Below are 55848 nucleotides of genomic sequence, written 5' to 3'. Positions count from 1 at the left end.
TGCGATACACTCCAATTGGCCTGCAGGGTTTCCTCGGACGGTTGTGAAAGTCTGATATGTTCCGATTTCTGCTGCGGCGGCTCGCCGTTTTGATCCCGACCTTCATCGGGGTGTCGATCATCGCCTTCTCCTTCATTCGCCTTTTGCCTGGCGATCCCGTTGCCTTGTTGTCCGGCGAACGCGTGATGTCGCCCGAGCGCCATGCGCAGATCATGCACGATCTCGGCATGGACCGGCCCATCGTCATCCAGTATCTCGACTATCTCTGGGGCGTGATGACGGGTGATTTCGGCCGGTCCGTCGTCACCAAGGAACCCGTTCTGCGGCAGTTCCTCGACCTGTTCCCGGCAACGCTGGAACTGTCGGTCTGCGCCATCATTTTCGCCATCGTGCTTGGCATCCCCGCCGGCATCTTCGCCGCGGTGAAACGCGGCTCCTATGTCGACCAGACGCTGATGGGAACCGCGCTCGTCGGCTATTCCATGCCGATCTTCTGGTGGGGCCTGCTGCTCATCATCCTGTTCTCTGGCGTGCTGCAATGGACGCCTGTGTCAGGCCGCATCTCGCTGATGTATTTCTTCCCGAGCGTCACCGGCTTCATGCTGATCGACTCGCTGCTTTCGGGCCAGGAGGGCGCGTTCAAATCGGCGATCAGTCATTTGATCTTGCCAACAATCGTGCTTGGCACCATTCCCCTGGCTGTCATCGCGCGGCAGACTCGCTCGGCGATGCTGGAAGTCCTCGGCGAGGACTATGTGCGCACCGCGCGCGCTAAGGGCCTGTCGACCTTCCGCGTCGTCGGCATCCACGCGCTGCGCAATGCCATGATCCCGGTCATCACCACCATCGGCCTGCAGGTCGGCGTGATGCTGGCCGGCGCCATCCTGACCGAGACGATCTTCTCCTGGCCCGGGATCGGCAAATGGATGGTCGATTCCGTGTCGCGACGCGATTACCCGGTAATCCAGGGCGGTCTGCTCCTGATCGCCGCCATCATCATGGTCGTGAACCTGGTGGTCGATCTGCTCTACGGCCTCATCAACCCGCGTATCAGGCATTGAGGAGCGCATCATGACACATCTCTCTGCCGAACCCATCACCCCCCTCAAGGGCGTCAGCCGCAAGGAACAGCTTTCGGAGTTCTGGTATTATTTCTCCGAGAACCGCGGCGCCGTGATGGGGTTCTGGGTCTTCCTGCTGCTGGTCGTGGTAGCCCTTCTGGCGCCTGTCATCGCCCCGCACCAGCCCAACGAGCAGTTCCGCGACGCGGTGCTGGTGCCGCCATTCTGGGCGGAAGGCGGTCGGCTCTCCTTCCTTCTGGGCACCGACCAGCTTGGGCGCGACATGCTCTCGCGCCTGATCTACGGGTCGCGCTATTCGCTCTTCATCGGCCTCGTGGTGACCACGGTCGCACTGGTCGGCGGTATCATCATCGGTCTCATCGCGGGCTATTTCCGCGGCTGGGTCGACACCGTGATCATGCGGGTGATGGACATCATCCTTGCCTTCCCCTCGCTGCTTCTGGCGCTGGTTCTCGTCGCAGTGCTCGGGCCGGGCCTGATGAACGCGATGATCGCCATCGCGCTGGTGCTGCAGCCGCATTTCGTCCGCCTGACGCGCGGCGCGGTGATGGCTGAAAAGTCGCGCGACTATGTCGTGGCCGCCAAGGTCGCCGGTGCCGGCCACCTCCGGCTGATGTTCCGCACCATCCTGCCCAACTGCACCGCGCCCTTGATCGTGCAGGCTACGCTGTCCTTCTCCAACGCCATCCTCGATGCCGCGGCACTCGGCTTCCTCGGCATGGGCGCGCAGCCGCCGACACCGGAATGGGGCACGATGCTTGCGGAAGCGCGCGAATTCATCCTGCGCGCCTGGTGGGTGGTGACCTTCCCGGGTCTGGCGATCCTGGTCACGGTGCTTGCCATCAATCTGGTCGGCGACGGCCTGCGCGATGCACTCGATCCCAAGCTGAAGAGGAGCTGAGCCATGCCCCTTTTGGAAATCCGCAATCTCGCCGTCAGCTTTGAGACCAGCACAGGGCCGTTCAAGGCCGTGCAGGGCATCGACATCTCGGTCGAGAAAGGCGAGGTGCTTGCCATCGTCGGTGAATCCGGCTCCGGCAAGTCCGTGTCCATGCTCGCGGTGATGGGGCTTCTGCCCGATACCGCAACCGTCACCGCCGACACGATGAGCTTCGACGGCATCGACCTGATGACGCTCGACATCTCGGCGCGGCGCAAGATCATCGGCAAGGACATCGCCATGATCTTCCAGGAGCCGATGGCGAGTCTTAACCCGTGCTTCACCGCCGGTTTCCAGATCGAGGAGGTGTTGCGCTTCCACATGGGCATGAACGGCAAGCAACGCCGCGCCCGCGCCATCGAACTGTTCGAACTGGTCGGCATTCCCGATCCGGCGCAGCGGCTGAATTCCTTTCCGCACCAGATGTCGGGTGGACAATGCCAGCGTGTCATGATCGCCATGGCGATTGCCTGCAACCCCAAGCTACTCATCGCCGACGAGCCGACGACCGCGCTCGACGTCACCATCCAGAAGCAGATCCTCGACCTTCTGATGCGTCTGCAGGCCGAAAACGGCATGGGGCTGATCATGATCACCCACAATATGGGCGTGGTGGCCGAAACCGCCGATCGCGTCGTGGTGCAGTACAAGGGTCGCAAGATGGAGGAGGCCGATGTGCTGTCGCTGTTTGAATCGCCCAAGAGCAACTACACCCGCGCGCTTCTGGCTGCCCTTCCCGACAACGCCACCGGAGACCGCCTGCCGACCGTCTCCGACCTGATCTTCGAACCCGCGCCGGGAGCAGCCGCATGAGCGTCATCGTCGAAGGCAAGAACATCGTCCGCGACTACCACGTGCCCGGCGGTCTGTTGAAAAAGGCGCGCACCGTCCATGCGGTGAAGGGCGTCAGCTTCTCGGTCGAGAAGGGCAAGACGCTCGCCATCGTCGGCGAGAGCGGCTGCGGCAAGTCCACGCTCGCGCGCATCATCACACTGATCGACTCCGCCACGGCGGGCGACCTGATCATCGAAGGGCAGAAGGTCGATATCGCCAAGGCGCCGCTGACGGCCGAGATGCGGCGCAAGGTCCAGATCATCTTCCAGAATCCTTACGGCTCGCTCAACCCGCGCCAGAAGATCGGCGATGTTCTGGCCGAACCGTTGAAGATCAACACCGACATGCCGGCTTCCGAGCGCAACGACCGCGCCATGGCGATGCTGAAGAAGGTCGGCCTCGGCCCCGAGCATTTCAACCGCTATCCGCATATGTTTTCCGGCGGCCAGCGCCAGCGCATAGCCATCGCCCGCGCGCTGATGTTGAACCCCAGCCTGCTGGTGCTGGACGAGCCGGTCTCGGCGCTCGATCTTTCCGTGCAGGCACAGGTTCTCAACCTTCTCGCCGACCTTCAGGACGAGTTCGACCTGACCTACATCTTCATCAGCCACGATCTCTCGGTGGTGCGCTACATCGCCGACGAGGTGATGGTGATGTATTATGGCGAGGCGGTGGAATACGGCACCCGCGAGGCGGTGTTCTCTAATCCGCAGCACGACTATACAAAAACTCTGTTTGCCGCGACACCGCGTGCCGATGTCGACAGCATCCGCGCCCGCATCGCCGCCAAGAAGGCCGCGGCGTAAGAGAAACGGCCGGTGCAAAGCTGGCAGCTGTCCATCTTCGTAGGTTGCCTATGGGGTCTATAGCTGGCGGCTTTTCTCTTGTTTGAGTCCTTCAGCGGCTCCTCGGCACCTTCCGCTCGCAAAACGACATAGGACGAGCGAAAATATTTTGAGCCAGGGGCTATTCTACGAATTTCCTCCCTGTTCAAACCTCGCGACCACTCCGATACTGCGCTTTCTGAGGCGGGCCGGCATGCGGCCGGGGCACTGGTGATCAAGGAGGTCGATATGTCGGATTTCAGGATTTCGCGACGGGGTGTTCTGGCGGGCGCGGCCGTGCTGTTGGCATCGACGGCGATGCCGTCCTTCGTCTTTGCGCAGGAGCCGAAAAAGGGCGGGCGGCTGGTCGTGGCCGCCGACTCCGAGCCGCGCAATCTCAACCCCGCCATTGTCGCCTCCAACGGCGTCTTCTTCGTCTCGTCCAAGGTGGTCGAGCCGCTGGCGGAGGCATCCTTCGAAGGCGAGGATGGGCTGTCGCCGCGTCTGGCCACCAGTTGGGAAGGCTCCGAAGACGGCAAGAGCGTCACCTTCAAGCTGCGCGAGGGGGTGACATGGCATGACGGCAAGCCGTTCACATCGGCGGATGTGGCGTTCTCGGCGCTTCAGGTTTGGAAGCCGCTGCAGAATCTCGGCCGCGTGGTCTTCAAGGATCTCGAGGCGGTCGAAACGCCTGACGAGCACACCGCCGTGTTCCGCTTTGCCAAGCCGACGCCGTTCCAGCTGATCAGGAACGCGCTGCCCGCCCTCACCGCCGTTCTGCCCAAGCATGTCTATGACGGCAGCGACATCGCCGCCAACCCCGCCAACAACGCGCCGATCGGCACCGGGCCGTTCACCTTTGCAGAGCACAAAGCCGGCGAATATTATCGCCTTGCCCGCAACGAGGCCTATTGGGGCGAAAACCAGCCGCTGCTCGACGAGATCATCTATCGCGTCCTGCCCGACCGCGCAGCGGCCGCCGGCGCGCTGGAAGCGGAAGAGGTCGATCTTGCTGCCTTCTCGGCGGTGCCGCTTGCCGACCTCGACCGCATCTCCAAGGTGCCGGGCATAGAGGTCGTCACCAAGGGCTATGAGGCGCTGACCTATCAGCTCATCGTCGAGATCAACCATCGCCGCAAGGAACTCGCCGATCTCAAGGTGCGCCAGGCCATCGCACATGCCATCGACAAGGAGTTCGTGGTCAAGACGATCTTTCTCGGCCATGCCGAAACCGCCACCGGGCCGGTGCCGAAGAACGACAAGCAGTTCTACACGGCCGATGTGCCCGGCTACGCCTTCGACGTCGCCAAGGCGAACGCGTTGCTGGACGAGGCGGGCTACCCCAAGGGTGCCGACGGCCAACGCTTCTCGCTCAAGCTCCTGCCAGCGCCCTATTTCAACGAGACCAAGCAATTCGGCGCTTACCTGCGCCAAGCCTTGGCCGAGGTCGGCATTACGGCGGAACTCGTCAACAACGATTCCGCCGCGCACCAGAAGGCTGTCTACACCGACCACGCCTTCGATCTGGCGGTCGCGCCGCCGGTGTTCCGCGGCGATCCGGCAATTTCCACCACCATTCTTGTGCAGAGCGGCGCACCGGACGGCGTACCGTTCTCCAACCAGGGCGGCTACAAGAATGCCGACATCGATGCGCTGATTGCCAAGGCCGCCGAGACCCTCGACGCCGAGGCGCGCACCAAGCTTTATTACGAGTTCCAGCAGAAGGTGGCGGAAGATCTGCCGTTGATCAACGTCGCCGACTGGGGCTTCATCACGGTGGCGCGCGACACGGTCAAGAACGTCTCCAACAATCCGCGCTGGGCGGTATCGAACTGGGCGGACACCTGGGTTGAAAAGTGACATGATCGGGTCGGCTTATTCGGCCTGAGATGTGCTTGAAATGACTTTGCTCTACGTCGCCCCCCTCTGTCCTGCCGGACATCTCCCCCGCATGGGGGGAGATTGGCCATCATGTAGGGCTTCGCCAAACAGACATATTGTAAATCTTGAGAGCGGCGGTCGAGCTGAGCAATCTCCCCCCATGCGGGGGAGATGTCCGGCAGGACAGAGGGGGGCGCGAAGGAACGCGGCCTCTCGTTTCGACCGAAATCCTACCGCATGAACCGTGCCCTGCGTCTTATCCGCCGCCGGCTGCTCGGCGCCCTTCCGGTGCTGTTGATCGTCGTCGTCGGCTCGTTCCTGCTGCTGGAAGCAGCGCCCGGCGACGCGGTGGACGCCTATGCCGTTTCGCTCGGTGGGGATGCCGGCATGATCGCTGCCCTGCGCGAAGCGTGGGGATTGGACGGCACGCCCTTTGCCCGTCTGACCGCCTATCTCTGGTCGTTGCTGCATCTCGATCTCGGCCAGTCTGTTGCGTTTTCGCGGCCGGTGCTGGATGTCGTGCTGGAGCGCCTGCCCAACACGCTGCTGCTGATGGGGGCTGCGACGGCGCTGTCCTTCGCGCTGGGTTCAGCGCTCGGGATCGTTGCCGGCTCGCGTCCCGGCAGTTTCCGCGACCGCTTCCTGTCCATCGGTTCGCTGGCGCTTTATGCCGTCCCAGGTTTCTGGCTGGGCCTGGTGCTGGTGGTGATCTTCACCGTGCAACTGCGCTGGCTGCCGCTGAGCGGCATGGAAACCATCGCCTCGGGCAAGACCGGCTTCGGCCGCGCCCTCGATATCGCTCGCCATCTGGTGCTGCCTGTGGCGAGCCTGGGTTTTCTCTATCTCGCGCTTTATCTGCGCATGATGCGCGCCGGCATGGCCGAGGTCTGGCGCATGGACTTCGTTCTGGCCGGACGCGCGCGCGGGCTCAGCCGCAGCCGCATCGTGCTGCGCCATGTCGCGCGCAACGCGCTTCTGCCGCTGGTCACCATGCTGGGACTGCAATCGGCGGGGATGCTGGGCGGCAGCGTGGTGATCGAAAGCCTGTTTGCCATTCCCGGCCTCGGCCGGCTGGCGCAGGAAGCCGTCGGCGCACGCGATACGCCTTTGTTGATCGGCATCATCCTGGTCAGTGCGGTGCTGGTCATCGCCGTCAATCTGCTGGTCGATATCGCCTATGCCATGCTCGACCCGCGCGTCGGCGCCGGCGAGGCCCAGGCATGAGCCGGCTTTTCCTGCGTTCGCCGGAAGCTGTGGCCGGCACGATCATCCTGGCGCTTCTGGTGGCCATGGCGCTGGCAGCCCCCTGGCTGTTTCCGCGCGATCCGCTGGCTATTGCCGGTCCGGCCATGCTCCCGCCGTTCCAGGACTGGACCATACCGCTGGGCACCGATCGGCTCGGCCGCGACGTACTGTCGGGCCTGTTTCATGGCGCACGCACCTCGCTTGCCGTCGGCCTGGCGGCAGCGGCCACTTCCATCGTCGTCGGAGTGCTGGTCGGCACCATTGCCGGTTTCGCCGGCGGCTGGGTGGACGAAGTGCTGATGCGCGTCACCGACGCCTTCCAGACCGTGCCTGGCTTTCTCCTGGCATTGGCTTTCGTCAGCGTCGCGGGCCCGTCGCTCGGGGTGGTGGTCGTCGCCATCGCGCTTGGCGCCTGGACGCAGCCGGCCCGCATCACGCGCGCGGAGGTTCTGTCGATCCGTGAGCGCGACTATGTCGCCGGCGCGCGCGTCATCGGCATGCACCCCGCCGAAATCGCTTTCCGCGAAGTGTTGCCCAACGCCTTGCCGCCGGTTTTGGCGCTGTCGTCGGTCATTGTGGCGGCCGCCGTGCTGACGGAAGCCGCCCTGTCGTTTCTGGGGCTGGGCGACCCCAACCGCGTCACCTGGGGCGGCATGATCGCCGAGGGCAGGGCGGTGCTGCGCTCCGCGCCCTTCCTGTCCATCGTGCCTGGCATCGCGCTGGTGTTGACGGTGCTCGGCGTCTACCTCGTCGGCGAAGGCGCGGTCGAGGCCAGCGCCGTCAAGCGGGGCAACGCATGAGCCCATGCCTCTCCCTTCGCGGCCTGTCGGTGCGCTATCCCGGCAACAAAACTCTGGTTACCGCGCTCGACAGCATCGATCTCGATATCGCGGCGGGCGAGCGGGTGGCGATCATCGGCGAGAGCGGTTCGGGCAAGAGCACGCTGGCGCTGGCGATAGCCAATCTGCTTCCGGGCAACGCGCGGGTGCAGGGCACCGTCGAGTGGCCCGGCCTGGGGCGGAAAGCTGAAAACGGCCGCGACATCGGCTTCGTCTTTCAGGATCCATCGGCAAGCCTCGATCCGGTGATGCGGATTGGCGACCAGATAGCCGAAGTCGCGCGCGCCAATCTCGGCATGGGCTGGCGGGCAGCGCAGGCGCTCGCGATCCAGCTTCTCGACAGAGTCCGCCTGCCGGAACCGAGGCTTGCAGCGCAAGCCTTTCCGCATCAACTGTCGGGTGGCCAGAAACAGCGTGTCGCCATTGCCGCCGCCATTGTCGGCAAGCCCCGGCTCTTGATCGCCGACGAAGCCACGAGTGCGCTCGACACCATCGTTCAGGCCGAGATCATGGCGCTGATCGGCCGGTTGGTGACGGAAGAGGGCATGTCGTTGCTGTTCATCAGTCACGATATTGCGCTGGCCTCGCAGATTGCCGACCGTATCGCGGTCTTCCGGCATGGCCGGCTGGTAGAGGTCGGACCGGCGCGCCAGATCGTCTCCAACCCCACCGATCCCTACACCTGGCTGCTGCTCGACGCCCATCTCGGGATCGACGCCCATCTCGGGATCGACGCCCATTCTGGGGTCGATGCCCATTCTGAGATCGATGCATGAGTGCTGACTTGCTTTCGGTCTCGGGCCTGACGAAACGCTTCTCGCGTGGCGGCAAGGCTTTTGCCGCGTTGGACGGCGTGGATTTCGCCATCGCGCCGGGCGAAACGCTCGCTCTTGTCGGCCCCTCGGGCAGCGGCAAATCGACGGTCGCACGCTGCATCCTGCGGCTGGTCGAGCCCGATGCCGGCAAAATCCGCTTCGAAGGCCAGGACCTTCTGGACCTGCGGGGGGCAGCGCTGCGGTCGATGCGGGCGCGGCTGCAGATGGTGTTCCAGGATCCGCTTGCGGCCTTCAACCCGCGCGCCACGGTGGCGCGGCTGATAAACGATCCGCTGCGCATTCATGACGTTGCGAGACGTGCCGAACGGCCAGCCGCGATTGCAAGCCTGCTCGAACGCGTTGGCCTTTCGCCCGATCTCGCGACCCGGCATGTGCACGAGATTTCCGGCGGACAGCGGCAGCGCGTGGCGATTGCGCGCGCCATCGCCACCAAACCCCGGCTCATCGTTCTGGACGAGGCGGTCTCCGCGCTCGATGTTTCGGTGCGGGCAGATGTCCTGAAACTTCTCAAGGCGCTGCAGGACGAGGACGGCCTGGCCTATCTGTTCATCACCCACGACCTCGGCGTGGTGCGCGCGGTGGCCGATCGCGTCGCGGTGATGGATGCAGGCCGGATCGTGGAGCAAGGCGCGCCGTCGCAGATCATCGGAGCGCCGTCATCCGCAACGGCCCGGGCATTGGTGGCGGCGGCACCGCGGCTGTTGGGCAGCGAGACCGTGTAGACGAGGGAATGACGGACAGTGCCGTCCGCCGTTACCTGTCCACCCGACGGCGGCTGGCATAGCGGCTTCACCGACCGGCTGCTGTGCCGCATGATGGACGCGAAAATCCATTCATGGCAACTTGCGGGTGCAGGGCGAGTCGTTTTCGCCGGATGGAGGGATGATTTCATGTACAAATTCGAGGTCTACAAGGGCAAGTCAGGCGATTTCCGGTTCCGCTTTCGCGCATCCAACGGCGAGATCATGTTCAGCTCAGAAGGCTACTCGGCAAAAGCCTCGGCACTCAACGCGATAGCCTCCATCCAGAAGAATGCGCCGGGCGCGACTGTCGAAGACCAGACTACCGCGACCGCTTGAGGCGGATGTCCGGGCTTCGCGTTCCGGTAACACTGCAGCGGTAAGATAAACGTCGGCGTGCGGGCGATTGGAGCAGATCGGCCGCATGGATGGATGTGTATGTCGTTCACAGGAGAATGATCGTGGGAATTGAAAGCCTTCTCGTCTTTTTGATCGTTGGCGCAGTCGCCGGCTGGTTGGCCGGGCTGCTGGTCCGCGGCGGCGGTTTCGGTATTCTCGGCAACATCGTCGTGGGCATCATCGGCGCGTTCATCGCGGGCTGGCTGTTTCCGCAACTCGGCATCGCCCTCGGCACGGGCATCGTCACCGCGATCATCAACTCGACGATCGGTGCCGTGATCCTGCTGGTGCTGCTGCGGCTGGTCAAACAGGCCTGACAGCGTCCGTCAGCAGGACAGGATGAACTCATAGACAGGCGCCTGCAGCAGATAACCGTTGCGGACACGGCACGATCGCAGGCGCCGCGTTTGTGCGATATAGGCTTCGGCGGCTTCCTGATAGGCGCCTTCCGACGGCTGCACGCTTACGGCGCCGAAGGTTAAGCCGCGCACCGCGCCCTGCTTCAGCGTGTCCGCCAGCGTCGCGCTGACGGCGAGCCGTTTGCGGCTGGGATGTTCATAGACGCTGAAATCGCCATAGCGTGTCGCCACGTTGACGGGGTTGCCGCCATACTCCGCCGATTTGACGCGCATCTCCTGGCTGGCGCAGCCGGTGATCGCCAGCGCCAGGGTCAAAACGGCAAATTTTTTCATGAAGTCGCAACCTTGTGTCGGTGCGGGATGATTTAGCGCTGCACCGGGAAGGGGACAAGGCTGCTGACGAAAATGGCACTTTTCGAGCAACCAGATTCCGCTTTGAGCGTTGTTTATGCAACCGCAACAACCCAAGGAGAAGACCATGGACTGGAACCGCGTCGAAGGAAACTGGAAGCAGGTCAAGGGCAAGGTCAAGGAACAGTGGGGCAAGCTCACCGATGACGACCTTGATGTGATCGACGGCAAGCGCGATCAGCTCGAAGGCAAGATTCAGGAACGCTATGGTAAGGCCAAGGATGACGTCCGCAAAGATGTCGATACCTGGTACGGAACCCAGACTTGGTGATTATACGCTAAGTCCAGCAAAAACCCGGCTTTATGCCGGGTTTTTTGTGGCTGAACCACCGAGTTCGATTTGACAGCGGTTTTGGCGCATTCGGGTGCGCACACCGTTCGCAGCGCCGATTATAGCCTCCCTTGCACAGCTTCTATGGTCAGCAGGCCTTGCCCGACGGTGGGAAAACCGACCGAGCCGTTTGTTGAATTTAGGCGGCTTTGCTCTGCTTCTTTTTGCCAGCCGGCTTTTTCGCCGAGGCAATGCCTTCCTGCTTGAGGCTTTTTCTGAGAATTTCGGCGAGGTTGACGACGTTTTCCTTGGGCGCGGGTGCGGATTTCGGCGCTGATTTGCCCTGCTGCTTGGCGCGGATCATCGCAATCAGCGCATTCTCATAGGTGTCCTCGAAAGCCGACGGGTCGAATGTCCCCTTCTTCTTGTCGATCAGCAGCGAGGCGAATTCGACCATTTCAGCATCCGGCTTGGTCGCCTTCAGTCCTTCGAAGGCCGATTTTTCGGCCAGCATTTGATTGTAGGGCCGCAACGTCGTCATCAGCATGCCGTCGCCATGCGGCTGGATGACCACTTCACGGCCTCGCTGATACAGCACGATGCAGGATCGCGCGGCGACGTTTCGGGTGCTCATCGCCTCACGCAACAAGGCAAAGCTCTCCGCCGCCACCTTGTCCGCCGGCACCAGATAATACGGCTTGTCGAGAAAACGCTGGTCGATGTCTTTCGCCGGCACGAATGCGTCGATGTCCAGCGTGTGCTCCGAACTCGGTTTCAGCGCCTTGATCTCGTCGGGCTCGATCAGCAGGAATTTGTCCTTGCTGAGCTCATAGCCTTTCACCTGATCGTCGGTTTCGACAATGTCTTGCGTGCCCTCGTCGACATAGGCGCTGCGCACGGGCTGCTTGGTTTTGCGGTTCAGTATCCGAAAATGAATTTTCTCCGAATCGCTCGTGGCGCCGATCAGCTTGACCGCGCAATTGACCGATCCGACCTTGAGAAAACCTTTCCAAGCCGCGCGTGGTGCCCCTGCCATATCCTGTCTCCGGGTTGACGAAGGGAAATGAACAGAGGGGCAGGAAGTTCCTGCTCCACTCGGGCATCAGGGAGAGGGGTCCTACAAAGTCCGCCGCTTTCGGGCTTAAGTACGTCACATGCAACGCTGCCATCGCAGCGGGATGCACGGCGTCGAGTCTATGAGACGGGAAGAACCGCAGAGCAAAAGCCTGCGATCAGAAATAGCCGATGGCGTACATGCTCGACAGAGCTGCCATGGAGAGAACAAGGGCGCTGTAAGCGGTCCAGAAAAGCTTGACTGTCATGAGAGAGGTGCTCCTTTCGCTGTTCTCATCGGACACAAAACGGCCAAAGCTGTGACAGTTTCCATCACATCGCGTAACGGTGTTGACGTTCTTGGTGAGTTGCTTTGCTAGCTCCGTTGCCAAGACTTTAGCTAGAACGTCGACCAGCTCAGCGCGTTTACAGACGAACAAGTTGTCAGGAGAGAAAGATGTGGTGCCGCTTAGGTGACTCGAACACCTGACCCCATCATTACGAATGATGTGCTCTACCAACTGAGCTAAAGCGGCTTCCAGGCTTCGCACCTGGCGGCGCGAGCGATGTGCGGCTAGATAACCGCATTGCGTTGCGATTTCAAGCTGCCTTTATCGGCATAATGCGGCTGTTTTTGACGGTTGGGCGTCGGCCTCCTCTGGGCCTCGAAGCTGCGGCGGCACGCAGTTCGACGGTGAGCCGGCCCCCTTCAGAGCGCCAGGCGTGCGCGGGCGGCCTGGTATTCGCGGTCGAGCCTGTCGACCAGCTCGGCGACGGGTACGACCTTGTCGACCGCGCCAATGCCCTGGCCGCTGCCCCATATGTCCTTCCAGACCTTGGCGCCGTCGTCGTGGAAATTCATCTTGCTGGGATCGGCTTCCGGCAGGTGCTCGGGGTCCATGCCGGAATTGCGGATCGAACCTTTGAGGTAATTGCCGTGAACGCCGGTGAACAGATTGGAATAGACGATGTCGGCGGCCTTGGACTCCACGATCATCTGCTTGTAGGCGTCCGACGCGCGGGCTTCCTCTGTCGCGATGAAGGGGGAGCCGATATAGGCGAGATCGGCACCCATGGCCTGCGCCGCCAGCACCGCTCCGCCATTCGCGATGGCGCCGGACAAGAGCAGCGGCCCGTCGAACCATTGCCGGATTTCCTGGACCAGGGCGAAGGGCGACAAAGTGCCTGCGTGGCCGCCGGCTCCGGCTGCCACCGCGATCAGCCCGTCCGCACCCTTGTCGATAGCCTTGCGTGCATGCCGGTCGTGGATGATGTCGTGCAGCACGATGCCGCCATAGGAATGGATGGCCTGGTTGACCTCCTCGACCGCGCCCAGGGAGGAGATCACGATCGGCACCTTGTATTTCACGCACAACCCGAGATCGTGTTGCAGGCGGGTGTTGGATTTGTGAACGATCTGGTTGACGGCGAAGGGAGCGGCGGCGCGGTCCGGGTTGCTCGCGTCATGCGCCGCCAGGGTTTCGGTCACCTCCGCCAGCCAGTCGTCGAGCTGCGCCTCGGGGCGCGCATTGAGCGCGGGAAACGATCCGACGACGCCGGCCTTGCACTGCGCCAGCACCATGGGCGGATGCGAAATGATGAACAGCGGCGAGGCCACGACCGGCAGGCGAAGATTTTTCTTGAGAATGTCAGGCAGCGCCAAGTCGAGTCCCTCCCGGTCCTATTACGTTTGCGTAAACGTCAGATTTCTTAACAGCGCGGACGCCATTGGGCAACGCTTGCTCGGGTGGACGTGGCGCATATGTTGCGCAGGAGAAAAAAGGCAAACAAAAACGCGAGCATATCGCGGGTGCGGCGTTGATTGATTGTCGCTGGACGGATAACGATTCGGCTGGACTGGCGGCTGTGAGGACAACGATTGGACCCGATCGAAAAAGCGATCCGGAATGCGCTCGAAAAGGGCGATGCCAAGGATCCGGCCTTTCGCGAGAAGGTTTACCGGTCGGTTTTCGCTGCCCTCGACCGCTCCCTCAAGGCCAATCCGGAATTGACCGTCGAAACGGCGATCAAGCGGCGCAAGGCGCTGCAGACAAAGATCGCCGAGATCGAGGCCGAGCACCTGCCCAAACCGGCTCCGGAAGTCGCATCGCCGCGGGCCGAGCCGCGCGGCGGACGGGCGGAGCCATCCTTCGAGCATGACGAGGAGTCTCATGCCCGCGTGCTGCCCGCCGTGCCCGACATCATGCCGGAAGGGCCCGCTCTTGAAGCCGCGTCGCCCGGCCTTGCGGCCGAGCCTGACTATCGCGGCAAGCCGCGCCGCCGCAAAAGGCCGTTCATCTGGGCGTTCATAGCGGTCACGGTGCTGGCGATTGTCGTCATGGCCGGCCTGTGGGCCTACAATACCGGCCTGTTCCTGACTGCCGCCGAGCGCGACACAGCGGTCCGTACCCAGCCGAACACGGAAGCGGAGGACTACGATCCCGAGGAGGGCAACACGCCGCCGCCGCTCTCGGCCGGCGAGGTCGCCAACCGCAACTGGATCACCGTCTTCACCCCGAGCGACCCGACCACCGTGACGGCGCCTTCGCAGACCACGGCCGAAGCCATGCAGGATGAAAGCGGCGCCTATATGCGCATCGGGTCCGGCGCATCGGGTTCGGCCGTGATCTTCGACATCGGCCAGGGCGTTCTGGAACAGATCGCCGGCAAGACGGCGCTGTTCGACATCATCGCCCGCGCGGAAGGAGGCGGCGCCACGCAGATCTCGATCGACTGCAATTTCGGCGAATTGGGCGACTGCGGACGCAAGCGCTATGAGGTCAATTACGAGCGCAACGAATATCTGTTCGAAGTGGATATGCCCAACGAACGCCCCGGCGCCGGCGGCACCATCGCCATCAACTCCGATTTCGAGCGCAAAGGTAGGGCGGTGGATATCTACGAGATCAGGGTCTCGGTCTCGGAATAAAGTTCAGGCTGGCCGGCCGGCCTGAACCGGTCGCGGCCTTTCCGCGGCTCAATCCAGCATCGCTTCCAGCGTCTCGATGCGGTCGGCCTCCGCCGATGGCTTGTCCCAGCGCAGGCGCGAGATGCGCGGAAACCGCATCGCAACGCCTGATTTGTGCCGCGTCGAGCGGGCGAGGCCTTCGAAGGCGATTTCCAGAACCAGCCCGGTCGTCCGGTCGGCACGCACCGAGCGCACCGGGCCAAAGCGTTCGATGGTGTTGTCGCGGACATATTTGTCGATCTGGCGCAGTTCCTCGTCGGTGAAGCCGAAATAGGCCTTGCCCACCGGCACCAGCTCTTCCGCGCCCTCCGCGCCGGTCCAGACGCCAAAGGTGTAGTCGGAATAGAAGCTCGAGCGCTTGCCATGGCCGCGCTGGGCGTACATCAGCACTGCATCGACCGTGTGCGGATCGCGCTTCCACTTGAACCACGGACCTTTCGGGCGCCCGGCGAGATAGGGCGAATCCAGCCGTTTCAGCATCACGCCTTCGATGATTGGGTGCGGCGGCGCCTTGCGCAGCGCTTCGAGTTCGTCCCAGTCGGCAAAGCTCACCAGCGGAGACAGGTCGAAGCGCGATGGATCGAGCGTTGCGACGAAGGCTTCCAGCCGTTGCCGGCGTTCGGCAAAGGGCAGGGCGCGCAGATCCTCAGCGCCAATGTGCAGAAGGTCGTAGCAGCGGATGAAGGCAGGGTATTTGGCCTGCATCTTGGCCGAGACCGTCTTGCGGTTGAGGCGCTGCTGCAGGTCGGAAAACGTGCCGGTGGCTTCGCGCGGATCGCCGACGAGAAGCTCGCCGTCGATGGAGGCGTCGAAATCCATCGCGTCCACAAGATCGGGAAAGGCGCCGGACACGTCGTCTCCGGTGCGCGAATAAAGCCGCTTGACGCCGGCCTCGCAGGTCGCCTGTACCCGGATGCCGTCCCATTTCCATTCGGCCGCGTAGTCGGCGGGGTCGAGCTTGTCGAGATTGGTGTCGCCGACGGGCGTGGACAGCATGACCGGCCGGAACAGGGCTTTGGCGGCCTTTTCAGGCTTTGGCGCCGAGCCCTCCAGCCAGGCGAACAGCTCCAGATAGGGTGGCGCCAGGCCGTGCCAGAGTTCTTCGATCTCGGCGACATCGACATCGCCGAAATCGGCCAGCGCCTGCTTGGCGAGACGCGCCGACACGCCGATGCGCAGCCCGCCGGTGACCAGCTTGATGATGGCATAGCGCGCCTCGATGCCGGCGGAATCGAGCAGCCCGGCAAGCACTTTCGGACCGTCCGAGCGGCTGGCGGACTGCAGCAGAGCGACCACGTCGGCGAGCGTCGGCGGCCGGTTCGGCCTGCGTTCGGGAGCGTCAGGCCAGACCAGCGAAACGGTTTCCGCGAGGTCGCCGACATAATCGTAGGAATAGCCGAACAGCACCGGGTCCATGCGTTCCGAAACCAGCTGCCGCAGCATGGCGGGCTTGACGGCTGCGATGTTCAGATCGCCGGTGATGGCCGCGAGCGCCAAGCCTCGGTCGGGGTCTTCGACAGCGCGGAAATAATCGACCATCAGCTTCAGCTTGCCGTTGCGCGACGGCGTCAGCACCAGCCGGTCGAGGAGTTCAGCGAAGCGGTTCATGATGGCCAGCGGGTGGTAGTGTTGATCAAAGCCACCATCAATCTCCCTCGTCCTCGTAGCCGACGAGATGCAGCGGCCGCGCGGCGATGCCTTGCAACTCGCACCAGCGCACCAGCGCTTCCTCGCGGCCATGCGTGACCCAGACCTCCGACGCCCCGGTCTCGGTGATGGTCTCGGTCAATTCGTCCCAGTCGGAATGGTCGGAGATGATCAGCGGCAGTTCCACGCCACGCTGCTTGGCGCGTTGGCGGATGCGCATCCAGCCCGAGGCGAAGGCCGAGACCGGATCGGGAAAGCGCCGCGCCCAGCGGTCGGCGAAGGCCGATGGTGGGCCGACGACGATGGCCCCGGCGAAGTTCTCCTTGCCGCTGCGGTCGACGGTGGCGGGCAGCAGTTCGCCCAGCGCAATGCCCTGGTTCTGGTAGTAGTCGCTGAGCTTGACCAGCGCGCCGTGGATGTAGATCGGCCGGTCATAGCCATTGTCGCGCAGAAGCCGCATCACCCGCTGCGCCTTGCCCAGAGCATAGGCGCCGACGAGATGCGCGCGCTCGGGAAACTGTTGGGCTGACTTCATCAGTTTCTCGACCTCGTGGCCCGCATCGGGATGTCGGAACACCGGCAGGCCGAAGGTGGCTTCGGTGATGAACACATCACATTGTATCGTTTCGAAAGAGGCGCAGGTGGGATCGGCCCGGCGCTTGTAGTCGCCAGAGGCAACGATGCGCACGCCGCCATGCTCGACGGCGATCTGCGCCGAACCCAGCACATGGCCTGCCGGGTGGAAGCTGACCTTCACCCCGCCGATGTCGATGATTTCGCCGATCACAGCCGTCTGCGTCGTACCAGCGAAATCCTCGCCATAACGCAGCGCCATGATGTCGAGGGTCTGTCGCGTAGCCAGCACATGGGCATGCCCTGAGCGGGCATGGTCGGAATGGCCATGGGTGATCAAAGCGCGCCCCACGGGCCGCACCGGATCGATGTAGAAATCGCCGGGCGGGCAATAAAGGCCTTCGGGGCGGGGATGAAGCAGGTCGCGGGCGCGCATGATCCTCTAGATAGGTTTCTGCGCGGCTTGGGGAAGATGCCTTGCGCTGCACTCCTGACTCCGCCTATAGCCCGCCATCATCCTTCCCAGCGAGAGCCCCATGGCAGGCAAACCGTTTGAGACATCGTCCGGTGACCTGCTTGCCGACCGGCGCGCGGACTATGCCGAAATGCTGTTTGCCTCCGAAGATCATGCGGCCGCCGCCGAACTGATGCTTGGGGCGCTGGAAATCGCGCCCGACTGGGCGATGGGCTGGTTCCGGCTCGGCGAATTCCAGGAAGCCGCCGGCGCGCTTAAGCAAGCGACAGAAGCCTGGCGCATGGCGCAAAGGCTCGATCCGGCGGACCATGCGGGTGCTGCGCTCAAGCTGGCGCTGGCTGGGGCAACTCCCGGCCCTGAAGCGCCGCCCAGCGCCTTCGTCGAAACTCTGTTCGACCAGTATGCGGGAAAATTCGACCACGCTTTGGTCGAAACGCTGGACTACCGCGTGCCGGAACTGCTGTTCGACGCTATTCGCGCCGCCGACCAGAGGCGTTTCGCGCATGCCGTCGATCTTGGCTGCGGGACGGGTCTGATGGGCGAGCGGCTGCGGCCGGTCGTGGATCGCCTCGACGGCTATGACATCTCCGCCGAGATGCTGCGCAAGGCGCGCGGGAAAAACGTCTATGACAGGCTGGAGAAGGCCGATCTGCAGACCTTCGAGGCGCTGGTCGACAAGGCCGAACTGGTGACGGCGGCGGATGTGTTCATGTATCTCGGCGCGCTCGACAGGATCGTTGCTGTGATCGCCAAGAGCGTTGCGCCGGCCGGTCTGTTCGCCTTTTCGGTCGAGAAACTGGCTATCGAGGGCGACTATGCGCTGCAACCCTCGCGCCGCTATGCGCACGGCCCTGTCTATATTGAGCGGCTGCTGTCGGAGAACGGCTTTTCGCGGCGGTCGTTCACCGAGGCGACGATCCGCCAGGACCGCGGCGAGCCGGTCACCGGGCTGATCGTCGTGGCGGAAAAGCGCTGAACTCTACGACCGTTTCGTCGTCTGCGGGCTGCCGAGCATGCCGCGTGAGCGCAGCGGCGGTTTTGCGTCGGGCTCCGCTCCGTCAAGCTTGGCTTCGAGCCGCAAAACGGTTCGCCGGAGCTCAGTGACCATGCGTTCGAGGTCGGCGATACGGCTTTCGAGATCGGTCCCGTCGCTCATCGCGATGTCCTGCGCTATTTGCGGCTCAACCGTTCGAGGCGACGCGGAAGCTTTCCCGCCCGCCGCTCGGCACGACGATGATCTGCTTGACCTTGCCCTGCTTGAAGGCAGTGAGGAAGCGCTTGTAATCCTTGAACGCGACGCAACCATGCGATTCCGCGCGTCCGCCGCGCAAAAGATAGCTGTGGGTCAGGAAGCCGTCGCGGCCGAACTTGTTCTTGCCGTCGACGGGCAGCATGCGGATTGCCTCGACGCCGTGGAAGCGGCTTTCCCGCATCCTGAGATTGTAGGTGTGCGGCGGTGTCGGGCCGTTCATCTTCACATGGGCATATTTCGGGTTGTCGGCCATGTGGCCAATGCCGGAATGGGCCTCGAGCACGCTGCCGTCCGGCATATAGACCTTCGCCGCGCTGATGTCGTAGACGGCCACGCCGTTGCCGGCCCGGGCTCCGCCGCCGAACAGGTTCTGCAGCGCGCGCCCGAACCCGCCGCCGGCCTTCTTCTCCGTGGGATCGCTCGGCTTGGCATAGGTCAGCACTTTCGGCTTCACCGGCTGGCGCTCGACGGCTTTTGGCTGCTCCGTCTGTTCGGGCTGCCCGATCTCGGCCTTTGGCGCCGCAGCTGGGCTTGCTGGCTCAGCGCGCGGGCGAAGCGCAGGCAGGGGGCCTGCCGGTGGGGTGTCTTCATAGACCGGAAGCGATGCGCTGCTTTCATCCGGGCCGATGTCGGGTTCCTGCGATGCGACGAGATCGTCTTCCGACGGCGCCAGCAAGGTGGACAAGGCAGCGCCGGCGGGTCCGCCAGGTGCGGCGGACGCATAGGCCAGGACGGTCGGAGCCTGTTCGGTCGAGGGCACCGGCTGGCCTGCGAAGCGGTTCGGGATGGGCGCGACAGCGGCCGCGGCAAGCTGTTGCGGCTTGGCCGAATCCGGCCGGGTGAACAAGCCTGCAAGTTTCTTCGGTGTCAGTCCCGCCTGCTTTGCAACGGTGTCGAAACGCGTCACGCCGACAGCGCTTGCCGTCTTCAGCGGAAGATGGCGGTCGGATTTTTGCGCAGGTGTCTCAGTTCGTGCGGCCAGGACGGGTTTTGCCACCGGCGCCGCCAGCCGTTCCGCCTTGCCCGCAGTGGCGCGCGCCCCGGTCGGGCGGATCTGCGCGACCTTCGCCGGATACAGGTTCGGCTGGGGCAGGAAATGGCTGCTGCCGGAGACGACGGAACTGTTTGTCGCGACCATGCCCGCCATCGTCCAGGCCACCAAGCCGGCAAAAGCCGTGCCGATGACGGTGATGAGCAAGGGGCGGAACAGGCGCCCAAAAGACTGTGAACGAACGATTGAACTCACCACACACGTACCAAGCCGGTCATCCCGCAGCGGTCCAAATTCCGTATTCGACCGTAACCGCGTGACTTCTGGTTTGTCCCCATCTTGAGCGACTGATTGAGAAAGGATGGCCAAATATGGTTAAATTTTGCTTTGCAGAAAACAGCTGCTGTTCGCTCGCGGCGTTTTTCCCGCTTGGCGAAGCCGGTGTTCTGCTTTAGTTCTTATGGCTTGACCCGACAGAGCCCACCCCCGTCCGAAGGCGCGTCCGCCGTTTTGCCCGAACCGTTCGTCAAATGGTTCGCCGAACGCGGCTGGGCGCCGCGCGCGCATCAGCTCGAGCTTTTGAGCCGGACTCAGGCGGGCAAGTCGGTTCTGCTCATCGCGCCGACAGGCGCCGGCAAGACCCTGGCGGGCTTCCTCCCCAGCCTGACCGACCTCGCGACACGTCCCAAACGCAAGCCCGGAGAGGCGCATCGCGGCATTCACACGCTCTATATTTCGCCGCTCAAGGCGCTTGCGGTGGATATCGAGCGCAATCTCGGCCGTCCCGTGGAAGATATGGGGCTGCCGATCAGCATCGAGACGCGGACGGGCGATACGCCGACCCACAAGCGGCAGCGCCAGAAGCTGGTGCCGCCCGATATTCTGCTGACCACGCCCGAACAACTGGCGCTGCTGATCGCCTCGTCGGACGCCAGGCGGTTCTTTGAAGATCTGCGCTATGTCGTGCTGGACGAGTTGCACTCGCTGGTCACCTCCAAGCGCGGGCATCTGCTGTCGCTCGGGCTGGCGCGGTTGCGCCACTATGTGCCCGATCTGCAGTCGATCGGCCTGTCGGCCACCGTCGCTCAGCCCGACGAACTCCGGCAATGGCTGGTGTCGCAGAATCCAACCAGAGAAATGTCCGACCTGATCACCGTCGAGGGCGGTGCGAAGCCCGACATCACCATTCTGGACAGCGAGGAGCGGGTGCCGTGGGCCGGGCATTCGGCGCGCTATGCCATCGGCGACGTCTACGAGGCGATCAAGAAGCACAAGACGACCCTGCTGTTCGTCAACACCCGCAGCCAGGCGGAGCTGCTGTTCCAGGAGCTGTGGCGGATCAACGAGGACACGCTGCCGATAGCGCTGCACCACGGGTCGCTCGACGTCGGCCAGCGTCGACGGGTCGAGAAGGCCATGGCGGACAATGTCTTGCGCGCCGTGGTCGCCACCTCGACGCTCGATCTCGGCATCGACTGGGGCGATGTCGATCTCGTCGTCCATGTCGGAGCGCCCAAGGGCGCGAGCCGGCTCGCCCAGCGCATCGGCCGCGCCAATCACCGCATGGACGAGCCCAGCCGCGCCATTCTCGTGCCGGCCAACCGGTTCGAAGTGCTGGAGTGCCGGGCAGCGCTGGAGGCCAATTATGTCGGCGCCCAGGATACGCCGCCTCTTATCGAAGGCGCGCTCGATGTGCTCGCCCAGCATGTTCTGGGCTGTGCCTGCGGCGCGCCGTTCGATGCGGACGAGCTGTATAACGAAATCCGCTCGGCGGCGCCCTATGCCGCGCTTGACCGCGACAGCTTCGACCGCGTCATAGCCTTCGTCGCCACCGGCGGTTACGCGCTGCGCACCTATGAGCGCTATGCCCGCATCAAGCTGACCAAGGAGGGCAAGTGGCGCGTCACCCATCCGCGCGTCGCCCAGCAATACCGTCTCAATGTCGGCACCATCGTCGAAGCGCCGGCGCTGAACGTGCGCTACACCCGCGCCAAGGGCGGGGCGATGCGCGGCGGTGCGCCTCTCGGCAAGATCGAGGAGCATTTTGTCGAAACCCTGACCCAGGGCGACATGTTCATCTTCGCCGGCAAGGTGCTGCGCTTCGAAGGCATTCGCGAGAACGAATGCTATGTCTCCAACGGCAACAGCAGCAAAGTGCTGGTGCCCTCCTATGCCGGGGGCAAGTTCCCGCTGTCGACCTATCTCGCCGAACAGGTGCGCGGCATGCTGGCCGATCCGGCGCGCTGGTCGTCGCTGCCCGATCAGGTGTCGGACTGGCTGCGCATCCAGCAGGACAAGTCCGTGCTGCCGCCCAAGGACCAGCTTCTGGTAGAGACCTTTCCGCGCGGCAGCCGCTTTTACATGGTGGCCTATCCATTCGAGGGGCGGCTGGCGCACCAGACGCTCGGCATGCTGCTGACACGCCGCCTGGAGCGGTCCGGCGCCCGTCCGCTCGGCTTCGTGGCGACGGACTATTCTCTCGCCGTCTGGTCGCTGGGCGACATGGGCGCGATGTTCAAGGCGAAGAAGCCCTCGCTCGACGACCTGTTCGACGAGGATATGCTGGGCGACGATCTCGAAGCCTGGCTCAACGACAGCTGGCTGCTGAAGCGCACCTTCCGCAACTGCGCCGTGATCGCCGGGCTGATCGAAAAGCGCTATCCCGGCCAAGAGAAAAGCGGCCGGCAGGTGACGGTCTCCGCCGACCTCATTTACGACGTACTCCGCAGCCATGAGCCCGACCATATCCTGCTGCGGGCGACGCGGGCGGATGCGGGCTCGGGCCTGCTCGATGTCAGGAGACTGGCCGAGATGCTCTCGCGCATTCGCGGTCGAATCATGCATAAGGCGCTCGATCACATCTCGCCTCTGGCGGTGCCGGTGATGATGGAAATCGGCCGCGAGTCGGTCAATGGCGAGGCAAACGATTCGCTGCTGTCGGAAGCGGCTGATCTGATTGAAGAGGCAATGGGGCCGGAATGAACGTCGCAGCGCGCGATATGTCACCAGGTTCGAGCCAGGCCGACGCCATCGTCGTGGCCGGGCAGCGCGCTGTCTGTGACCTGCGTGGTGCGCTTTATTTCCGCGATCTCGGCCTGCTCGCCGTGTCCGACCTGCATTTGGAAAAAGGCTCGTCCTTTGCCCGGCGCGGTGCGCTGCTGCCGCCCTATGACACCGCGGTGACGCTGCAGCGGCTGGAAGCGGTCATCGCCGATTACCGCCCGCGCATCGTCGTCAGCCTGGGCGACAGTTTTCACGACGGGCAGGGCGCGGCGCGCCTGCATGAGATTTTTCGTGCCGGGCTCGAAACCATGATGGCAGGCCGCGACTGGTATTGGGTCGCGGGCAACCACGACCCCGAAGCGCCCGCCGATCTGCCGGGCGAAACGGTTCGCGAGTTAGCCGTTGCCGGTCTTGTCTTTCGCCACGAGCCGGCCCGCAAGGGCGGCGAAGGCGAGATCGCCGGCCACCTGCATCCCTGCGCCCGCATTGTCCAGCGCGGCCGCTCGGTGCGCCGCCGCTGCTTTGCCAGCGACGGCCTGCGGCTGATCATGCCGGCCTTCGGGGCTTTCACGGGCTCGCTCAACGTCCTCGACAAGGCCTATGCCGGCCTGTTCCGGCGCGAAGCGCTGATGGCCTACATGCTGGGACAGGCCCGCGTCTATCCGATCGCCGGGTCGCTGTTGCGGGCGTAACCGGTCAGTCCCGCTTGAAGACGATCCGGCCGAGCCAACCCGTCAGCATGGCGAGGCCGATGGCGAAGACGCCATAGGCGAAGCTGTGATTGTTGGCGAAGCGGAAGACCGCCTGCTCGAAACCGGACTTGACGATGACCAACTGGGTCGAGGCTTCTTTGATGAACACGCCCTGGCGGAACAGGAAGGCGCGCGCTTTGTGCGTGCCGACGGGGACCGAGGGAGCGAGGCTCAAGGTTGCGCGAAAGAGGTTTTGCGACAGAAAATGCACGCCGCCGATATTGTCGGTGAACAGTCCGCCCGCCTTCTTGCGGTCTCGCAGGGCGGCGGTGAACTCTTCGATCGTCACCGGATTGTCGTCCACATCGGCCGGCTGCAAATGGATGTTGTCTGCCCCCAAAGAGAGGCGCCTGTAGCTGCCGGGATCGGTGATGTCCTGGAAGGCGCGCGTGCTGGCGATGGAGTAAGACATTGGCACGTTGAGGAAGGTTTCGGACTCGGTGTTGATCCACATGCCGAGCACGCGGCTCTTGCGGCGCACCACCACGGGCCGTGTCGGCCCTTCCAGCACCACGACGACGTCATAGCGGCCTTGCCGGCTCAACAGCGAGTCGGGGTTTTCCAAGGCCCCGAAGATGGTGAGCTGGGCGCCGGAAAAATCCGCCGTGATGGAGATACGGTCCATCGACAGGCCGATCTGAATGCCTTCCTGGATCTGCTGCGCGCGCTGCCTGTCGTCCTCGGCGCCCGGCACGGGCTGCGGCGGCGGTGCATCCTGCGCGACAGCGGCCGTCGTGCAAAGCAAAGCCGCGAGCATGAGGACCGCTGCCCGCATCACATCAGCCCGCCCAGGCTGGTGAGCGAGTAGAGGCTGTTCGGCCGCACGAACAGGTCGAAGCCCAGCCGCAGCGCCACAGCCAGAACAAGCAGCGCCAGCAGCGCCCGCAACTGTTCGCCGCGCAGCTTCTGGCCCGCCTTGGCGCCATATTGAGCGCCGGCCACGCCACCGACCATCAGGACGAGGGCGAGGAAGATGTCGACCGTCTGGTTGGTCGTCGCATGGATCATGGTGGTGTAGGCCGAAACCACGATGATCTGGAACAGCGAGGTGCCGACGACGACATTCGTCGGCACCTTCAAAAGATAGATCAGCGCCGGAATCATGATGAAGCCGCCGCCAACGCCCATGATGGCGGAGAGGAAGCCGATGCCGGCGCCGATGCCCAGCACCGGAATGACGCTGACGAAGAGCTTCGAGGCGCGGAACCGCATCTTGAACGGCAGCCTGTGGATCCAGTTGTGCTGGCCCGATTTCTTCAGTGTGGGGGCTGCGGTCGAACGCGACGCGCGGATTGCGTTGACGCTTTCGATCAGCATCAGTCCTCCCACCGCGCCGAGCAGGCCGACATAGAGCAGCGAAATGAACAGGTCGAGCTGGCCGACGCGGCGCAACAACGCAAAGACGACGGCGCCGGCGGTCGAGCCGACGATGCCGCCGACAAGCAGCATCGAGCCGAGCTTGAAATCGATGGTCTTTCGCTTGAGATGCGCCAATGCGCCGGAAAACGACGAGGCGATGACCTGGTTGGCGCCGGTGGCGACCGCGATTGCGGGCGGGATGTTGTAGAAGATCAGGAGTGGCGTGATCAGGAAGCCGCCGCCGACGCCGAACATGCCGGACAAAAAGCCGACCGCCGCCCCCATCGCCAGAAGCACGAACACGTTGACCGACATTTCTGCGATCGGAAGATAAATTCCCACCCTGCGGCCCGATCTTACTGACTGCGCTGCGTGTCGAAAAGGACACCGTCGCCTAATCGTCAGTTGAGACGAGAATGCGGCGAAGCCTACCTTCGCCGTATCCTAGGCCGAAAACAATCTCAACCGGTTAACGGTGTCAGATTCAATTCCGCGCGAGAAGCGCCTCTACCAGAGGCTCGTCGACCGTGCCGGTGGCCGATAGGGCGTTGTCCTTCTGGAAGGCCCGGATGGCGGTGCGCGTCTTCTCGCCCATTCGGCCGTCCGGCTTGCCCGCATCGTAGCCGCGCTGGTTGAGCAGGGCCTGGATGGTCTCGACCGCCTTGGTCATGTCGGTCGATGATGCCGGAGCCTTGTCCTGCCATGTGACCGGTACATCGACCACATTGGCTGTGGGATCGAGCAGACGAGGCTTCCAGAGCGCGGTGGTGGCCTTTGCGCGTTCCAACTGCTCTGGGGTCAGCGACTTTGCCACCTCGTCGCGCTTGGCCGCCGCATCTTGGTCGCCTTCGAGGGCAACCAGCGCGAACCATTTGTAGGATTCTTCGAGGTCGCGCCGCATGCCGACGCCCTTGGCGGTCAGGATGCCGAGATTGAACTGGCTGTCCTTGACGCCAAGTTCCGCAGCGGCTTGAAACCAGCGCCCGGCAGAGTCGTTGTCGGGCGTTCCGTCCGCGCCCATGGCGAAGAGTACGGCCAGATTGTGCATGGCGCTTGCGTTGCCCTGCGCTGCGGCAAGCTGGTACCAGGTCTTTGCCTTGGCCAGATCCCGGTCGACGCCAGCGCCCTTCTCGAACATGTTGCCGATGCGGTACTGCGCCGGTGCGAGGCCGAGATTGGCCGCCTGCTCGTAGAAATAGGCCGCGGCCTTCAGATCCTGCTTGACGCCGCGGCCTTCGGCATAGAGGGCGCCCACTTCGAACATTGCCTTGGGATCGTCCTTCTGCGCGGCCTCCTGCAGCGCGGGCGCGCCGACGGGCTGCGGCTTCAGCGCCGCCGATGGCACCTCGCCGAACCGGCTGTCCAAGTCTGCCGGAATGGAGCCGGTGATGTCGGGAGAGGTTTGCTCTTGCGGCATGGCGGGCGCTGTCTCCGCAGGCGCGGCAACGGGCTTTGCCGGTGCCGCCGCCAATGCCGGCGCTTCCTGCTTCGGCTCTGGTTCGGCCGCTGTTGGGACCGCCTCCTGGGGCTGAGCCCGCTCGGCCTTTTCGCTCTGGGCTTCGTCGTGCCGTGGCTGGTCGATGGTCTCGGTCGGCTGCGTCCGGGTGGGTGGGGCAACCTCTGCTGGCTTGGGCCGATGAGCAACGGTTTGCAGCGGTTCCTCCACGGCGGCAGGCGTGGCCACATCGGCGGCGGTGAGGGCATCCTTCTTCATCGACACGCCGATCTGGAGTGCCGCCAGTGCGAGAATGACGGCGCCTGCTGCCATCAGGATCGGCTTGCGGCGTGTCTTGACCAGATCGCCAAGCGCCTTCATCGGCGCCTTGCTTTCCGAACTGCCGTCGAGTGCTGCGGCTTCGGTCGCGGCAACCTGTGCAGCGCGGCGCGCGGCGGCGATGATGTCGGCGCGAGCGGTTTCGGCCTCGCCCGGCGCGGACAGCTTTTCGCGCTCGTCGCGCATGCGCTTGAGGATGGCATTCAGGTCCGGCGCGCCGGAGCCTGGTTCCATCGGCATGTTCGCTAGTTTGGGGTCGAGCGGCTCGTCCGGCGACAAGGCCTGTTCCGGTGCGTCCATCGACGCCTCGTGGACGGTTGCCGCGACTTCTTCCACTGGCAGGCCGACAGGTTCGGCTTTGGTCTTGCCCTTGAGAGCCAGCGTGAAGCCGCCCAGCATTGACCTCTTGGCCGGCTTGACGGCCTCGGGTTCGACGTCCGCCACGGGCACCTGAGGCGCTTCGTGAGATGGCGCGGTCGCGCCGAGCAGCTCCGGCTCGGCTGTGATGTCCATCGAAGGCGCTTGCTCTACCGACAGCTTGGGCGCGATGGCGACAGCGGGTTCGGCAACGCTTGGAGCGGTATCGTCGAGTGCGCCTAGCCGTTCGGCGATTTTCATCAGCGTCTGCTGGATAGCCTCGAAGGTGCGGATGCTGCGCTCTTCGGAGCGGCGGGTGAGCGCTTCAAGCGCCTTGAGATCATCGGCAAGCCCGGCGGCGGCCACCGCATCGCTCTGCGAGGCGGACAGAGATGCGACAGCGTGTTCCGCCGCCTGACGCGCCGCTTCCAGAACCGCCTGATGCTGGGTTGCGACGGATTTCTCGACCTCTTCGAGACGCGGACGGAAGTCGCTCATATCCGGCAGCATGGCGCCGGGGTTGAGCAGGTGCTGGTTGAGCTCCGCGACCTGGACTTCCAGGCTGCGGATCAGTTCGGCATCGAGCTCGACCATATCAGCCGAAGACTTGTCCAGCCTTTGGGCGATGTCGGCCAGACGCTCCTCCATCCGCTCTGCATCGGGAAGCGTATCGACGCGGTCGGCAACCCTGGCGATTTGCTGGCTGAGTCTTTCGAAGGCTTCTGCCGGCAGGTCGGCGCGCGCCGATATGTCGTCCACCCGTGCCGAAAGCGCTTCCAACTGCTCGCCCAGGCCGGTATCGCCGTTGTTTCTGACCATGTCCTCGATCTGCGCGGCGAGCGCCAGAATATGCGTTTCCAGCCGCAGCATCGCGTCGGCGTTGATCCCAGGCTTGTTGCCGGCGGTTGACGACGCCGCGATGGCGCGGGAGATTTCGTCGAGCCTTTCGGCGATGAGCTGGCGCGTGTCTTCGTTCTGGGCGCCTTGCTGGCGCACGAAGCCGTCCAGTGCCGTTGCCAGCGTCTTCACCTTTTCCTCGACCGACTGCAGCGCAGCCGAGCGCGGAAGGTCGCCGACGGCGGCATGGATATGCTCAAGCTTGCCGACAAGGTTGGTGATGCTCGCAGGCTCTCCCGAAACGGTCGGCATTCCGCTCTCGGCAAACCGGTCGACCCGCTTGTCCAGGGCCTTGACGCTCTCCTCGCGGGCGACGCCTTCCAGCATCGAGCGCACCTGCTCCAGCTCCAGCCGCAGCAGGTTGATGTGGCGGTCGTCGCTCTTGTCGGCGAGCGTCCGGATCGAAGCGGACAGCCGTTCGAACTCGGTGGCGAGTTCATGCGCGCCCTTGCCGTGGTCGTTCACCACATAGCGTGTCTCGATGTCTTGGCGCAGCTGTTCGAACTCGCGGCTGAGGTCGGCGCGCACCTGGGTGTTGAGTTCTTCCCGCATGCCCGACAACTCGCCCGCGATCTTGCCGATGGAGACCAGGCCGGCCTCCTGTCCGCGAAGCCGTTCGATTTCGCGCGCGATGATCTGGTAGGAATCTGCCGGGGTTTGGGCCTCGCCGGCCTGATTTTTTCCGGTCGCTTCCAGCAAGCGGTCGAGCTGCTCCGGCGAAGCGTAGGCCCGGCGCGGGCGGCCGGCATTCACGGAATCGAGATAGGATTTCTTGTTGTCCATCGAACGCCCGTCTCCCAGATTGACCGGCCCGTGGCCGGACGTCTTCCATTTTTTTGTCTGGGCGGCGGCGGTCAAGCGAATGACCCTGGTGGAAATTGGAGTTTCCGGGGCTCGCGCCCGCCGCTTGAAACCGTGAACAAATCACTACCTGATGATCACGATATGCCGACGAACCCACCTTTCGCCCAACGTGGTAAACAAGATGTTAACCAAGCTTAAGAAAGTCATGCGGATCGGGTCTTCTCTCAGGACGTGCCGCAGCGGCAGCCGGCGTCACGATTGACGCGGTAGCCTCAATCGCTAGGGTCCCCGAAAGCTGCGCGACGGCGCGAGACACAGGGCGGGACTTCATGGCGGAATGGCTGCCGGTCGACGGCGTGGAAGGGGCGGACATCTTCGCCATCATCAACAAACCGTCGATCACCAATTCAAATGCCTATCTTGTGCGGACTCCCAGCCAGCTCCTTGTCTTCGATCCCGGAGCGAGTGCCGCGCAGATCGACGCCCTCAATGCTGAGATAGCCGATGTGCTGGCGCAAACTCCGCGTCGGACGATATTGTTTCTGACGCATGCGCATTTCGACCATTTCGGCGCGGTGGAGCGGCTGGTCACGGGAAGCGAACGCCCGACGACCATCCTCCACGCCGCAGGCGCTTTGGCTCTCCGGGAAAAGGACCGTCACCACACGCTTGCGATCCTTTATCGCGACGTCGTCCTGCCGGATTTGCCGGTCGATGCCGTCCTGTTCGATGCCGATCCGGCGCCGGGCCTGCGCCGGGAATGGCGCGATGGGCCTGACGGGGCGTTGGTGCAGGTCGAGCTGTTTCCGCTGCATGACGGACACGAGATCGAGATCTATGCCACACCGGGCCATTCGACCTGCAGCTGTACCTTCCGGATCGGCCGACACCTCATCATCGGCGACGTGACCTTCGGCGCCAGTCCCGGTCTCGCCGGTCTGTCGGGCTGGAGCGGCGACGGCTTGCTCTATTCCACAAGGCTGATCCGCCATCTCATCGAGCGGCACGACATCGCCACCTGCTGGCTCGGACATGGCAATGCCCTGACGGGGACCGCGGCACTCAGCGCGCTGGCCGCCACGGAAAAGCAGCTGTCGACACTGAACGGCATTGCCGAGATGGATGAGGATCGCATCACGCTGCTCCGGCAGTTCGCGGTCGAATTGCTGCAGGAGATCGAGCGCATTTTCACGCTGATCGGCGCACGCCTGATGCTCGTCGCACTTCATCTTGAGAATCTCGAGGAGCAGCAGGAAGCCGAGCGGCTGGCGAAGCTGCTGGATGTCGACGATGTCGAGACCCAGATCGCCGAGTTTCGGCAATTCTGCCGCTCCTTCGCACAAGGCGGACAGCCAGAGCTTTCTGTAGCGATGAAGGCGGCCGGCACGATGGGACGCCTCCGTCGTGTGCTGACCGATACCGAGAGCAGCATGCACTCGCTCGCCTCCCGCGCCGAACATCTGATCGATGCCTTCCTGCAGACCATCCGCGGCCTGACCTTCCAGGCCAATATGGAGCGCGTCGCATTGTTTGAGCTTGTCGGCAATCTCGTTCGTCGTGAGCAGGCCCTGCCGGTCAGTGCCGAGGATTTTCTGGCCGCCAGCGACGACGCGGACGAGTTCCGCCGGCTTCTGGTGATCAACCTGTCATCCGGGTCGGTTCTGCGCGGCTGCGCGATCGAGATCAGCGGCGGCCAGGACGACGCGCCTTTCGCCGGCGAGGTGGTGACCGATGGTGCGCGGTTCCAGAATATCCTTCTGTCGACGCTGGAGACGCTGGCATCCAGAAGTGCCGCGAAGGCCATCGCCATCGATATGGCGGAGCAAGGCGGCAGGATAACCCTGCATATCGCGGCCGACGGCAACGGAAAGGGGTTTCCGCTCATCCGCGCGAGGCTTTATGAACGCGCCATGGAACAGATCGGCGGGCAGTTCGCGGTCGAGGCCGACAAGATCGTGATCGGTTTTCCGCTTGCGGCGCAGACCGGTCGAAGCGCCGATCGGCGCCGTTTGGATGAACAAGAGGCAGGATAATGGACATCACTTCGCGGCAGGTCGCCGACCGCACCGTGGTTCATCTCGACGGCCGGCTGGATGTGACCAGCGCGAAAGTCTTCGAGGACTTCATGCTCGATCTCATCGGCAAGGCTTCTTCGGATATCGTGGTCGATATGTCAGGCGTTCATTATGTCGCGAGTTCAGGCCTCCGTGCGCTGACCGTTGCCGCCAAAAAGGCGAACGCCTCGGGACGTAAGCTGTCGTTGTCGAATCTTCACGCCAATGTGCGCGAAGTGTTCGATATCTCCGGCTTTTCCTCGGTCTTCATGATCGTTTGAGGAGGCCTGTCCATCTCCGGGCTCATGTCTCTACGCAGCGGAAGTGGGGACGTTTTTTGAAGGGCCTACGTCGCATCCAGAATAGTATCTGTCGCATGCTTGCGCTACTCGACACGATCAGAAACCATCTTGAACCAGAAACGAAAGACGACTATATCCTTACGTAAACGTAAGATACTCTCTTTTGTTCTGATATGTGAAACCAATCGACGACAGCGTAACCCCGACGCTGCCGTGTGGCGCAGTCCCAAGTCGTGACGCGCGAGCCGGGGAAAGTAGATGATGACCCAACAGATGTTTGTCGCAGAGACAGCGGCCCATGGTCGCGAATTGCCTGTCGAAGACTTCATGCGTATCGGCGAAATGGCCCGGAATTTCGGTGTCACTTTGCGGGCGCTGCGCTTCTACGAAGACAAGGGCCTGCTGAATCCGCGCCGCGAAGGCAGCACGCGTCTCTACACGCGTCGCGACCAGGTTCGCCTCAAGCTGATCCTGCTCGGCCGCAAGGTCGGGTTCTCGCTGCGCGAGGTCAAGCAGATGATCGATCTTTACGACCCGGCGGGGACGAATGTGAAGCAGCTGCGCATGGCGCTGGAAAAATCCGAGAAGCAACTCGTCCGCCTGGGCAAGCAGCGTGCGCTGCTGGATGACGCGATTGCCGACCTCACGGGCGCCGCAGCCTCCGTGCGCCGCATGCTCGCAGAACGCGCGCCGCAATCCGCCGCCGCGAACTGAGCGGAGCTTTCCGAGCTTGACGAAGCCTTCCTAGCTGGAAGGTTTCGTCATTTTCATGCTGGCGCGTTGGCTCATACGCGACCACCACGATGCAAGATCGGGAAAGGTCTCAAACAGCCGGTGTGCTTCGTCTGACATGAGGAAGTAGTCGATCATCGGCGCGACATGAAGGTCGGCGAGCGTCAGGTTGGTTCCGCCTAGCCATGGCTTGCCATTCATCAGATCGGAAAGCGCCTTCAGACAGATCGGTGCGGCGATGCGCGCCTCTGCCATTTTTCCTTCGGCGGTAGCCTTGCCCTGTTGCGGGTTGGAGACCTGCTCGACGTAAAATCCCCAAACGAGATGCGGATAGATATAGCTGTCGGCGATGCTTATGACCTGATTGACGCGGGCGCGCTCTTGCGCGGTCGTCGGCTGTAGCGGGTTGGAAGGGAATGCTTCGTCGATGTACCGCGTGATAGCTCCGGTCTCGTACAGGCGGAATCCCGCATCGTCGAAGGCGGGTATGCGACCGAAGGGATGGTGGTCGACATAGTTGCTCGGCAGTCGATCCTTCGCAAATATGTCGATGGGCACCAACTCGTATTCGATTTCCTTCTCGATCAGCACAAGGCGAGCGGAGCGGACATAGACGCTGTAGCCGCTGCCATAAAGTATTGGCTTGTTCATCGTATCCTGACAGTCCTGCGCGAGGCCGAGAAGGGCGCGGTCGTTGCAATGCCATACCATGAACACCGCATGCTCGGGACAAGTGTCTCGGACAAGAACGCCTCTTCAGCAAAAATGACGCTCTGGCGTATTGACGTTTACGCAAACGTCAATATTTTTGAGAGGAAGCCGGACGGCTGACATCAGTCGCTTCGCATCCGCAGGCAAAACACCCGGAGGAAACCATGCCCATATTCAAGGCGCCCGTTCAGGATACGCTGTTCGTTCTCAACGACGTGCTGGGCTATGGCCGTTACGCCAATCTGCCGGGCTTCGCCGATGCGGGCGGGGATGTGCTGGAAGCCATTCTCGAGGAAGGCGCCAAGCTGTCCGAGAATGTGATGCATCCGCTCAACCGGGTCGGCGATATCGAGGGCTGCAAGCGTGCGCCCGACGGGTCGGTGACGACGCCGAAAGGCTTCCGGGAAGCATTCGACCAATATCGCGAAGGCGGCTGGATGGGCCTCGCGGTTCCCGAGGAGTTTGGCGGGCAGGGGCTTCCCTATAGCGTTCACGTCGCGGTCGGCGAATATATGTCATCGGCCAACATGGCGCTGATGATGTATCCGGGCCTGACCCAGGGCGCCATCGCCGCCCTCTTGGTGCATGGCACCGAGGAACAGAAGGCGAAATGGCTGCCCAAGATGGTGGACGGCACCTGGACCGGCACCATGAACCTGACCGAGCCGCATGCCGGCACCGATCTCGGCCTGCTGCGCACCAAGGCCGTCCCGAACGGCGACGGTTCCTATAAGATTTCCGGCCAGAAGATATTCATTTCGGCCGGCGAGCATGACATGGCGGAGAACATCGTCCACCTCGTGCTGGCCCGCATCGAGGGTGCGCCGGAGGGCGTGAAAGGCATTTCGCTGTTCATCGTGCCCAAGCTCAAACTCGATGCCGAAGGCAAGCCGGGCGAGCGCAATGGCGTCTCCTGCGGTTCGCTCGAGGAGAAGATGGGCATTCACGGCAACGCCACCTGCGTCATGAATTATGACGAGGCCACCGGCCATCTGCTCGGCCCTGAGAATGGCGGCCTGAAGGCGATGTTCACCATGATGAACGAGGCGCGGCTGGGCGTTGCGCTGCAGGGGCTTTCGATTGCCGAGATCGCCTATCAAAACGCCGTGTCCTATGCCAGGGACCGTATCCAGGGCCGTTCGCTGACGGGCGTCAAGGCGCCTGACAAGAAGGCCGATCCGATCATCGTCCACCCCGACATCCGCCGCGTTCTTCTGACCATCCGTTCGATCACCGAGGCCGGTCGCGCGCTGATCCTGTGGACCGCGCTGCAGGCAGACATCGCCCATCGGTCGGAAGACGAGAAGGAACGCCAGGCCGCCGACGACAATGTCGGCCTGATGACCCCGGTACTCAAGGGCGTGCTCACCGACAAGGGTTTCGACCATGCGGTGATGGCGCAGCAGGTGTTCGGCGGGCACGGTTATATCGAAGAGCACGGCATGAGCCAGTTTGTGCGCGATGCCCGCATCGCCATGATCTATGAGGGCGCCAACGGCGTTCAGGCGCTCGATCTGGTCGGCCGCAAGCTCGGCATGCATGGCGGTCGCGCGGTACAGGCCTTCTTCAAGGAAGTCGGCGAGTTCTGCGAGGCCAACCGCTCCGATGAGGCGATGGCGCCCTATACCAAACAGTTGAAGAAAGGGCTGAACGACCTGCAGAACGCCACGATGTGGCTGCTGCAGAACGGCATGTCCAACCCCGACAATGCGGGTGCGGCATCCACCGACTACATGCACCTCTTCGGCCTCGTCGCCTTCGGCTATATGTGGGGCCGCATGGCCAAGGTTGCGCAGGAAAAGCTTGCCGAGGGCAAGTCCGACTTCCACGAAAGCAAGCTGGTGACGGCGCGCTTCTTCATGGAACGCGTCATGCCCGAGACATCGGCGCGTCTGGCCCGCATTTCCAGCGGTTCCACAACCATGATGTTGATGCCGGCGGAGGCCTTTTAAGTGGACCTGCCGGTCGCAGCCCACCTATAAAGGCTGAAAAATAGTCATGCAGTGGAGGAAATGACGTGACGACTGCTCCCGCCGACATTCTTGGCCTGCCCAAGCCTGCCTGGGTCGATGATGAAGTCGGCATGCTCTACGACATGGCCCACCGCTTCCTCAGCGAGGAAATCGAGCCGCGCTACGAAGAGTTCGAGAAAAAGGAAATCTTCGACCGCGAAAGCTGGAAGAAGGCCGGTTCGGCCGGTCTGCTCTGCGCCTCCATGCCGGAAGAATATGGCGGCTCGGGCGGCACCTTCGCGCATGAGAGCGCGATCATCGAGGCGATCAGCCATGTCGGCGTCGACGGCTTCGGCATCGCCTTGCACAACTCCATCGTGGCGCCTTACATCCTTCATTACGGCTCCGAGGAGCAGAAGCAGAAGTGGCTGCCCAGGATGGCTTCGGGCGAACTCATCGGCGCCATCGCCATGACCGAGCCCGGTGCCGGCTCGGACCTCCAGGGCGTCAAGACGCGGGCGGAGAAGGACGGCAACCAGTACCGCATCAACGGCTCGAAAACCTTCATCACCAATGGCCAACTGGCCAACCTCATCGTGCTGGTGACCAAGACCGATCCCGCCAAGGGCGCCAAGGGCACCTCGCTGATCGTCATCGAGACCGACGAGGTCGAGGGCTTCGAGCGCGGCCGCAACCTCGACAAGATCGGCCTGAAATCCAACGACACATCCGAACTGTTCTTCAACGATGTGCGCGTGCCGACCTCGAACCTGCTCGGCACGGTCGAGGGCGAGGGCTTTGTCCAGCTCATGCAGCAACTGCCGCAGGAACGCCTGCAGATCGGCACCACGGCGATTGCCATGTGCGAGCGCGCGCTGGCGCTGACCATCGACTACGTCAAGGAGCGTAAGGCCTTCGGCAAGGCGGTTCTGGATTTCCAGAACACCCAGTTCAAGCTTGCCGAACTCAAGACCGAGGTCACCATCGGCCGCGTCTTCTACAATGATTGCGTCGCCCGTCACCTCGCCGGCGGTCTCGATCCGGTAACGGCGTCGATGGCCAAATACTGGCTCAGCGATTTGCAGGGCAAGGTGGTCGACCAGTGCCTGCAACTGTTCGGCGGCTATGGCTATATGAACGAATACCCCATCGCCCGGATGTTCCGCGACGCCCGCGTCCAGCGCATCTATGGCGGCACCAATGAGATCATGAAACTTCTCATCGCCAGGAGTTTGTAAGGCACATGTCGGTCTTCACGGCGGAAGTCAGCTGGAAGCCGGACGAGGGCGATCATTTCACCCTCGGCCGTTACACGCGCGTGCATGAAATCGCCTTCGACGGCGGCACGACCCTGATTGCATCCGCCTCTCCCTCGGTCGTCCCATTGCCCTTTTCGTCGGAAGCGGCGGTTGATCCCGAAGAGATGTTCGTGGCCTCGCTATCGTCCTGCCACATGCTTTGGTTTCTCGATCTCGCCCGCCGCGCCGGGTTGGAAATCCTGTCCTATCGCGACACGGCCGAGGGCTTCATGGAAAAGAACGCCGAGGGCAAGACGGCCATCACCCGCGTGACCTTGCGGCCCGCCGTCGAATGCGACGGCGACCGGTCCAGGCTCGCGCACATTCACGAGCAGGCCCATGATGCCTGCTTCATTGCCAATTCGGTAAAAACCGAAGTGGTCATCGAACCGCAATAAAAGATTTCAGGAGGTAATGCCGCCATGGCTGACGCTTATATCTACGACGCGGTGCGCACCCCGCGCGGACGCGGCAAGAAAGACGGCTCGCTGCACGAAGTGCCGGCCGTCAGGCTCGCCGCCAAGACGCTGGAAGCCGTACGGGATCGGAACGGCCTGGACACCTCCGTCGTCGACGACATCATTTTCGGCTGCGTCGATCCGGTCGGCGAAGCCGGCTCGGTGATCCCGCGTTCGGCCGCCTTCGAGGCCGGCTACGACACCAAGGCGCCGGGCATGCAGATTTCGCGTTTCTGCGCCTCGGGCCTCGATGCGGTGAATTTCGGCGCATCCAAGATAGCTCAGGGCGCCGATGAAATCGTCATCGCCGGCGGCGTCGAAAGCATGTCGCGCGTCGGCATGGGCATGTCGGGCGGCGCCTGGTACATGGACCCCTCCGTTTCGATTCCCGGCTGGTTCATGCCGCAGGGCGTGTCGGCCGATGTCATTGCCACCCGCTACGGCTTTTCGCGCGACGATGTCGACGCCTATGCCGTCGAAAGCCAGAAGCGCGCGGCCCATGCCTGGGACAAGGGCTATTTCAAGAACTCGGTGATCCCCGTCAAGGACCAGAACGGCCTGACCATCCTGGACCGTGACGAGCACATGCGGCCCACGACCGACATGCAGTCGCTGGGCCAGTTGCAGCCGTCCTTCACCATTCCCGGCGAAATGGGCGGCTTCGACGCGGTCGCCATCCAGCGCTATCCGGAGTTGGAAGAAGTCAACCACGTCCACCATGCCGGCAACTCGTCAGGCATCGTCGACGGTGCCGCTGCTGTCCTGCTGGGTTCGAAGAAAGCGGGGAAAACGCTCGGCATCAAGCCGCGTGCGCGCATCCGCACCTTCGCCAATATCGGCTCCGATCCGGTGATGATGCTCACCGGACCGGTCGATGTGACGGAAAAGCTGCTCAAGCGCGCGAAGATGAAACTCTCCGACATCGACCTGTTCGAACTCAACGAGGCGTTTGCCTCGGTCGTGCTGCGCTACATGCAGGCCTTCGACATTCCGCATGACCAGATCAACGTCAATGGCGGCGCCATCGCCATGGGCCACCCGCTCGGCGCGACGGGCGCGATGATCCTGGGCACGGTGCTGGACGAACTCGAGCGCCGCGACCTCAACACCGCGCTGGTGACGCTCTGCATCGGCGCGGGGATGGGCACCGCGACGATTATCGAGAGGGTTTAGCGGGGTTTCCCTCCCCCTTGAGGGGAGGGTGGTCCGCGCAGCGGGTGGGGTCGTTAGGCCACGCTCGACGGATAAAAATGAGGCCGAGCGCGGCATTGGGTAACCCCACCCGTCTCGCTTCGCTCGCCACCCTCCCCTTGAGGGGAGGGAAACCGCGGCCCCGCCGCTACCGTTTCAAGGAGGAACTCTCCAATGGCTGATTACAAGAATTTCACGGTCGACATCGACGCAGACGGCATCGCGCTCGTCACCTGGGACATGCCCGACCGCTCCATGAACGTCTTCACCGAAGAGGTGATGAACGAGCTCGACACCATCATCGACCGGGTTTCCGGCGACGGTGCGATCAAGGGTGCTGTCTTCACCTCCGGCAAGGAGACCTTCTCCGGCGGTGCCGATCTCACCATGCTGCAGAAAATGCTGACGCTCTTTGCCAAGGAAAAGAAGAAGGATCCCGAGGCGGCGGCCAAGCTTCTGTTCGACAATGCCGGCCGTATGAGCTGGCTGTGGCGCAAGCTGGAAACCAGCGGCAAGCCCTGGGTTTCGGCCATCAACGGCACCTGCATGGGCGGCGCGTTCGAGTTGGCGCTGGCCTGCCATGGCCGCGTTGCGGCAAACTCCGACAAGGTCAAGATGGCGCTTCCCGAGGTCAAGGTCGGCATCTTCCCCGGCGCCGGCGGCACCCAGCGCGTGACGCGCCTGACCGATCCGCAGTCCGCTTTGCAGATGCTGACCTCCGGCCAGACGCTCACGCCGCAAAAGGCCAAGGGCATGGGCCTGATTAGCGAGATCGCCGAGCCTTCCGAACTGATCGAGAAGGCCAAGGGCCTGATCAAGGGCGGTCTCAAGGGCGTGCAGCCCTGGGACGAAAAGGGCTTCAAGCTGCCCGGCGGGCCAGTCTATTCCGCTGCCGGCGCCAATCTCTGGCCGCCCGCGGTGGCGATCCTGCGCCGCGAGACCTTCGGCAACTATCCCGCAGCCACGGCGATCCTGAAATGCGCCTACGAAGGCCTGCTGGTCCCGTTCGAAACCGGCCTGCGCATCGAGCAGCGCTATTTCACCGAGATCATGCAGACCCGCGAGGCCGCGGCGATGATCCGCTCGCTGTTCGTGTCGCTGCAGGAGCTCAACAAGGGCGCACGTCGCCCCGAAGGCGTGCCGGAAACCCAGTTCAAGAAGATCGGCGTGCTTGGCGCCGGCTTCATGGGCGCGGGCATTGCCTATGTCACGGCGAAGGCCGGCATTCCGGTGGTGCTTCTCGACCGCGACACGGAAGCCGCCAACAAGGGCAGGGACCATTCCGACAAGCTGATCTCCGACCAGATCAAGAAGGGGCGCGCCAAGGCCGAGGACAAGGACAAGCTCCTGTCGCTGATCACGCCGACCGCGGACTATGCCGACCTCAATGACTGCGACCTCGTCATCGAGGCGGTATTCGAGGATTCCGAGGTCAAGAAGGGCGCGACCGAGAAATCGGAGGCCGTGATCAAGCCGGCGGCGATCTTTGCCTCCAACACCTCCACCATCCCGATCTCGTCGCTGGCGCAGAACTCCAAGCGCCCGAAGAACTTCATCGGCATCCATTTCTTCTCGCCCGTCGACAAGATGATGCTGGTCGAGATCATTCTCGGCAAGAAGACGGGCGAAAAAGCGCTGGCGGTTGCCATCGACTACGTCCGCGCCATCAAGAAGACGCCGATCGTGGTCAACGACACGCGCGGCTTCTATGTCAATCGCTGCGTGCTGCGCTACATGTCGGAAGCCTACAAGATGCTGATCGAGGGCATCCCGGCGGCGATGATCGAGAACGCGGCGAAAATGGCCGGTATGCCGGTCGGCCCGCTGGCTCTGACCGACGAGACCGCGGTCGACCTCGCCCAGAAGATCATGAAGCAGACCATACGCGATCTCGGCGACAAGGCCGTCGATCCCAAGCAGATGGAACTGATCAACACGCTGGTCGACACCCATGGCCGCTTCGGCCGCAAGAACGGCAAGGGTTTCTACGATTACCCGGCCAAGCCGGCGAAGAAGAAGCTCTGGCCCGGCCTCAAGGATCTGTATCCGCAGCGCGACCCCGACACGGTCGACGTGGAAGAGATCAAGCAGCGGCTGCTGGCGGTGATCGCTCTCGAAGCGGTGCGCGTGATGGAGGAGGGCATCGTCACCGACCCGCGCGAGGCGGATGTCGGCTCGATCCTGGCCTTCGGCTTCGCACCTTATACGGGCGGTGCCTTGTCCTACATCGACGGGATCGGCGCCAAGAAATTCGCCAAGATCGCCAAGCATCTGCAGAAGAAATACGGTGTCGAGTTCAAGGCGCCGAAACTTCTGCTCGACATGGCCGAGACGGGCGAAACCTTCTACCAGCGCTTCGATCCCTATGCGAAGGGCGACGCCAAGAAGGCGGCGTAAGGACGGCGGCATGTATGTCTGGGCGAGAATGGCCCGTATGGCCGCGACGGCATCCCGTCGCGGCCCTTATGCGCTGGGCGATGAAAGCAGGCTGTCGTTCCGCTGCCTGCCGACGGATATCGACACCAACATGCATCTCAACAATGCGCGCTACATGATGCTGGCCGATCTCGGCCGCATCGACATCTTCCTGCGGTCGGGCCTGATCAAGGTGGCGCGGGAGAAGCGCTGGGCGCCGATGCTGGGCGGGCTTCAGACGGTGTTCGTGCGCGAAATCCGGCTGTGGCGGCGCTTCGACGTTTTCTCCTCCATCGAAACCTGGGACGGCACAGAGGTCATCGGCAAGCACCGCTTCGTGCTCGACACCGGCGAGACGGCCGCCGTCATCATGACCAGTGCGGGCGTCTATGACCGCGCCAACCGCCGTTTCGTCGCGATTGACGATCTGTTTAAGGCCCTCGGCGTGAACCCGGTTGCACCGCGCGGCTACAGCGAGGAGGAGGAAATCTTCACTGCCTCGCACAAGCGCCTGAGAGCGGTGGCGAAGGGCGGCTGAGAAGGTTCCTCTTTTACTGCGACGCTTTGAGGACTATCTTCGCTTGCACAAGAGGATCGGCGATGACCAAGCTGGAGCGAGCACTCAAGGAAGCCGAGCAGTTGCCGGATGAACTGCGCGAACAACTCGGCGATCAGCTGCTTCACTACATCCATAATTATCTTGCGCTTCGAGACGATCTCGACGCCGGATTGGCGGAACTGGATGCCGGGCAGATGCGCGATGGAAAATCTGTTTTCGCCTCTCTGAAGGCCAAACATGGCCTATAGGCTGATTTTCGCACCGCTGGCGGAACGTGACCTAGCCGAAATCGAAGCCTTCATCTCTGTTGAAAGTCCACTCGCAGCCCAGCGCATGATCCTGCGTTTTGAAAAAGCAGCGATGATGCTGACAGAGCGGCCTTATGTTGGTGCACCCGTACTGCTGCCCAAGCGCAGAGGCCTGAGAAAGTGGACTGTCTCTCCCTACGTGATTTTTTACCGGATCGCGGACGAAGAATTGCAGATCGTTCGCATCTTGCATTCGGCGCGAGATATCCACCGGCAACTCCCTACGGAATAGGTATCTTTGCGCTTCAGCATGGTGGACAAATCGTAAATCGGGCGATATACCAAAAAGGTATTTTTTCCTGTTGATGGAAGGGAGTGGAACGGTGCTCTCCCATGAACGCGTCTGGGCCGCGATCGATACGCTGGCCGAACGCTATTCGCTTTCCCCCTCCGGCCTTGCCAAGAAGGCGGGGCTGGATTCGACCGCTTTCAACAAATCCAAGCGCTTGTCCGTCGATGGGCGGCCGCGCTGGCCGTCCACGGAATCGCTCGCCAAGATCATCGAGGCGACCAACTCCTCGCTCGACGAGTTCATCGGCTTCGTCGAGGGCCGGACGGCGGCGCTCTCGGTCAGTGTAGCATCTGCGCGGCAGACCTCGGGCGTGCCCCTGCTGGGCTTCGCGCAGGCGGGCGCCGGCGGTTTCTTCGACGATGCCGGATTTCCGGTCGGCCAGGGCTGGGACCTGATCGAACTGCCGGGGCAGGCGACGGAAAACTCCTACGCTCTCCAGGTCCAGGGCGATTCCATGCTGCCGCTTTACCGCAATGGCGACGTGCTGGTGGTGGAACCGGCGGCTCCGATCCGCAAGGGTGACCGCGTCGTGGTCAAGACGCTGGACGGCGAGGTCATGGCCAAGGTGCTGGAGCGGCAGAATGCCGCCGGCGTCGACCTCGTCTCGCTCAATCCCGAGCATCCCGACCGGCACATTCCCATCGCCCGCATGGAGTGGATTGCCCGCATCGTCTGGGCGAGCCAGTAGGGCGAATGCGGCTGGCGCATGCAGCTTTGTCGCTTGCCGTTCTCTGCGGCGGGGCTGTGCTGGTTCTGGCGGCCGGCCAGTGGGTTGACGTCCGGCCAGAGCTGCCGGCCGCATCGGTTCAGCCAAAAGATCCGTCGCCACCGCCGAAGATTTCCACAGCCTCGCCCCAACCCGAAGCCAATCGCACCGCCGATCCGGATGGGGGCGTGCCGGCGACCGCCGAGGCCGACACGCTCCAGCGCGAAGCCCCGCGTGCCCCGCTCAGCCAGTTGTCGCTTGCCCTGCCGCCGAAACCCAAGCGGCCGAAGGATTGGGATGGCGCGACGCTGTATCGCCCCGTCGCGCCCGCCGCTGGTGTGATCGAGGCAATGGGCTACACGGTGTCGCTGGCCGGTGTCAGCGGGGTGGACGCGGCCTACAGATGCAATTCGGACGGCAAGGAATGGCCATGCGGCGTCAATGCGCGCACCGCATTCCGCTCCTTCCTGCGCGGCCGCGCCGTCGTGTGCGATATACCGCAAGAGGCCGTGCCGGGCGCTGTCGAAGCTGGTTGCCGGCTGGGCAAGCAGGATATCGCCCGCTGGCTGGTGGACAATGGCTGGGCCACGGCCGAGGCCGGCGGACCGTATGCCGAAGCGGAGGACAAAGCCCGAAAGGCCGGCAAGGGCATTTTCGGGCGGCCGCCGGAAACGGCTGATTTGCCGCCGCCTCCGCCGGATGTTTCGTTCACGCAGCCAATTGACCCGCCAGAGCCTTCTGAATGAGGGCGCGGGTTTCCGCCACGCCATAGAGCGCGGCGAAGGAGCCGAAGCGCGGGCCGCGTTCCTGGCCGATCAGCACCTGGTAGATCATCTGGAAAAACGCCCCGGAAACGCCGGGACCGCCCTCTGGGCTTTTCTTGGCATGGTCCTGATAACGCTCGATCGCGCGGGCTACATTGAGCGACGCGTTCTGGATCGCCTCGCCGTCCGCGTCGGCGGGCAGCGCGCCCAGCGCATCGGCCAGCTTCTGCAGCGCGTCCTGCTCCACTTCGTCGGCGGGTCGGTACACCTTGGTCGGCTTCACGAAGTCGTCGAAGTAGCGGATCGCGTAATCCGCCAGACGATCGAGTTCGGGATGCGTCTGAGGCGTCACGCCCTTTGCGTGGCGTGAAATGAACCCCCACAAAACGTCCTTGTTCTGGGCGTTCGATGCGCTGACGAGGTTGAGCAGCAAGGCGAAGGTCACCGGCAGTTCGATGGCCGGCGGGTTGCCGTCATGCATGTGCCAGACCGGGTTGCCCAGGCGGTTCTTCCAGTCCTGCTTCGGATAAGCGGCGAGGAAGCTGTAATACTCGTCCACCGCTTTCGGAATGACGTCGAAATAGAGCTTCTTGGCCTGCCGGGGCCGCTGGTACATGTAGAGGCCCAGGCTTTCGGTCGGCGCGTAGGTCAGCCATTCGTCGATGGTCAGGCCGTTGCCCTTCGACTTCGAAATCTTCTGGCCATTCTCGTCGAGGAACAGTTCGTAGACGAAATGCTCCGGCGCGCGTCCGCCTAAAATGTTGCAAATCTTGTCATAGACCACGGCGTTGGTCTGGTGATCCTTGCCGAACATCTCGAAGTCAACGTTGAGCGCTGCCCAGCGCATGCCGAAATCCGGCTTCCACTGCAGCTTGACCTTTCCGCCGGTGACCGGAAGCGTGGTCTCGACGCCGTTCTCGTCGTCGAAGGTGATCGTGCCGGCCTTGGCGTCGACATGCTTCATCGGCACGTAGAGTACGCGTCCGCTGGTCGGTGAAATCGGCAGAAACGGGCTGTAGGTCGCTTGCCGTTCCTCGCCCAGCGTCGGCAGCATCACGGCCATGATCTTGTCGTAGCATTCGGCTGCGCGCAGCAGCATCGCATCGAACCGGCCCGACTTGTAATAGTCGGTGGCGCTGGCAAACTCGTAGTCGAAGCCGAACGTATCGAGGAAACGGCACAGCATCGCGTTGTTGTGGTCGGCAAAGCTCTTGTAGTCGCCGCCGAACGGGTTCGGCACGGCCGACAGCGGCATGTGCATGTATGGCTCCAGCGCTGCGCGATCCGGCACGTTGTCGGGGATCTTGCGCATGCCGTCCATGTCGTCGGAGAAGCAGAGCAGCTTTGTCTTCACCTTGTCCTGCGTGATCACATGGAAGGCGTGACGCACCATGGTGGTGCGCGCCACCTCGCCGAAGGTGCCGATATGCGGCAGGCCGGACGGCCCGTAGCCGGTCTCGAACAGTACCGTCTCAGGAAATGGTTTGTCTTTGTAGCGCTCGACGATCTTCCGTGCCTCTTCGAACGGCCATGCCTTGCTCTCGGCTGCCGCTGCAAGAATTTCGGGGTTGAGATCGATCGTGTTTGATCTCGTCATATCGAACGCCTTTTGTGATTTTGAAATGCCGTCGCCAAAAACGACCGTCCTAAGCTCGCGAACCCGTGGCGTCAACGATTCCGGGTGCTTTTCATTGTGCTGTCACCTCGGCGATCCTAGATACCGAGCGTTCCATCAACGGAGACCTCGATGCCGCAGCTTACGACCCACGAAGCCATAGTCTACCTCATGGTGATCACCTCGGCTTCCGACAGGGATATGACCGACCTCGAACTTTCGCGCATCGGCGAGGTCATCCACACCTGGCCGATCTTCGTCGATTTCGACGAGCACAAGCTGATCGACGTCGCCAGGGACTGCCAGAAGATGCTGCATGAGGACGCCGGGGTGCAGGGTGTGTTGGCCCTGACGGCCAAAGCCATCCCAACCCATCTTCACGACACCGCTTATGCGGCGGCGTTCGAAGTCGCCTCGGTCGATCTCGAAATGCGGATGGAGGAGGTGCGTATCCTGCAGTTGCTGCGCCGGCATCTCGATGTGGACGAACTCACCGTCGCAGCCATCGAGCGCGCCACCAAGGCGCGCCACCGCATGCTGACCTGATCGCTGATCAGAAGAAGCTGACCGGGAAATACCGCAGATAAAGTTCGGCAAAAGTGCCCTTGGCGGTGATCTCGCGCAGGGCGTAGTCGAAGGCGGCGGCCAGTTCCGGCGTCTCCGCCTTCACGGCCACCGACAGGCCGTCGCCGAGATAGTCGGGCGCCATGTAAGGTCCGCCTGCGAAACGGCAGCAGCCCGCCGCGTCGCTGCCCGACAGCCAGAAGCTCATCCGCATGCCGTCGCCGAAGGCGGCGTCGATCTTGGATTCCTTGAGGTCGCGATAGAGCCAGTCTTGGCGGGTGAATGTCACCGGCTGCACATCGGGGAAATAATCGCGCAGCAATTGCTCATGCGCGGACCCGGCCAGGACACCGACGCGCTTGCCCGAAAGGGCCGCGGCATCCAGTTGCTTCAAGTCGGACAGTCTCCGCACGATGAAGCGCGCGGGAAAGCGCAGATAAGGCCGGGAGAACGCGTACAGCTTTCGGGAGTCCGCGGTTGCCGGCAGACCGGCCAGCAAGGCCTCGCCGTCGCCCGCGCGCATTGCGCCTTCCAGTTCGTTCCACGGCAGCGCCTGGATCTGGCATTTCGGCTCGATCTGGAGCTCACGACAGATGGCGCGCGCCAGATCGACATGGAATCCCGACAGACGGCCATTGCCGTCGATGAAGTTGAACGGCGGGAAATCGGTCGTCGTCAGGAAGCGCAGCCGCGGCAGTGCCGACACATTCGGCTTCTGCAGCTGTTCCTTCATGTCCCAAAAGTTCGGAATCTCCGGCTCCTGGGCGTGTCCCGGCGCCACAAAGGCGAAAAGGACCACGGCGAGCCCGAGGCCGATCGACCTGCGGGCCCGAGCAAGCCACGCGCCTGGAGCGTACGAAGGAGAAGAATGTTTCGGATTCGTCATGGTCTGCTTTGTGTAGATTTCAATGATTGGGAATTGGTGAAGCGCCCAATCCAGAGATCAACCTGCCGTTCACGGCGCAAAAGGCGCAGGCGCAGAGAAACGCTCAATGTGGCGAGGGTTTGATGGGTTGCCGCCGTCGTCATAGATCATTGGACTAATACTTTCGACGTAACAATCAGGCCATCGCAGCGCATAGACAAGACGTTAAAAATATAGATTGATTTGTTTTAATCTCTATTGTTCAATGATGCGCTATTAAAGGAAAACATCCGTCCGCGAATACGGGGCACTGATGGATGTTGAAGAACACTCGGAAGTCTCACCAATATAGTTTTCAGATGCGCGTATGGGGGCATGCGCCATGGAAATTCGTCACGCCGATTTTCTAAAGCATAACAATCTGTCGCGTCTGGCTGCGATAAAGCAACTCGATCTTGCCCGACAGGCACGTGCTACCCAGGCAAAGGTATTCAGGCTCGTGCCGGAAAGCCGTGATTGGCAGCCGGTGCTGGATCGGCTGGGTCTTTCGGCCGAGCAGATCTGGCGGATCGCGTCCAAGGCGCGGTTTGCCGGCGTTTCCTTCGAGAGAAAACTGATTGCCTCCGGTCTCGTTGCCGAAGCGGATTTCTACCAGGCGATCGCTGCGGAGCTTGGGATTGCCTTCCTTCCCTCCATCGAAGCGGACAGTCTGGTCGACCGGTTCTCCCTGGATACGCCGGTGCTGCGCGCTACCGATAAGAAACTGGTCGTCCGCTGCCACGATGCTGCACAAGAGGTGGTTACGGTCGTCGCTCCGGACCGCCAGGGAATGCTGGAATTGCGCCGGCAATTTCATCTCGCTCCCAACCTGCGCACCCGCATACGCATCACAACGCCGTCCGCCATTCGGCAAGCGGTGTCGGCCTGGCTTCAGAACGACCTGGACCGTCACGCGACCAAAGGCTTGTTCGACCGTTTCCCGGCATCCTCGGCCCGCTTCGTCTTGTATGGCTGGCAAGGTCTGGCGGTGGGTTTGCTGATCCCGTTGGCGCCTCTTGCGCTGTTCCTGCAGCCGACCATCGGCTTCCGCGTCCTGCACGTGATAACGCTCGTCTTCTTCCTCGGTTGTATTGCGTTGCGCGTCGGTGCGATCCGCCACGCCCACCCACCCCGTCCGAAAAGGTTGCGCCCAGTCGACCGCGCTGGATTGCCGACCTATTCGGTGCTGGTCGCCGTCTATCGCGAAGCTCATATGATCCCGGAACTGGTCGCAGCACTCGACCGTCTCAAATGGCCGCGCAGCAAGCTCGACATCAAGCTGGTCTGCGAAGCCGACGATCTGGAAACCATTGCCGCCGCACGCACGCTGGACCTGCCGCCGCATTTCGACATCGTCGCCGTGCCGCCATCGCTGCCGCGCACCAAACCGAAGGCTCTGTCCTATGCGCTGCCTCAGGCGCGCGGAGACTACATCGTTCTCTACGACGCCGAGGACCATCCGCATCCCTGCCAACTGATCGAGGCATGGCAGGCGTTCGAGGACGATGCCGATGGCCGGCTCGCCTGCGTGCAGGCGCCGCTGGAGATTTCAAACAAGAATTCCGCCGGCATGGTGGCCACCATGTTCGGCTTCGAATATGCCGCGCTGTTTCGTGGTTTTCTGCCATGGCTTGCGCAAAACAAGCTCATCCTGCCCCTGGGCGGGACCTCGAACCACTTCCGGCGCGAGGTGCTGGAGGAGGTTGGCGGCTGGGATCCGTACAACGTCACCGAGGATGCCGACCTCGGTATCCGGCTGGCGCGGTGCGGCTATCGCACGGCGACGATCACCAAGCCCACCCTGGAACTCGCCCCGATCCGGTTCAAGGTCTGGCTGCCGCAGCGCTCACGATGGTTGAAAGGCTGGTGCCAGAGCTGGCTGGTGCATATGCGGCATCCGGTCCAGCTTTACCGTGAACTGGGACCTGCCTCATTCTGCGCGGCGCAATTGCTGCTGGCCGGCATGGTGGTATCAGCGCTTGCCCATCCGGTTCTGGTGGCTCACGTCTTCTATGGCGGCGTACAGATGGCGCTGGGCGTGGAGGCTGGGCCGGAGAGGCCGATCCTGCTGCTTCTCGACATCGTCAGTATTGTGGGCGGCTACATGTCGTTCCTGTTGCTGGGGTGGAGCACGCTCAGGCCGCGCGAGCGCCAGCAATTCTGGCGCATCGTCGTCTATACGCCAGCCTACTGGTTCATGCTGTGCATCGCTGCGATGAAGGCCATCTGGCAGCTCTTCTTCCGCCCGCATCATTGGGAGAAGACTCCCCATGTGCTGGTCGGGAAGTAGCCCCGATCCATGACTGTCGATCGGTCCTAGCCCGCTATGCGTTGCAAAAATTCCGGTCCCTGGCCGATGATGTTGAGGTCGGGTTCGCCAATGTCCTTTTTCTCCTTGCCGTCATAGTCAAGCGCCAGGAGGATATGCCGCATCACCTCCAGCCGCGCCCGCCGCTTGTCGTTGGCGCGCACGATGGTCCAGGGCGCGGCTGCGCTGTGGGTGCGTTCGACCATCAGGTCGCGCATTTTCGTGTAGTCGTCCCATTTGGCGATGCCGGCCAGGTCCATCGGCGAGAATTTCCAGTTGGTCAGCGGGCTGTGCACGCGGTCGTGAAAACGCTTGAGCTGCATTTCCTGGCCGACATCGAGCCAGAATTTGAAGAAGCAGATCCCGTCATTGACCAGCATCTGCTCGAAATGCGGTGTCTCGCGCAGGAACTGCTCGTGCTGTTCGGGCGTGCAGAAACCCATCACCGGCTCCACGCCGGCACGATTGTACCAGGACCGGTCGAAGGTGACGAACTCGCCGGCGGTCGGGAAATGGGCGATGTAGCGCTGGTAGTACCACTGGCCTTGCTCGGTCTCGGTCGGCTTGGTCAGCGCCACGTTGCGCGCATTGCGTGGGTTCATATATTCGCGCAGAACCGCGATGGTGCCGCCCTTGCCGGCCGCATCGCGGCCTTCGAACAGCACCAGCACGCGCTTGCCGGTCGATTGCAGCCAGAACTGCAGCTTGACCAGTTCAACCTGCAATTCCTCGAGCAGCCGGTCGTACTCCTTGCCGGGGAGTTTGTCCGCGTAGGGATAGCCGCCGGAACTCAGCGTATTGTCCTCCACCCAGTCGGGCAGCTTCGGATCGGTGATATCCAGCGTGCGCTTGGTGTCGCCGATTTTGAATTTCACCGGGCCGATCTTTGCGAGTTCCTTATTTTCCTTGGCGTTTTTCGTCACAATGACACCTTTCATGAGTTATGGCGCATGCTAGAGCCTTTCATGATGAGTTGAAACCGTTCTGCCGAAGGGTTTCCTGTTGGCGGACACCCGGGGGCGTAGAGCGCTTGGACGATGGAATCCCATCGATCTGCGCGTTTCTCCTGCCGGATTGTCTCGCCATCGGAGGCGTAGCGAACTGCTTCCACCTCATCATGAAAGGCTCTAGACCATTTTTACAGGCGAGCGGAATCGCGGCTGAGACAGAGATAGGACGGCCCGGCCAATGAGCGAGATGGAAGACCGGCAGGTGGAGACCGTATCGACACGGGCTTTGGCCCGCCTGCGTCAGAACGGCTGGCTTGCCGGAGCGTCCTGCGCCGCAATTATCGCTGTTTCGGTCGCCGGGCAGGTGTCGGGCTATGTCGCGGCGTTTGCCTGCCTGGCCGTGCTGGCGGTGGCCGCAATGGCGCCCGGCAGGGAGACAGAAGCGGCCGTGCAGCCCGTCCGGCTTGTTCCCGAAGCAAACCCGCTCGAACCGCTTTCGGCTGTTCATCTCGCCGCCGCGGTTGCCGATCCGCTCGTCGTCTTCGACGCGTACGGCGCCGTGGTGCATGCCAATGACGCGGCGCGGCGGGCTTTCGACGGCATGCGCGCCGGCCTTTCGCTGCCGCTCCGGTTTCGCGCGCCGGAAATGCAGTCCGTCATCGAAGGGGCGTTGGCCGGCGATGGCACGGTCCTCTCCGTCGATTATTCCGAGCGCCTGCCGGTCGAGCGCAGCTATCACGTCACGGCCTCCCCGGTAGGGCATGACACCGGCCTTTATGTCCTGGTGTTCCGCGACCAGAGCGAAGCGCGCCGCATCGACCGAATGCGCGCCGATTTCATCGCCAATGCCAGTCACGAGCTGCGGACCCCGCTGGCGTCGATCTCCGGCTTCATCGAGACGATCCTGGGGCCGGCCCGGAACGATCCCAAGGCGCAGGCTAATTTTTTGGGCATCATGCAGGAGCAGACAGGCCGTATGTCGCGGCTCATCGACGACCTATTGTCCTTGTCGCGGTTGGAGATGAAGCCCTATCTCCGGCCTGGACAGACCGTCGACGTAAAGGAAACGCTCGAGGCGGTGATCTCCTCGCTCACGCCTTTGATGGCCGACACCGGCATGGCGCTGGAACGGGAGTTCGGGGAGGGGAGCTTTCTCGTCTCCGGCGACAGGGACGAACTGTTCCAGGTTTTGCAGAACCTGCTCGAAAATGCCTGCAAATACGGCCGCTCCGGCGGGCGTGTCGTGGTGCAGTTGGAGAAAGCGGTTTCCGGCGGTGTCCACGAGGTGGTGGCCACGATCCGCGATTTCGGGCCGGGCATACCCCAGGAGCACATTCCGCGCATCACCGAGCGCTTCTACCGCGTCGACGTCGAAACCAGCCGCACCCAGAAGGGAACCGGGCTGGGGCTTTCGATCGTCAAGCACATCCTCACCCGCCATGGCGGGCGTCTGACGATCCGCTCGGAAGTCGGCAAAGGGTCGAGTTTCGCCGTCCATCTGCCGATAGCCTGAGACAAACTTCGACATTTCTTTTTTCTGTCATACGCTTAGCGTAGTCAAAGAGTTTGTGGAGACGATTCTTCAGCACATCCGAGGTCGTGGAAACGAAGTCCAAACCGTCGATTTCCGGGAGGCGAACTGCCCATGCCATCAGGCCATATCGTCAGTGCCTTCGAGGAGGAGCTGCAATTCCTGTCGCGGCGACTGGCAGCGATGGGCGGGCAGGCCGAACGCCTGGTCGAACAGGCGGTGGCGGCCCTCGTCAATGGCGATCCCGTTTTGGCGCAAAAGGTCATCCGCGACGACCTGCTGCTCGACGAGGCGCAGCGCGAGATCGACGACAAGGCCATTTCCATCATCGCCCGGCGCCAGCCCATGGCGCGCGACCTGCGCGAGATCATCGGCTCGATCCGCATCACGGCCGATCTGGAGCGGGTCGGCGATCTCGGCAAGAATCTGGCAAAGCGGGTCAATGCGGTGGCGGAAGGACGCCAGCCGGCGAGCCTGTTCCGGGGGCTTGAAGCCTTGGCCGAACTGGCGCTCGCCCAGCTCAAGGAAGTTCTCGACGTCTTTGCCTCGCGCTCGGTCGAACGCATCGGCTTCGTCCGCGACCGCGACGAAGAGATCGACGCCATGTACACGTCGCTGTTCCGCGAACTGCTGACCTACATGATGGAAGACCCGCGCAACATCACGCCCTGCACCCATCTCCTGTTCTGCGCCAAGAACATCGAGCGTATCGGCGACCACGCCACCAACATCGCCGAGACCATCTATTACATGGTCACGGGCGACCAGATGCCGCCCGAACGCCCCAAGGAAGACAAGAGCCACCGCGTGACGCTCAACCGGAGTTGAGGGATGCCCGGTCGGCGGTGCGCCCTTCGAGGCTCGTATTTTTGATGGTCTGGCATTCCTTTTTCGGCGCCTTTTGAGCGTTTTTCCGGGCTGCCGGGTTTGGCATCTAAGTCACGGAATGGATTCCCGGGTTTCCGCCTCACTGCGCTCGGCTCCACCGCGGAATGACGAAGACGCGGAAGGGTATGTCAATCACCGACGTTGGAGTTTGGCAGGGAACCTTCTACCTTCGTCATTCTCAGGCAAGCGAGGCGGAGCCGAGCGCGACCCGGGAATCCATTCCGCGACTTGCGAGATGCAACGCGACAGCAGGACGAGGGCGGGTCATTTTTTCGTCTAACGCGAGATAATGCCGGCATGGACGATCCGCTCCTGTGAGGAGGACGCGAGCAAAGCCAATCGTCTCCAAGTCTCTCGATCAAGCCAATCGCGGTCAGTGCCGAGAACAATCCGCGTGCCGACGTCATCAGGGCGAAGAAACAAAAAAAGGCGGCGCAAGCGCCGCCTTCGAGATGGTCAGGTCGAAGCTTGGCTTCAGCGAACCCGGCGGCGTTCCGATGCCGGCTGGAAGGCGAGGCGGGCGTGATAGCGGCAGTAGGGGCCGGTATCGGCGCATTCATTGCCGCAGAAGTTGAAGTCTTCCGACAACGGATCGCCATTGGGCCACTTGCAGGTGCGCTCGCTGAGCTGGACCAGTTGCAGCCGGCGTGAGATCGGCACCACGACATCCTGGGTGGCGCGCAGCGCCGGCCGGGCGGGCTCGGCATCGAACTGGACCTGCAGCGCCGTGGCGCCCAGGGTCGCGGCGACCGGACGCGGCGCAGGCGCTGGCCTGCTGCTGACCGGCTTGGGCGCGGCGGCGGTGGGTGTCGCGGGCTTCTTCGGCCGTGCAGGCGTGGCGGTGGTGCGACCGCGGCCAGACAGCTTCAGGCGGTGAACCTTGCCGATGACGGCGTTGCGGCTGACGCCACCCAGCTGGGCAGCGATCTGGCTTGCGCTCAGTCCCTCGGACCAAAGTTTTTTAAGAAGCTCGACCCGCTCGTCAGTCCAGTTCATGAGATCGTTCTCCCGATCGAAGTGCGGACTCGCGAATCCCTATACGCCCGGCGCAAGCCGGTTGGGCACCACATATACTTGGGTGATTATGTTCGCCGCACGAAATCTAGTTATTTCGAAACCACAATTAGCTATACGTGGACTCCGTGACAAGAGTCCCGGCTGCAACACGAATCGCTTTTTTCGGTTTTCCCCAACTTGCCTGCCGATCCGGTGCGTGGCGCAAACCTGCCCGGCAGATCATGGCCCAGGCGACCTTTTCGTTGACTTCCAAGGCGAAAAAAACAATATAGCGCCAAGGTCGCCGAATGGCGGCCTTTTGATTTTTCTGGCCTTGGAGAGGCAAAAATGAGCGGATCGGCGCTGTACGAAACCTTCGCGCGCGCTCCCCTCGCTTTCGAAAGAGGTGAGGGAAGCTGGTTGATCGCGGAGAACGGCGAGCGATATCTCGATTTCGCCGGCGGCATCGCCGTCAATTCGCTTGGCCACAGCCATCCCCACCTGGTTGCCGCGCTGACCGAGCAGGCAGCCAAGCTGTGGCACGTCTCCAATCTCTATGAGATCCCCGGCCAGAGCCGGCTGGGCGAGCGGCTCGTCGAAAACACCTTTGCCGACAAGGTGTTCTTCACCAATTCCGGTGCCGAGGCGTTGGAAGCGGCGATCAAGACGGCGCGGCGCTATCACTATGTGAAAGGCCATCCCGAGCGGTTCCGCATCATCACCTTCGAGGGCGCTTTCCATGGCCGCACCTTGGCGACCATCGCCGCAGGCGGCCAGCAGAAATACCTCGAGGGCTTCGGCCCGAAGGTTGAGGGTTTCGACCAGGTGGCCTTCGACGATGTCGATGCGGCCGAAAAGCTGATCTCGGATGAGACGGCGGCGATCCTGCTGGAGCCCGTCCAGGGCGAGGGCGGCATCCGGCCGTTTCCGACGGCTTCGCTCAAGCGCATCCGCCAGCTCTGCGACAAGCACGGCATCCTGCTGATCTTCGACGAGGTCCAGTGCGGCATCGGCCGGACGGGCAAGCTGTTCGCCTATGAATGGACCGGCGTCGAGCCCGACATCATGGCGATTGCCAAGGGCATTGGCGGCGGGTTCCCGATGGGCGCCTGCCTGGCGACCGCGGAGGCCGCGAGCGGCATGACGCCGGGCGTACACGGCACCACTTTCGGCGGCAATCCGCTTGCCATGGCGGTCGGCAATGCCGTGCTCGACATTGTGCTGGAAGACGGGTTCCTCGACGAGGTCAACCGCAAGGCACTGCTGATGAAGCAGGGGCTGGCGGCCATCGCCGACGAGTATCCCGACGTGATCGAAGGCATTCGCGGCACCGGCTTCATGCTCGGCCTGAAATGCACCATGCCGAACGTCCGCGTGAACGCCGCGCTGCGCGACCGCAAATTCCTCGCCGTGCCTGCCGGCGACAACGTCATTCGTCTCTTGCCGCCGCTGACGGCGACCGACGAGGACATCCGAGAAGCGCTCGACCGCATCGGCGCGGGCGCGAAAAACCTGTCCGAAATGGCCGCAGACGCCGGCTAAAGCGCGTCGCGATCTTTCAGATTCGCTTAACACGCTTTAGTTTTTTGTTTTTATGCATGTCTCTATCCAGAAACCGGTACCCACTTTCGGGAGACATGCACTGGGAGATTTGATGAGCAGCGGAATTCGCCACTTCACCGACCTTTCGGCCCTCTCCGGCAGCGTGCTTCGCGAGATGCTGGACGACGCTTCCGTGCGCAAGGAGCGTCTGAAGGCAGGCGAGCGATCCCGGCCGCTGGACGGCAAGGTCCTGGCGATGATCTTCGACAAGCCTTCGACCCGCACCCGCGTGTCCTTCGATGTCGGCATGCGCCAGCTCGGCGGCGAGACCATCATGCTGACCGGCACCGAAATGCAGCTTGGCCGCAGCGAGACCATCGCCGACACCGCGAAGGTCTTGTCGCGCTATGTCGATGCCATCATGATCCGCACCACCACCCATGACCGGCTGGTGGAACTGACCGAAAACGCCACCGTACCTGTGATCAACGGGCTGACCGACGACACCCATCCCTGCCAGATCATGGCGGATCTGATGACCTTCGAGGAGCATCGCGGCCCGGTGAAGGGCAAGACCTTCGCCTGGACCGGCGACGGCAACAATGTGCTGCATTCGCTTCTGGAGGCGTCCGCCCGGTTCGACTTCAAGCTGAACATCGCCGTGCCCGAGGGCAGCGAGCCGACGCAGACATATCTCGACTGGGCCAGGGCCAATGGCGGGAATGTCAGCCTCACCCGCTCGCCCGAGGAAGCCGTCAGCGGTGCGGACTGCATCGTCACCGATACCTGGGTTTCCATGGGCCAGGAGCATCGCGCCCGCGGCCACAATGTCTTCCTGCCCTATCAGGTCAACGCGGAGCTGATGAGCCACGCCAAGCCCGATGCGCTGTTCATGCACTGCCTGCCCGCCCATCGCGGCGAGGAAGTGACCGACGAGGTGATGGACGGGCCGAACTCGGTGGTGTTCGACGAGGCGGAAAACCGGCTGCACGCCCAGAAGGCGGTGCTGGCCTGGTGCCTCGGCGCCTGAGGCCGGGTTCTTGATCTGCGGCCGGCGCATACCTATTTGGGCACCATTACCCCAAAACAGGGCGTCTGGAAGCATGCTACCCGGAGGGCGGCAGTGCCGCACGCCGGAGATATGTCATGTTGGAATCCGTTGAAGTGACCGATCGTTATCCTCAACTCGGCGAGTTCGATTTTGCCGGCGACGACCATGTCGTTCCCTTTTCCGTGGAAGGGCTGGATGTTCGCGGCCGCATCGTCCAGCTCGGCCCGCTGCTCGACGACATCCTGGAACGTCATGACTATCCAGAGCCGGTCGCACGGCTGTTGGCGGAGGCCTGCGTGGTCACCGTTCTGCTCGGCACGTCGCTGAAGTTCGAAGGCAAGTTCATTCTGCAGACCCGCACAGACGGGCCGGTGGACATGCTGGTCGCCGACTTCACCACGCCGCATTCGCTGCGCGCCTATGCGCGGTTCGATGCCGAACGTCTGCAGCAGGCGGTGGAGGCCGGCAGGGCGGGACCGAAAGATCTGCTCGGCGACGGCGTTTTGGCGCTGACCATCGACCAGGGCCAGCATATGCAGCGCTATCAGGGCATCGTGCAGCTCGAAGGCACGTCGCTGGAAGAGGCCGCGCTGACCTATTTCCGCCAGTCGGAGCAGATCCCGACCGACGTCAAGCTGTCGGTGGCCAAGCTTGTCCTTCCCGGCGAGGGCGGCAGCCGCGAGCATTGGCGCGCGGGCGGAATACTGGCGCAGTTTCTGCCGGAGGCGCCCGAGCGCATGCGCGTGCCGGACCTGCATGGCGGCGATGGCGACGAACGCGACCCGGACGGCGCGCCCGAGGACGATGCCTGGCAGGAGCTCGTGGCGTTGACCGGAACGATCGAGCCGACCGAACTGATCGATCCGACGGTGGGCGCCGAGCGGCTGCTCTACCGCCTGTTCCATGAGCATGGCGTGCGGGTGTTCGAGGGCGTTCGGGTGGCCGACGAGTGCTCCTGCTCGCGCGACAAGATCAAGGGCATCCTGCAAGGCTTCACCGCCGAGGAGATCACCGACAGCGTCGAAGACGGCGCGATCCGCGTGAACTGCGAATTCTGCTCGAAATCCTACGAATTCGACCCGGCGGAATTCGGCGAGTAACGCATGGTCCAAGGGCGAGGCGTATGTCTCCTCCTTTTTGTTGTGTCTACGCTGTAGCGCCTGCCGGTTGCCGCCGATCGCCTTCAAGCAG

General features: G+C 62.9%; 52 protein-coding genes and 1 tRNA gene (1 of these 53 cut by a window edge). 36 read left to right on the top strand and 17 right to left on the bottom strand.

Features of this window, described 5'->3' with window-relative positions:
• Positions 1 to 56: 56 nt before the first annotated feature.
• The 11 genes from ICI42_RS01350 (at position 57) to ICI42_RS01300 (ending at position 9937) form a co-directional block, all read left to right on the top strand.
• Positions 57 to 1061 (top strand): ABC transporter permease subunit, encoded by a 1005-nt coding sequence (locus ICI42_RS01350; RefSeq protein ID WP_188162744.1) that lies wholly within the window; start codon positions 57 to 59, stop codon positions 1059 to 1061.
• Positions 1062 to 1071: 10 nt separating this feature from the next.
• Complete coding sequence (locus tag ICI42_RS01345; protein ID WP_188162743.1) at positions 1072 to 1983, top strand: ABC transporter permease subunit; 912 nt, start codon at positions 1072 to 1074, stop codon at positions 1981 to 1983.
• Between the two features lie 3 nt (positions 1984 to 1986).
• On the top strand, positions 1987 to 2835 hold the full coding sequence (locus ICI42_RS01340) for an ABC transporter ATP-binding protein (RefSeq protein ID WP_188162742.1): 849 nt from the start codon (positions 1987 to 1989) through the stop codon (positions 2833 to 2835).
• Positions 2832 to 3662 carry an ABC transporter ATP-binding protein gene (locus tag ICI42_RS01335; RefSeq protein ID WP_188162741.1) on the top strand — a complete coding sequence of 277 codons (831 nt, stop codon included), beginning with the start codon at positions 2832 to 2834 and terminating at the stop codon, positions 3660 to 3662. The genes ICI42_RS01340 and ICI42_RS01335 overlap by 4 nt, the downstream gene beginning before the upstream one ends.
• Positions 3663 to 3929: 267 nt before the next feature.
• On the top strand, positions 3930 to 5540 hold the full coding sequence (locus ICI42_RS01330; protein ID WP_188162740.1) for an ABC transporter substrate-binding protein: 1611 nt from the start codon (positions 3930 to 3932) through the stop codon (positions 5538 to 5540).
• A 258-nt stretch (positions 5541 to 5798) separates the two neighbouring features.
• Positions 5799 to 6785 (top strand): ABC transporter permease, encoded by a 987-nt coding sequence (locus ICI42_RS01325; protein ID WP_188162739.1) that lies wholly within the window; start codon positions 5799 to 5801, stop codon positions 6783 to 6785.
• A complete protein-coding gene (locus ICI42_RS01320) occupies positions 6782 to 7606 on the top strand; it encodes an ABC transporter permease (RefSeq protein WP_188162738.1) in 825 nt (274 codons plus the stop codon). The genes ICI42_RS01325 and ICI42_RS01320 overlap by 4 nt, the downstream gene beginning before the upstream one ends.
• Entirely contained in the window at positions 7603 to 8421 is an 819-nt protein-coding gene (locus tag ICI42_RS01315; protein WP_188162737.1) for an ABC transporter ATP-binding protein, read from the top strand. Before ICI42_RS01320 ends, ICI42_RS01315 begins: the two co-directional genes overlap by 4 nt.
• Positions 8418 to 9203: an ATP-binding cassette domain-containing protein gene (locus ICI42_RS01310; protein WP_188162736.1), complete on the top strand. Its 786-nt coding sequence runs from the start codon at positions 8418 to 8420 to the stop codon at positions 9201 to 9203. Before ICI42_RS01315 ends, ICI42_RS01310 begins: the two co-directional genes overlap by 4 nt.
• 168 nt (positions 9204 to 9371) lie before the next feature.
• Entirely contained in the window at positions 9372 to 9560 is a 189-nt protein-coding gene (locus ICI42_RS01305; RefSeq protein WP_188162735.1) for a YegP family protein, read from the top strand.
• A 122-nt stretch (positions 9561 to 9682) separates the two neighbouring features.
• Entirely contained in the window at positions 9683 to 9937 is a 255-nt protein-coding gene (locus tag ICI42_RS01300; RefSeq protein WP_188162734.1) for a GlsB/YeaQ/YmgE family stress response membrane protein, read from the top strand.
• A gap of 9 nt (positions 9938 to 9946) precedes the next feature.
• Here the strand turns inward: ICI42_RS01300 and ICI42_RS01295 are convergent, their stop codons facing one another.
• Positions 9947 to 10312: a hypothetical protein gene (locus tag ICI42_RS01295; protein WP_188162733.1), complete on the bottom strand. Its 366-nt coding sequence runs from the start codon at positions 10310 to 10312 to the stop codon at positions 9947 to 9949.
• Positions 10313 to 10457: 145 nt separating this feature from the next.
• Here ICI42_RS01295 and ICI42_RS01290 point away from each other — a divergent pair, with 145 nt between their 5' ends.
• Positions 10458 to 10661 (top strand): CsbD family protein, encoded by a 204-nt coding sequence (locus tag ICI42_RS01290; protein WP_188162732.1) that lies wholly within the window; start codon positions 10458 to 10460, stop codon positions 10659 to 10661.
• Positions 10662 to 10860: 199 nt separating this feature from the next.
• On the opposite strand, the gene ku is transcribed toward ICI42_RS01290, so the two are convergent.
• The 3 genes from ku to ICI42_RS01275 all read right to left on the bottom strand — a co-directional run bounded on the left by ku (position 10861) and on the right by ICI42_RS01275 (position 13377).
• Positions 10861 to 11697: a non-homologous end joining protein Ku gene (ku, locus tag ICI42_RS01285; protein ID WP_188162731.1), complete on the bottom strand. Its 837-nt coding sequence runs from the start codon at positions 11695 to 11697 to the stop codon at positions 10861 to 10863.
• A gap of 477 nt (positions 11698 to 12174) precedes the next feature.
• A tRNA-Thr gene (locus ICI42_RS01280) sits at positions 12175 to 12250 on the bottom strand.
• A 173-nt stretch (positions 12251 to 12423) separates the two neighbouring features.
• Entirely contained in the window at positions 12424 to 13377 is a 954-nt protein-coding gene (locus ICI42_RS01275; protein ID WP_188162730.1) for an NAD(P)H-dependent flavin oxidoreductase, read from the bottom strand.
• Positions 13378 to 13593: 216 nt separating this feature from the next.
• On the opposite strand from ICI42_RS01275, the gene ICI42_RS01270 reads away from it, so the two are divergent.
• Complete coding sequence (locus ICI42_RS01270) at positions 13594 to 14643, top strand: hypothetical protein (protein WP_188162729.1); 1050 nt, start codon at positions 13594 to 13596, stop codon at positions 14641 to 14643.
• Between the two features lie 48 nt (positions 14644 to 14691).
• On the opposite strand, the gene ICI42_RS01265 is transcribed toward ICI42_RS01270, so the two are convergent.
• Together ICI42_RS01265 and ICI42_RS01260 are read right to left on the bottom strand one after the other, a co-directional pair.
• Positions 14692 to 16290: a cisplatin damage response ATP-dependent DNA ligase gene (locus tag ICI42_RS01265; protein WP_188162728.1), complete on the bottom strand. Its 1599-nt coding sequence runs from the start codon at positions 16288 to 16290 to the stop codon at positions 14692 to 14694.
• Between the two features lie 37 nt (positions 16291 to 16327).
• Positions 16328 to 17338 carry a ligase-associated DNA damage response exonuclease gene (locus ICI42_RS01260; protein ID WP_188162727.1) on the bottom strand — a complete coding sequence of 337 codons (1011 nt, stop codon included), beginning with the start codon at positions 17336 to 17338 and terminating at the stop codon, positions 16328 to 16330.
• Between the two features lie 100 nt (positions 17339 to 17438).
• Here ICI42_RS01260 and ICI42_RS01255 point away from each other — a divergent pair, with 100 nt between their 5' ends.
• On the top strand, positions 17439 to 18353 hold the full coding sequence (locus tag ICI42_RS01255; RefSeq protein ID WP_188162726.1) for a class I SAM-dependent DNA methyltransferase: 915 nt from the start codon (positions 17439 to 17441) through the stop codon (positions 18351 to 18353).
• A 3-nt stretch (positions 18354 to 18356) separates the two neighbouring features.
• On the opposite strand, the gene ICI42_RS01250 is transcribed toward ICI42_RS01255, so the two are convergent.
• Entirely contained in the window at positions 18357 to 18533 is a 177-nt protein-coding gene (locus ICI42_RS01250; protein ID WP_188162725.1) for a hypothetical protein, read from the bottom strand.
• Between the two features lie 25 nt (positions 18534 to 18558).
• Positions 18559 to 19875 (bottom strand): tlde1 domain-containing protein, encoded by a 1317-nt coding sequence (locus ICI42_RS01245; RefSeq protein WP_330999084.1) that lies wholly within the window; start codon positions 19873 to 19875, stop codon positions 18559 to 18561.
• A 255-nt stretch (positions 19876 to 20130) separates the two neighbouring features.
• Between ICI42_RS01245 and ICI42_RS01240 the strand changes: the two genes are divergently transcribed.
• Both ICI42_RS01240 and pdeM read left to right on the top strand, forming a co-directional pair.
• Complete coding sequence (locus tag ICI42_RS01240) at positions 20131 to 22602, top strand: ligase-associated DNA damage response DEXH box helicase (RefSeq protein ID WP_230980121.1); 2472 nt, start codon at positions 20131 to 20133, stop codon at positions 22600 to 22602.
• A gap of 17 nt (positions 22603 to 22619) precedes the next feature.
• Entirely contained in the window at positions 22620 to 23315 is a 696-nt protein-coding gene (pdeM, locus tag ICI42_RS01235; protein ID WP_230980173.1) for a ligase-associated DNA damage response endonuclease PdeM, read from the top strand.
• 4 nt (positions 23316 to 23319) lie between these two features.
• Here pdeM and ICI42_RS01230 read toward each other — a convergent pair whose 3' ends face one another.
• The 3 genes from ICI42_RS01230 to ICI42_RS01220 form a co-directional block, all read right to left on the bottom strand.
• Positions 23320 to 24150, bottom strand: a complete 831-nt coding sequence (locus ICI42_RS01230; protein ID WP_230980120.1) for a TIGR02186 family protein — start codon at positions 24148 to 24150, stop codon at positions 23320 to 23322.
• Positions 24150 to 25076 carry a sulfite exporter TauE/SafE family protein gene (locus ICI42_RS01225; protein WP_188162722.1) on the bottom strand — a complete coding sequence of 309 codons (927 nt, stop codon included), beginning with the start codon at positions 25074 to 25076 and terminating at the stop codon, positions 24150 to 24152. The genes ICI42_RS01230 and ICI42_RS01225 overlap by 1 nt, the downstream gene beginning before the upstream one ends.
• A gap of 142 nt (positions 25077 to 25218) precedes the next feature.
• Positions 25219 to 28545, bottom strand: a complete 3327-nt coding sequence (locus ICI42_RS01220) for a peptidoglycan-binding protein (RefSeq protein WP_188162721.1) — start codon at positions 28543 to 28545, stop codon at positions 25219 to 25221.
• 350 nt (positions 28546 to 28895) lie between these two features.
• Between ICI42_RS01220 and ICI42_RS01215 the strand changes: the two genes are divergently transcribed.
• The 3 genes from ICI42_RS01215 (at position 28896) to ICI42_RS01205 (ending at position 31636) form a co-directional block, all read left to right on the top strand.
• A complete protein-coding gene (locus tag ICI42_RS01215) occupies positions 28896 to 30599 on the top strand; it encodes an MBL fold metallo-hydrolase (protein WP_188162720.1) in 1704 nt (567 codons plus the stop codon).
• Complete coding sequence (locus ICI42_RS01210; RefSeq protein WP_188162719.1) at positions 30599 to 30901, top strand: STAS domain-containing protein; 303 nt, start codon at positions 30599 to 30601, stop codon at positions 30899 to 30901. Before ICI42_RS01215 ends, ICI42_RS01210 begins: the two co-directional genes overlap by 1 nt.
• 282 nt (positions 30902 to 31183) lie before the next feature.
• The gene (locus ICI42_RS01205) at positions 31184 to 31636 is read left to right on the top strand and encodes a MerR family transcriptional regulator (protein WP_188162718.1); all 453 of its coding nucleotides are present in this window, start codon (positions 31184 to 31186) and stop codon (positions 31634 to 31636) included.
• A gap of 30 nt (positions 31637 to 31666) precedes the next feature.
• Here the strand turns inward: ICI42_RS01205 and ICI42_RS01200 are convergent, their stop codons facing one another.
• Positions 31667 to 32305, bottom strand: coding sequence for a glutathione S-transferase family protein (locus ICI42_RS01200; protein WP_188162717.1), 639 nt, complete (start codon positions 32303 to 32305; stop codon positions 31667 to 31669).
• Positions 32306 to 32529: 224 nt separating this feature from the next.
• On the opposite strand from ICI42_RS01200, the gene ICI42_RS01195 reads away from it, so the two are divergent.
• The 10 genes from ICI42_RS01195 (at position 32530) to ICI42_RS01150 (ending at position 42290) form a co-directional block, all read left to right on the top strand.
• Positions 32530 to 34317, top strand: coding sequence for an acyl-CoA dehydrogenase C-terminal domain-containing protein (locus tag ICI42_RS01195; RefSeq protein ID WP_188162716.1), 1788 nt, complete (start codon positions 32530 to 32532; stop codon positions 34315 to 34317).
• A gap of 65 nt (positions 34318 to 34382) precedes the next feature.
• The gene (locus ICI42_RS01190) at positions 34383 to 35555 is read left to right on the top strand and encodes an acyl-CoA dehydrogenase family protein (protein WP_330999083.1); all 1173 of its coding nucleotides are present in this window, start codon (positions 34383 to 34385) and stop codon (positions 35553 to 35555) included.
• Positions 35556 to 35560: 5 nt separating this feature from the next.
• Positions 35561 to 36013, top strand: a complete 453-nt coding sequence (locus tag ICI42_RS01185; RefSeq protein ID WP_188162715.1) for an OsmC family protein — start codon at positions 35561 to 35563, stop codon at positions 36011 to 36013.
• Between the two features lie 24 nt (positions 36014 to 36037).
• Complete coding sequence (locus ICI42_RS01180) at positions 36038 to 37246, top strand: acetyl-CoA C-acetyltransferase (protein ID WP_188162714.1); 1209 nt, start codon at positions 36038 to 36040, stop codon at positions 37244 to 37246.
• Between the two features lie 192 nt (positions 37247 to 37438).
• A complete protein-coding gene (locus tag ICI42_RS01175; protein WP_188162713.1) occupies positions 37439 to 39661 on the top strand; it encodes a 3-hydroxyacyl-CoA dehydrogenase NAD-binding domain-containing protein in 2223 nt (740 codons plus the stop codon).
• 10 nt (positions 39662 to 39671) lie between these two features.
• On the top strand, positions 39672 to 40217 hold the full coding sequence (locus ICI42_RS01170) for a thioesterase family protein (protein WP_188162712.1): 546 nt from the start codon (positions 39672 to 39674) through the stop codon (positions 40215 to 40217).
• 62 nt (positions 40218 to 40279) lie between these two features.
• Entirely contained in the window at positions 40280 to 40486 is a 207-nt protein-coding gene (locus ICI42_RS01165) for a hypothetical protein (protein ID WP_188162711.1), read from the top strand.
• On the top strand, positions 40476 to 40778 hold the full coding sequence (locus ICI42_RS01160) for a type II toxin-antitoxin system RelE/ParE family toxin (protein ID WP_188162710.1): 303 nt from the start codon (positions 40476 to 40478) through the stop codon (positions 40776 to 40778). The genes ICI42_RS01165 and ICI42_RS01160 overlap by 11 nt, the downstream gene beginning before the upstream one ends.
• Before the next feature lie 91 nt (positions 40779 to 40869).
• The gene (locus ICI42_RS01155) at positions 40870 to 41526 is read left to right on the top strand and encodes a S24 family peptidase (RefSeq protein WP_188162709.1); all 657 of its coding nucleotides are present in this window, start codon (positions 40870 to 40872) and stop codon (positions 41524 to 41526) included.
• A gap of 5 nt (positions 41527 to 41531) precedes the next feature.
• Positions 41532 to 42290 carry a thermonuclease family protein gene (locus ICI42_RS01150; protein WP_188162708.1) on the top strand — a complete coding sequence of 253 codons (759 nt, stop codon included), beginning with the start codon at positions 41532 to 41534 and terminating at the stop codon, positions 42288 to 42290.
• Here the strand turns inward: ICI42_RS01150 and ICI42_RS01145 are convergent.
• Positions 42253 to 43905 carry a lysine--tRNA ligase gene (locus ICI42_RS01145; RefSeq protein ID WP_188162707.1) on the bottom strand — a complete coding sequence of 551 codons (1653 nt, stop codon included), beginning with the start codon at positions 43903 to 43905 and terminating at the stop codon, positions 42253 to 42255. The genes ICI42_RS01150 and ICI42_RS01145 overlap by 38 nt on opposite strands.
• A gap of 150 nt (positions 43906 to 44055) precedes the next feature.
• Here ICI42_RS01145 and ICI42_RS01140 point away from each other — a divergent pair, with 150 nt between their 5' ends.
• On the top strand, positions 44056 to 44469 hold the full coding sequence (locus ICI42_RS01140; protein WP_188162706.1) for a tellurite resistance TerB family protein: 414 nt from the start codon (positions 44056 to 44058) through the stop codon (positions 44467 to 44469).
• A gap of 7 nt (positions 44470 to 44476) precedes the next feature.
• Here ICI42_RS01140 and ICI42_RS01135 read toward each other — a convergent pair whose 3' ends face one another.
• On the bottom strand, positions 44477 to 45220 hold the full coding sequence (locus tag ICI42_RS01135) for a transporter substrate-binding domain-containing protein (protein WP_230980119.1): 744 nt from the start codon (positions 45218 to 45220) through the stop codon (positions 44477 to 44479).
• A 514-nt stretch (positions 45221 to 45734) separates the two neighbouring features.
• On the opposite strand from ICI42_RS01135, the gene ICI42_RS01130 reads away from it, so the two are divergent.
• Positions 45735 to 47681, top strand: coding sequence for a glycosyltransferase (locus ICI42_RS01130; protein WP_188162704.1), 1947 nt, complete (start codon positions 45735 to 45737; stop codon positions 47679 to 47681).
• A 26-nt stretch (positions 47682 to 47707) separates the two neighbouring features.
• Here the strand turns inward: ICI42_RS01130 and ppk2 are convergent, their stop codons facing one another.
• Positions 47708 to 48637, bottom strand: coding sequence for a polyphosphate kinase 2 (gene ppk2, locus ICI42_RS01125; RefSeq protein ID WP_188162703.1), 930 nt, complete (start codon positions 48635 to 48637; stop codon positions 47708 to 47710).
• Between the two features lie 250 nt (positions 48638 to 48887).
• Between ppk2 and ICI42_RS01120 the strand changes: the two genes are divergently transcribed.
• Positions 48888 to 50162, top strand: coding sequence for an ATP-binding protein (locus ICI42_RS01120; protein WP_230980118.1), 1275 nt, complete (start codon positions 48888 to 48890; stop codon positions 50160 to 50162).
• Positions 50163 to 50294: 132 nt separating this feature from the next.
• Positions 50295 to 51008 (top strand): phosphate signaling complex protein PhoU, encoded by a 714-nt coding sequence (gene phoU / locus ICI42_RS01115; RefSeq protein WP_188162702.1) that lies wholly within the window; start codon positions 50295 to 50297, stop codon positions 51006 to 51008.
• A 534-nt stretch (positions 51009 to 51542) separates the two neighbouring features.
• On the opposite strand, the gene ICI42_RS01110 is transcribed toward phoU, so the two are convergent.
• On the bottom strand, positions 51543 to 52064 hold the full coding sequence (locus tag ICI42_RS01110) for a GcrA family cell cycle regulator (RefSeq protein ID WP_188162701.1): 522 nt from the start codon (positions 52062 to 52064) through the stop codon (positions 51543 to 51545).
• Between the two features lie 348 nt (positions 52065 to 52412).
• On the opposite strand from ICI42_RS01110, the gene ICI42_RS01105 reads away from it, so the two are divergent.
• The 3 genes from ICI42_RS01105 to ICI42_RS01095 all read left to right on the top strand — a co-directional run bounded on the left by ICI42_RS01105 (position 52413) and on the right by ICI42_RS01095 (position 55757).
• Complete coding sequence (locus ICI42_RS01105) at positions 52413 to 53606, top strand: aspartate aminotransferase family protein (protein ID WP_188162700.1); 1194 nt, start codon at positions 52413 to 52415, stop codon at positions 53604 to 53606.
• Positions 53607 to 53718: 112 nt separating this feature from the next.
• A complete protein-coding gene (argF, locus tag ICI42_RS01100; RefSeq protein WP_188162699.1) occupies positions 53719 to 54636 on the top strand; it encodes an ornithine carbamoyltransferase in 918 nt (305 codons plus the stop codon).
• A 116-nt stretch (positions 54637 to 54752) separates the two neighbouring features.
• Complete coding sequence (locus ICI42_RS01095) at positions 54753 to 55757, top strand: Hsp33 family molecular chaperone (protein ID WP_188162698.1); 1005 nt, start codon at positions 54753 to 54755, stop codon at positions 55755 to 55757.
• Positions 55758 to 55803: 46 nt separating this feature from the next.
• On the opposite strand, the gene ICI42_RS01090 is transcribed toward ICI42_RS01095, so the two are convergent.
• Positions 55804 to 55848 carry the end of an acyltransferase family protein gene (locus ICI42_RS01090; RefSeq protein WP_188162697.1) on the bottom strand. The gene runs 1029 nt beyond the window's last position, so the window shows 45 of its 1074 coding nt (coding positions 1030-1074); its start codon lies beyond the right edge, outside the window; its stop codon occupies positions 55804 to 55806.

It is taken from the genome of Oryzicola mucosus, from assembly GCF_014534685.1.
Classification (GTDB): Bacteria; Pseudomonadota; Alphaproteobacteria; order Rhizobiales; family Rhizobiaceae; genus Oryzicola; species Oryzicola mucosus.
The sequence above is the reverse complement of the archived record's forward strand: the minus strand, read 5'-3'. Positions and strand labels throughout refer to the sequence as shown.

What these genes read in the sequence shown, in the direction of transcription:
- ICI42_RS01265 (WP_188162728.1), bottom strand. Translation starts at nt 16,290, where the DNA reads ATGAACCGCTTCGCTGAACTCCTCGACCGGCTGGTGCTGACGCCGTCG.
- ICI42_RS01130 (WP_188162704.1), top strand. Translation starts at nt 45,735, where the DNA reads ATGGAAATTCGTCACGCCGATTTTCTAAAGCATAACAATCTGTCGCGT.
- ICI42_RS01315 (WP_188162737.1), top strand. Translation starts at nt 7,603, where the DNA reads ATGAGCCCATGCCTCTCCCTTCGCGGCCTGTCGGTGCGCTATCCCGGC.
- ICI42_RS01325 (WP_188162739.1), top strand. Translation starts at nt 5,799, where the DNA reads ATGAACCGTGCCCTGCGTCTTATCCGCCGCCGGCTGCTCGGCGCCCTT.
- argF (WP_188162699.1), top strand. Translation starts at nt 53,719, where the DNA reads ATGAGCAGCGGAATTCGCCACTTCACCGACCTTTCGGCCCTCTCCGGC.
- ICI42_RS01110 (WP_188162701.1), bottom strand. Translation starts at nt 52,064, where the DNA reads ATGAACTGGACTGACGAGCGGGTCGAGCTTCTTAAAAAACTTTGGTCC.
- ICI42_RS01120 (WP_230980118.1), top strand. Translation starts at nt 48,888, where the DNA reads ATGAGCGAGATGGAAGACCGGCAGGTGGAGACCGTATCGACACGGGCT.
- ICI42_RS01350 (WP_188162744.1), top strand. Translation starts at nt 57, where the DNA reads ATGTTCCGATTTCTGCTGCGGCGGCTCGCCGTTTTGATCCCGACCTTC.
- ICI42_RS01095 (WP_188162698.1), top strand. Translation starts at nt 54,753, where the DNA reads ATGTTGGAATCCGTTGAAGTGACCGATCGTTATCCTCAACTCGGCGAG.
- ICI42_RS01295 (WP_188162733.1), bottom strand. Translation starts at nt 10,312, where the DNA reads ATGAAAAAATTTGCCGTTTTGACCCTGGCGCTGGCGATCACCGGCTGC.
- ku (WP_188162731.1), bottom strand. Translation starts at nt 11,697, where the DNA reads ATGGCAGGGGCACCACGCGCGGCTTGGAAAGGTTTTCTCAAGGTCGGA.
- ICI42_RS01230 (WP_230980120.1), bottom strand. Translation starts at nt 24,150, where the DNA reads ATGCGGGCAGCGGTCCTCATGCTCGCGGCTTTGCTTTGCACGACGGCC.
- ICI42_RS01330 (WP_188162740.1), top strand. Translation starts at nt 3,930, where the DNA reads ATGTCGGATTTCAGGATTTCGCGACGGGGTGTTCTGGCGGGCGCGGCC.
- ICI42_RS01145 (WP_188162707.1), bottom strand. Translation starts at nt 43,905, where the DNA reads ATGACGAGATCAAACACGATCGATCTCAACCCCGAAATTCTTGCAGCG.
- ICI42_RS01210 (WP_188162719.1), top strand. Translation starts at nt 30,599, where the DNA reads ATGGACATCACTTCGCGGCAGGTCGCCGACCGCACCGTGGTTCATCTC.
- ICI42_RS01175 (WP_188162713.1), top strand. Translation starts at nt 37,439, where the DNA reads ATGGCTGATTACAAGAATTTCACGGTCGACATCGACGCAGACGGCATC.
- ICI42_RS01345 (WP_188162743.1), top strand. Translation starts at nt 1,072, where the DNA reads ATGACACATCTCTCTGCCGAACCCATCACCCCCCTCAAGGGCGTCAGC.
- ICI42_RS01150 (WP_188162708.1), top strand. Translation starts at nt 41,532, where the DNA reads ATGCGGCTGGCGCATGCAGCTTTGTCGCTTGCCGTTCTCTGCGGCGGG.
- ICI42_RS01255 (WP_188162726.1), top strand. Translation starts at nt 17,439, where the DNA reads ATGGCAGGCAAACCGTTTGAGACATCGTCCGGTGACCTGCTTGCCGAC.
- ICI42_RS01215 (WP_188162720.1), top strand. Translation starts at nt 28,896, where the DNA reads ATGGCGGAATGGCTGCCGGTCGACGGCGTGGAAGGGGCGGACATCTTC.
- ICI42_RS01335 (WP_188162741.1), top strand. Translation starts at nt 2,832, where the DNA reads ATGAGCGTCATCGTCGAAGGCAAGAACATCGTCCGCGACTACCACGTG.
- ICI42_RS01135 (WP_230980119.1), bottom strand. Translation starts at nt 45,220, where the DNA reads ATGAAGGAACAGCTGCAGAAGCCGAATGTGTCGGCACTGCCGCGGCTG.
- ICI42_RS01340 (WP_188162742.1), top strand. Translation starts at nt 1,987, where the DNA reads ATGCCCCTTTTGGAAATCCGCAATCTCGCCGTCAGCTTTGAGACCAGC.
- ICI42_RS01320 (WP_188162738.1), top strand. Translation starts at nt 6,782, where the DNA reads ATGAGCCGGCTTTTCCTGCGTTCGCCGGAAGCTGTGGCCGGCACGATC.
- ICI42_RS01140 (WP_188162706.1), top strand. Translation starts at nt 44,056, where the DNA reads ATGCCGCAGCTTACGACCCACGAAGCCATAGTCTACCTCATGGTGATC.
- ICI42_RS01305 (WP_188162735.1), top strand. Translation starts at nt 9,372, where the DNA reads ATGTACAAATTCGAGGTCTACAAGGGCAAGTCAGGCGATTTCCGGTTC.
- ICI42_RS01185 (WP_188162715.1), top strand. Translation starts at nt 35,561, where the DNA reads ATGTCGGTCTTCACGGCGGAAGTCAGCTGGAAGCCGGACGAGGGCGAT.
- phoU (WP_188162702.1), top strand. Translation starts at nt 50,295, where the DNA reads ATGCCATCAGGCCATATCGTCAGTGCCTTCGAGGAGGAGCTGCAATTC.
- ICI42_RS01180 (WP_188162714.1), top strand. Translation starts at nt 36,038, where the DNA reads ATGGCTGACGCTTATATCTACGACGCGGTGCGCACCCCGCGCGGACGC.
- ppk2 (WP_188162703.1), bottom strand. Translation starts at nt 48,637, where the DNA reads ATGAAAGGTGTCATTGTGACGAAAAACGCCAAGGAAAATAAGGAACTC.
- ICI42_RS01310 (WP_188162736.1), top strand. Translation starts at nt 8,418, where the DNA reads ATGAGTGCTGACTTGCTTTCGGTCTCGGGCCTGACGAAACGCTTCTCG.
- ICI42_RS01260 (WP_188162727.1), bottom strand. Translation starts at nt 17,338, where the DNA reads ATGCGCGCCCGCGACCTGCTTCATCCCCGCCCCGAAGGCCTTTATTGC.
- ICI42_RS01205 (WP_188162718.1), top strand. Translation starts at nt 31,184, where the DNA reads ATGACCCAACAGATGTTTGTCGCAGAGACAGCGGCCCATGGTCGCGAA.
- ICI42_RS01195 (WP_188162716.1), top strand. Translation starts at nt 32,530, where the DNA reads ATGCCCATATTCAAGGCGCCCGTTCAGGATACGCTGTTCGTTCTCAAC.
- ICI42_RS01160 (WP_188162710.1), top strand. Translation starts at nt 40,476, where the DNA reads ATGGCCTATAGGCTGATTTTCGCACCGCTGGCGGAACGTGACCTAGCC.
- ICI42_RS01290 (WP_188162732.1), top strand. Translation starts at nt 10,458, where the DNA reads ATGGACTGGAACCGCGTCGAAGGAAACTGGAAGCAGGTCAAGGGCAAG.
- pdeM (WP_230980173.1), top strand. Translation starts at nt 22,620, where the DNA reads ATGTCACCAGGTTCGAGCCAGGCCGACGCCATCGTCGTGGCCGGGCAG.
- ICI42_RS01165 (WP_188162711.1), top strand. Translation starts at nt 40,280, where the DNA reads ATGACCAAGCTGGAGCGAGCACTCAAGGAAGCCGAGCAGTTGCCGGAT.
- ICI42_RS01200 (WP_188162717.1), bottom strand. Translation starts at nt 32,305, where the DNA reads ATGAACAAGCCAATACTTTATGGCAGCGGCTACAGCGTCTATGTCCGC.
- ICI42_RS01220 (WP_188162721.1), bottom strand. Translation starts at nt 28,545, where the DNA reads ATGGACAACAAGAAATCCTATCTCGATTCCGTGAATGCCGGCCGCCCG.
- ICI42_RS01105 (WP_188162700.1), top strand. Translation starts at nt 52,413, where the DNA reads ATGAGCGGATCGGCGCTGTACGAAACCTTCGCGCGCGCTCCCCTCGCT.
- ICI42_RS01170 (WP_188162712.1), top strand. Translation starts at nt 39,672, where the DNA reads ATGTATGTCTGGGCGAGAATGGCCCGTATGGCCGCGACGGCATCCCGT.
- ICI42_RS01250 (WP_188162725.1), bottom strand. Translation starts at nt 18,533, where the DNA reads ATGAGCGACGGGACCGATCTCGAAAGCCGTATCGCCGACCTCGAACGC.